This window comes from Paenibacillus cremeus, assembly GCF_007786445.1.
In the GTDB taxonomy this organism is placed as follows: Bacteria; Bacillota; Bacilli; order Paenibacillales; family NBRC-103111; genus Paenibacillus_G; species Paenibacillus_G cremeus.
This window is the reverse complement of record NZ_VNJI01000038.1, coordinates 1-57,671: the sequence shown is the minus strand read 5'-3', so window position 1 is coordinate 57,671 and position 57,671 is coordinate 1. Positions and strand designations below refer to the sequence as shown.

General features: G+C 48.9%; 52 protein-coding genes and 1 pseudogene (1 of these 53 running past the window's edge). 15 read left to right on the top strand and 38 right to left on the bottom strand.

Annotation, left to right across the window (positions count from 1 at the left end):
• From FPZ49_RS24295 to FPZ49_RS24275, 5 genes are all read right to left on the bottom strand, one after another.
• Positions 1-1,324 carry the 5' end (the start) of an S-layer homology domain-containing protein gene (locus tag FPZ49_RS24295; RefSeq protein ID WP_144851950.1) on the bottom strand. 6,317 nt of this gene lie to the left of the window's left edge, so 1,324 of the gene's 7,641 nt are visible here — the first part of the coding sequence; it begins with the start codon at positions 1,322-1,324; its stop codon lies off the left edge, out of view.
• Between the two features lie 98 nt (positions 1,325-1,422).
• Entirely contained in the window at positions 1,423-6,831 is a 5,409-nt protein-coding gene (locus FPZ49_RS24290; protein ID WP_144851948.1) for a hypothetical protein, read from the bottom strand.
• 289 nt (positions 6,832-7,120) lie between these two features.
• Positions 7,121-10,168 carry a hybrid sensor histidine kinase/response regulator gene (locus FPZ49_RS24285; RefSeq protein WP_144851946.1) on the bottom strand — a complete coding sequence of 1,016 codons (3,048 nt, stop codon included), beginning with the start codon at positions 10,166-10,168 and terminating at the stop codon, positions 7,121-7,123.
• Positions 10,165-11,301, bottom strand: a complete 1,137-nt coding sequence (locus tag FPZ49_RS24280; protein WP_144851944.1) for a response regulator — start codon at positions 11,299-11,301, stop codon at positions 10,165-10,167. Before FPZ49_RS24280 ends, FPZ49_RS24285 begins: the two co-directional genes overlap by 4 nt.
• Positions 11,302-11,455: 154 nt before the next feature.
• On the bottom strand, positions 11,456-12,571 hold the full coding sequence (locus FPZ49_RS24275) for a glycoside hydrolase family 88/105 protein (RefSeq protein WP_144851941.1): 1,116 nt from the start codon (positions 12,569-12,571) through the stop codon (positions 11,456-11,458).
• A gap of 279 nt (positions 12,572-12,850) precedes the next feature.
• On the opposite strand from FPZ49_RS24275, the gene FPZ49_RS24270 reads away from it, so the two are divergent.
• Entirely contained in the window at positions 12,851-13,525 is a 675-nt protein-coding gene (locus tag FPZ49_RS24270) for a cupin domain-containing protein (protein ID WP_144851939.1), read from the top strand.
• A 62-nt stretch (positions 13,526-13,587) separates the two neighbouring features.
• On the opposite strand, the gene FPZ49_RS24265 is transcribed toward FPZ49_RS24270, so the two are convergent.
• The 10 genes from FPZ49_RS24265 to FPZ49_RS24220 all read right to left on the bottom strand — a co-directional run bounded on the left by FPZ49_RS24265 (position 13,588) and on the right by FPZ49_RS24220 (position 25,304).
• Entirely contained in the window at positions 13,588-14,184 is a 597-nt protein-coding gene (locus tag FPZ49_RS24265; protein ID WP_144851937.1) for an AAA family ATPase, read from the bottom strand.
• Between the two features lie 309 nt (positions 14,185-14,493).
• Entirely contained in the window at positions 14,494-15,435 is a 942-nt protein-coding gene (rbsK, locus tag FPZ49_RS24260) for a ribokinase (protein ID WP_144851935.1), read from the bottom strand.
• Entirely contained in the window at positions 15,425-15,895 is a 471-nt protein-coding gene (locus FPZ49_RS24255; RefSeq protein WP_144851933.1) for an RpiB/LacA/LacB family sugar-phosphate isomerase, read from the bottom strand. Before FPZ49_RS24255 ends, rbsK begins: the two co-directional genes overlap by 11 nt.
• Positions 15,892-16,995, bottom strand: a complete 1,104-nt coding sequence (locus FPZ49_RS24250) for a Gfo/Idh/MocA family oxidoreductase (RefSeq protein WP_144851931.1) — start codon at positions 16,993-16,995, stop codon at positions 15,892-15,894. The genes FPZ49_RS24255 and FPZ49_RS24250 overlap by 4 nt, the downstream gene beginning before the upstream one ends.
• Before the next feature lie 50 nt (positions 16,996-17,045).
• The gene (locus FPZ49_RS24245; RefSeq protein WP_144851929.1) at positions 17,046-18,164 is read right to left on the bottom strand and encodes an ADP-ribosylglycohydrolase family protein; all 1,119 of its coding nucleotides are present in this window, start codon (positions 18,162-18,164) and stop codon (positions 17,046-17,048) included.
• 39 nt (positions 18,165-18,203) lie between these two features.
• A complete protein-coding gene (locus tag FPZ49_RS24240) occupies positions 18,204-19,271 on the bottom strand; it encodes an ADP-ribosylglycohydrolase family protein (RefSeq protein WP_186446050.1) in 1,068 nt (355 codons plus the stop codon).
• 60 nt (positions 19,272-19,331) lie between these two features.
• On the bottom strand, positions 19,332-21,791 hold the full coding sequence (locus FPZ49_RS24235; RefSeq protein ID WP_144851925.1) for a GH116 family glycosyl-hydrolase: 2,460 nt from the start codon (positions 21,789-21,791) through the stop codon (positions 19,332-19,334).
• Positions 21,792-21,839: 48 nt separating this feature from the next.
• On the bottom strand, positions 21,840-23,348 hold the full coding sequence (locus FPZ49_RS24230; RefSeq protein WP_186446049.1) for an extracellular solute-binding protein: 1,509 nt from the start codon (positions 23,346-23,348) through the stop codon (positions 21,840-21,842).
• Between the two features lie 82 nt (positions 23,349-23,430).
• Positions 23,431-24,354, bottom strand: a complete 924-nt coding sequence (locus FPZ49_RS24225) for a carbohydrate ABC transporter permease (protein WP_261381578.1) — start codon at positions 24,352-24,354, stop codon at positions 23,431-23,433.
• Positions 24,351-25,304 (bottom strand): ABC transporter permease, encoded by a 954-nt coding sequence (locus FPZ49_RS24220; RefSeq protein WP_261381577.1) that lies wholly within the window; start codon positions 25,302-25,304, stop codon positions 24,351-24,353. The genes FPZ49_RS24225 and FPZ49_RS24220 overlap by 4 nt, the downstream gene beginning before the upstream one ends.
• A gap of 227 nt (positions 25,305-25,531) precedes the next feature.
• Between FPZ49_RS24220 and FPZ49_RS24215 the strand changes: the two genes are divergently transcribed.
• Positions 25,532-26,518, top strand: a complete 987-nt coding sequence (locus FPZ49_RS24215; RefSeq protein ID WP_144851921.1) for a nucleoside hydrolase — start codon at positions 25,532-25,534, stop codon at positions 26,516-26,518.
• A complete protein-coding gene (locus FPZ49_RS24210) occupies positions 26,418-27,527 on the top strand; it encodes a LacI family DNA-binding transcriptional regulator (protein ID WP_186446048.1) in 1,110 nt (369 codons plus the stop codon). Before FPZ49_RS24215 ends, FPZ49_RS24210 begins: the two co-directional genes overlap by 101 nt.
• Before the next feature lie 121 nt (positions 27,528-27,648).
• Here the strand turns inward: FPZ49_RS24210 and FPZ49_RS24205 are convergent, their stop codons facing one another.
• On the bottom strand, positions 27,649-28,428 hold the full coding sequence (locus tag FPZ49_RS24205) for a helix-turn-helix transcriptional regulator (protein WP_222429959.1): 780 nt from the start codon (positions 28,426-28,428) through the stop codon (positions 27,649-27,651).
• 216 nt (positions 28,429-28,644) lie between these two features.
• Here FPZ49_RS24205 and FPZ49_RS24200 point away from each other — a divergent pair, with 216 nt between their 5' ends.
• Positions 28,645-29,700 (top strand): LacI family DNA-binding transcriptional regulator, encoded by a 1,056-nt coding sequence (locus FPZ49_RS24200; protein ID WP_144851915.1) that lies wholly within the window; start codon positions 28,645-28,647, stop codon positions 29,698-29,700.
• A 70-nt stretch (positions 29,701-29,770) separates the two neighbouring features.
• A complete protein-coding gene (locus tag FPZ49_RS24195; protein WP_144851913.1) occupies positions 29,771-30,460 on the top strand; it encodes an MBL fold metallo-hydrolase in 690 nt (229 codons plus the stop codon).
• A gap of 119 nt (positions 30,461-30,579) precedes the next feature.
• On the opposite strand, the gene FPZ49_RS24190 is transcribed toward FPZ49_RS24195, so the two are convergent.
• The 10 genes from FPZ49_RS24190 to FPZ49_RS24145 form a co-directional block, all read right to left on the bottom strand.
• Positions 30,580-30,687, bottom strand: a complete 108-nt coding sequence (locus tag FPZ49_RS24190) for a hypothetical protein (RefSeq protein WP_144851911.1) — start codon at positions 30,685-30,687, stop codon at positions 30,580-30,582.
• A complete protein-coding gene (locus tag FPZ49_RS24185; protein ID WP_144851910.1) occupies positions 30,666-30,869 on the bottom strand; it encodes a hypothetical protein in 204 nt (67 codons plus the stop codon). Before FPZ49_RS24185 ends, FPZ49_RS24190 begins: the two co-directional genes overlap by 22 nt.
• Before the next feature lie 102 nt (positions 30,870-30,971).
• Positions 30,972-33,128 carry an alkaline phosphatase PhoX gene (locus FPZ49_RS24180; RefSeq protein WP_261381575.1) on the bottom strand — a complete coding sequence of 719 codons (2,157 nt, stop codon included), beginning with the start codon at positions 33,126-33,128 and terminating at the stop codon, positions 30,972-30,974.
• 180 nt (positions 33,129-33,308) lie between these two features.
• Positions 33,309-34,016: a DNA alkylation repair protein gene (locus FPZ49_RS24175; protein ID WP_144851957.1), complete on the bottom strand. Its 708-nt coding sequence runs from the start codon at positions 34,014-34,016 to the stop codon at positions 33,309-33,311.
• 19 nt (positions 34,017-34,035) lie between these two features.
• Positions 34,036-34,728: a response regulator transcription factor gene (locus FPZ49_RS24170; protein WP_144851908.1), complete on the bottom strand. Its 693-nt coding sequence runs from the start codon at positions 34,726-34,728 to the stop codon at positions 34,036-34,038.
• 16 nt (positions 34,729-34,744) lie between these two features.
• Positions 34,745-36,178: a sensor histidine kinase gene (locus FPZ49_RS24165; RefSeq protein WP_144851906.1), complete on the bottom strand. Its 1,434-nt coding sequence runs from the start codon at positions 36,176-36,178 to the stop codon at positions 34,745-34,747.
• Positions 36,179-36,190: 12 nt separating this feature from the next.
• Positions 36,191-36,943, bottom strand: coding sequence for an ABC transporter permease (locus FPZ49_RS24160; RefSeq protein ID WP_144851904.1), 753 nt, complete (start codon positions 36,941-36,943; stop codon positions 36,191-36,193).
• Entirely contained in the window at positions 36,930-37,655 is a 726-nt protein-coding gene (locus tag FPZ49_RS24155; RefSeq protein ID WP_144851902.1) for an ABC transporter ATP-binding protein, read from the bottom strand. The genes FPZ49_RS24160 and FPZ49_RS24155 overlap by 14 nt, the downstream gene beginning before the upstream one ends.
• Before the next feature lie 59 nt (positions 37,656-37,714).
• The gene (locus FPZ49_RS24150) at positions 37,715-38,989 is read right to left on the bottom strand and encodes a hypothetical protein (RefSeq protein ID WP_144851900.1); all 1,275 of its coding nucleotides are present in this window, start codon (positions 38,987-38,989) and stop codon (positions 37,715-37,717) included.
• A 226-nt stretch (positions 38,990-39,215) separates the two neighbouring features.
• Positions 39,216-39,776 (bottom strand): CBO0543 family protein, encoded by a 561-nt coding sequence (locus FPZ49_RS24145; RefSeq protein ID WP_144851898.1) that lies wholly within the window; start codon positions 39,774-39,776, stop codon positions 39,216-39,218.
• 120 nt (positions 39,777-39,896) lie between these two features.
• Here FPZ49_RS24145 and FPZ49_RS24140 point away from each other — a divergent pair, with 120 nt between their 5' ends.
• On the top strand, positions 39,897-40,445 hold the full coding sequence (locus FPZ49_RS24140; protein ID WP_144851896.1) for a DUF3231 family protein: 549 nt from the start codon (positions 39,897-39,899) through the stop codon (positions 40,443-40,445).
• 539 nt (positions 40,446-40,984) lie between these two features.
• Here the strand turns inward: FPZ49_RS24140 and FPZ49_RS24135 are convergent.
• From FPZ49_RS24135 to FPZ49_RS24120, 4 genes are all read right to left on the bottom strand, one after another.
• Entirely contained in the window at positions 40,985-41,329 is a 345-nt protein-coding gene (locus FPZ49_RS24135) for a protein-tyrosine phosphatase family protein (RefSeq protein WP_144851894.1), read from the bottom strand.
• Between the two features lie 484 nt (positions 41,330-41,813).
• Positions 41,814-42,011 (bottom strand): hypothetical protein, encoded by a 198-nt coding sequence (locus tag FPZ49_RS24130; RefSeq protein WP_144851893.1) that lies wholly within the window; start codon positions 42,009-42,011, stop codon positions 41,814-41,816.
• 22 nt (positions 42,012-42,033) lie between these two features.
• Positions 42,034-42,525, bottom strand: a complete 492-nt coding sequence (locus FPZ49_RS24125) for an ATP-dependent DNA ligase (protein WP_144851891.1) — start codon at positions 42,523-42,525, stop codon at positions 42,034-42,036.
• 302 nt (positions 42,526-42,827) lie between these two features.
• Positions 42,828-43,745 carry an AraC family transcriptional regulator gene (locus FPZ49_RS24120; protein WP_144851889.1) on the bottom strand — a complete coding sequence of 306 codons (918 nt, stop codon included), beginning with the start codon at positions 43,743-43,745 and terminating at the stop codon, positions 42,828-42,830.
• Between the two features lie 230 nt (positions 43,746-43,975).
• Here FPZ49_RS24120 and FPZ49_RS24115 point away from each other — a divergent pair, with 230 nt between their 5' ends.
• From FPZ49_RS24115 to FPZ49_RS24090, 6 genes are all read left to right on the top strand, one after another.
• On the top strand, positions 43,976-44,827 hold the full coding sequence (locus tag FPZ49_RS24115; RefSeq protein WP_144851887.1) for an aldo/keto reductase: 852 nt from the start codon (positions 43,976-43,978) through the stop codon (positions 44,825-44,827).
• 88 nt (positions 44,828-44,915) lie between these two features.
• The gene (locus FPZ49_RS24110) at positions 44,916-45,332 is read left to right on the top strand and encodes a cupin domain-containing protein (RefSeq protein ID WP_144851885.1); all 417 of its coding nucleotides are present in this window, start codon (positions 44,916-44,918) and stop codon (positions 45,330-45,332) included.
• Between the two features lie 18 nt (positions 45,333-45,350).
• Positions 45,351-45,677 (top strand): carboxymuconolactone decarboxylase family protein, encoded by a 327-nt coding sequence (locus FPZ49_RS24105; RefSeq protein ID WP_144851883.1) that lies wholly within the window; start codon positions 45,351-45,353, stop codon positions 45,675-45,677.
• A gap of 35 nt (positions 45,678-45,712) precedes the next feature.
• Positions 45,713-46,456 carry an SDR family oxidoreductase gene (locus FPZ49_RS24100; RefSeq protein ID WP_144851881.1) on the top strand — a complete coding sequence of 248 codons (744 nt, stop codon included), beginning with the start codon at positions 45,713-45,715 and terminating at the stop codon, positions 46,454-46,456.
• Positions 46,457-46,466: 10 nt separating this feature from the next.
• Positions 46,467-47,663 (top strand): sugar efflux transporter, encoded by a 1,197-nt coding sequence (locus FPZ49_RS24095; protein ID WP_144851879.1) that lies wholly within the window; start codon positions 46,467-46,469, stop codon positions 47,661-47,663.
• 30 nt (positions 47,664-47,693) lie between these two features.
• Positions 47,694-48,674 (top strand): aldo/keto reductase, encoded by a 981-nt coding sequence (locus FPZ49_RS24090; protein WP_144851877.1) that lies wholly within the window; start codon positions 47,694-47,696, stop codon positions 48,672-48,674.
• A 157-nt stretch (positions 48,675-48,831) separates the two neighbouring features.
• On the opposite strand, the gene FPZ49_RS24085 is transcribed toward FPZ49_RS24090, so the two are convergent.
• On the bottom strand, positions 48,832-49,152 hold the full coding sequence (locus tag FPZ49_RS24085) for an ATP-dependent DNA ligase (RefSeq protein WP_144851875.1): 321 nt from the start codon (positions 49,150-49,152) through the stop codon (positions 48,832-48,834).
• Between the two features lie 205 nt (positions 49,153-49,357).
• Here FPZ49_RS24085 and FPZ49_RS24080 point away from each other — a divergent pair, with 205 nt between their 5' ends.
• Entirely contained in the window at positions 49,358-50,167 is an 810-nt protein-coding gene (locus FPZ49_RS24080; protein WP_186446046.1) for a ParA family protein, read from the top strand.
• On the top strand, positions 50,164-50,445 hold the full coding sequence (locus tag FPZ49_RS24075) for a hypothetical protein (protein ID WP_144851871.1): 282 nt from the start codon (positions 50,164-50,166) through the stop codon (positions 50,443-50,445). The genes FPZ49_RS24080 and FPZ49_RS24075 overlap by 4 nt, the downstream gene beginning before the upstream one ends.
• A gap of 714 nt (positions 50,446-51,159) precedes the next feature.
• Here FPZ49_RS24075 and FPZ49_RS24070 read toward each other — a convergent pair.
• Positions 51,160-52,728 carry a hypothetical protein gene (locus FPZ49_RS24070; protein ID WP_144851869.1) on the bottom strand — a complete coding sequence of 523 codons (1,569 nt, stop codon included), beginning with the start codon at positions 52,726-52,728 and terminating at the stop codon, positions 51,160-51,162.
• Between the two features lie 302 nt (positions 52,729-53,030).
• Positions 53,031-53,318: a hypothetical protein gene (locus FPZ49_RS24065; protein ID WP_144851868.1), complete on the bottom strand. Its 288-nt coding sequence runs from the start codon at positions 53,316-53,318 to the stop codon at positions 53,031-53,033.
• A 20-nt stretch (positions 53,319-53,338) separates the two neighbouring features.
• Here FPZ49_RS24065 and FPZ49_RS24060 point away from each other — a divergent pair.
• Positions 53,339-53,518: pseudogene (locus FPZ49_RS24060) on the top strand (tyrosine-type recombinase/integrase); the annotation flags it as partial.
• Positions 53,519-53,890: 372 nt separating this feature from the next.
• Here the strand turns inward: FPZ49_RS24060 and FPZ49_RS24055 are convergent.
• From FPZ49_RS24055 to FPZ49_RS24035, 5 genes are all read right to left on the bottom strand, one after another.
• Positions 53,891-54,547 (bottom strand): hypothetical protein, encoded by a 657-nt coding sequence (locus FPZ49_RS24055; protein ID WP_144851866.1) that lies wholly within the window; start codon positions 54,545-54,547, stop codon positions 53,891-53,893.
• A gap of 15 nt (positions 54,548-54,562) precedes the next feature.
• Positions 54,563-55,159 (bottom strand): TIR domain-containing protein, encoded by a 597-nt coding sequence (locus FPZ49_RS24050; RefSeq protein WP_144851864.1) that lies wholly within the window; start codon positions 55,157-55,159, stop codon positions 54,563-54,565.
• Positions 55,160-55,170: 11 nt separating this feature from the next.
• Positions 55,171-55,719 (bottom strand): toll/interleukin-1 receptor domain-containing protein, encoded by a 549-nt coding sequence (locus tag FPZ49_RS24045; RefSeq protein ID WP_144851861.1) that lies wholly within the window; start codon positions 55,717-55,719, stop codon positions 55,171-55,173.
• A gap of 323 nt (positions 55,720-56,042) precedes the next feature.
• Positions 56,043-56,780 (bottom strand): hypothetical protein, encoded by a 738-nt coding sequence (locus FPZ49_RS24040; protein ID WP_144851860.1) that lies wholly within the window; start codon positions 56,778-56,780, stop codon positions 56,043-56,045.
• 134 nt (positions 56,781-56,914) lie between these two features.
• Complete coding sequence (locus FPZ49_RS24035) at positions 56,915-57,574, bottom strand: hypothetical protein (RefSeq protein ID WP_144851858.1); 660 nt, start codon at positions 57,572-57,574, stop codon at positions 56,915-56,917.
• Between the last annotated feature and the right edge of the window lie 97 nt (positions 57,575-57,671).

The following is a 57,671-nucleotide window of genomic DNA, read 5'->3' as shown; positions in this document are numbered from 1 at the left end:
CCGGCTTGAATTTCGGAATAATACCATTCTCAGCTTCCTCCGGCGTCGCCGTCTTGCGGAATTCCAGCTGCTTGCTGCGGAAAGATTCAAGGACCGCCTTGCCGTTTCCATCGCGCACAATGCGCCCCTGCTCATCCAGCTTCACAAAGCTCAAGCCGGATTCCAGCTCCATCTGTACCTGAATACTGGAATGCTCCATATTGAACGAAGGAAGGTTCTCGATTTCAGCGTTCAGATCAAAAATCCCTTCATCCACATAAGCGCTGCTGTCGCTTAATGTTGCCAGCTGCTGCGGAGGGTCCAGATAGCGGATGGAGAACACTTTGTCCGGTTCCACGATCTCACCTAAACCATAAACCGTCTCAAATGACTGAGCCGCATTGACAGCCAAAGACTTCGGATTCCAATAAAACGCCACCGCAGAATCCGCCGTACCATAATCATTCGTATCTCGGGTGTAATCGAGGTTCCTGTTCGGGGTATAATCCCACTTGGTGTTCGCCAGCCCGTTCCAGTGACCGACGATCATTTCATCGACTATATTAATGTTTTTCTCGCTAAAATTGTTAAAGCCGTACGCCATCACGTTCGTCGCCTGCGGATTCGTTAAATCGAGCGTATCCCGCATGACCCAGTACGGAGGAAGCTTATATAACGGCCGATCCTCTTCCGAAATCGTCGGATCGTCCTCTGGATTATGTACCAGCTTTCGTTCAACCAGCAGAGGTGCTTTATAGGCCGTCCCGACCTGGAAGGCCGGGCCGTCGTTGCTTCCTACCATCGTATCCAAAAGCATCCGCGATCCCAGCTGCACCTGAGCGCCGCTATGGTTGACCACTTCGTAACGAATATTGACATTCCCAACGTTCTTCTTGTCAGTGGGATCCGTATACAGCATCAAAATTTGCTTGATTTCAACGCCTTTAATGGTCCAAACGGTTTCAATCTGCCGCGTCCCGTTGCTGTTGTTGACAATGCGGGGCGGGGTGATCTCCGAGAAGAAATCCGCAGCGAACTTATAGGGATTTCCAAAAATATAGTCCGTCCCATCAATCCGAAACGTCGTAAAAGAGGTTTCAGGATCGTCCCCTTTAAACATCAGGTTGACGTTCTGATCCTTCTTGCGGATCGGCTGCCCCTCTACGGTACGAATCCCATAGCGGCCGGTATGGTTATCGACGGTAATTTTAATAAAATCGTTCTGCAGCACCGTGGTGTCCGGCTGACTGATTTCAGCTGCAAGAACGGATGCAATCTGACTATTCGTGCCTAATATAAAAATAAGTGCCAGCAGAAATACCAGCGTCTTTTTGAACAGCCTCAAGTGAATGCCTCCTGTCTTGATCTTACAAGCCTTACAACCGTGCACGGGACAAAAGCGATCTGATTCCTCCACCGCATTTCATCCCGTGCATGGCGAGCTTATTGCTTCCCGCCGACGAAGAAGGTCGAATACACGCGTTCCCGCTCCTGCGTTCTCACAATAATCGTGTACCAGCCCACTTCAGGGAAGGTGACTTTAAACTGGCCGTTCACCAGCTCGTTGTAGGTGATTTTGCTGGCGATATACTTCATTTGCCCTTCACGGTACAGTCCTGGCTGATACAGCACATCGTAGGTTCCCGCTTCATTAATCGCATCCTGCCCGTTCACGTTCATCACGTTGTACTTCGTAATGTTGAAGGTGAGCGTATTGGTGTCAAACAAAGCGGATTCTCCGCTGGACCCCGAAATAAGCACATCGTTCGCAAAAATGAGCATGCCTGCGTCAGACACTACAATCACATCTTGATACACCAATGTCGTATTGCCGACCTGATCTTTAGCCGTGTACGCGATACGCTGACGTCCAAGCTTGCTCAGATCCAGCCCGCTGATCGATACGGCGATTTGATCGGCTTTCGAGACATTATCAGTTGCTGTGTAACCGCCCAGATCGGTGCGGAAGTTAAAGTTCGGCTTGTTTTGTGCGATCCCGACCGTAGCCAGCTTGAGCTGCAGTGTAGGTGCCGTGTTGTCCAGACCTTTAATGGTCACCGGCACTTTCTTCAAGTTTCCGAGTACGTCCGACAGAGCTACAAGGGTTGAACCTTCTCCGGAGAACGTTCTCGAGTAAGTAAACGTACCATCCTGCGCGCTGATTTGGTTCGTATATAGGCCGGTATTGCTGTCCATCACTGGTGTCGTTCCCGAAAATACTTTATTCGGTGCCGTCGTTTTACCGATAAACGTAACTTTCACTTTTCCTTTGGCATACTGCTGACCGTCGATCGTGACGATCTGCTCCGCAGGCAGTGGATCGCCGTTCTCATCTACGAACGTATAAGTGATGTTCGAAGGTGCTGGTGGTGTATTGATAATGTTGTCGACCGTTTCCTTAATGACCGTCGTATTGCCAAACTCATCTTCGACCATGAAGGAGGCGATGCCATTTTGCTCCAGCGTGATCGTCTTTTTGCCGTCCAGTACGATGAAGTCCTTATCTGTTGGATTCACCTTTTGCAGCACCAGGCTAACCCCCGCGGAGAAAATGACATTGCCTGAGCCATCCCGGATCGTTCCGTAGGTTTGGCTGTTGTTCTCACCGTATGCGTACGAACGAACCACTTTCACATTCGGCGGTGTTTTATCGATCGTGTAGACGTTCGCCGTTACGGTCCCTGCATTCCCTGCTTCGTCCATGATATTAAAAATAAACTGGCCGTTTTCCTCGAAGGTATGCGTCAATCGGCCATTGTTATTGATAACCGTCACCGGCTCGGAAAGATCGGTGAGCTTCACTGTGACATTACCATTCGTTGCCCCTGTGGTCAGGTATTCAATCGTTCCTTCCGGCGGAGTACCGTCAACATTCTTGATGACGATATACAGCGTATCTTTCCGTGTTACGTCCGCTGGATCCGTAAGATCGAAGGCATACAGCCCGTTTGTCCTAACCGTAAACTTATTGCCCGAACGCGTCGGCTCGGAAGGATTCACTGCAGAAGGCACTACCTTGAGCCCTAACGGAGCTGTAATTTCAATCTCGGCCCCTGTGCTTGGATTAACCGGCTTAGGGTTATTTAATGTAGCAAGCGCGTAGACTGGTTCGTTCTTCGCCACATTGGCAATATCCAGATTCCTTGGCTCACCTACGACACCGCTCGGAGTCCGGTATTTCACTTGAATATGCAGATCGGCCGCATTATTCGTCGGCACCTTCAAGGCAACAAAATTCGTGTACGGACGCCATTTCACCCAGCTTGCTCCATTATCCGGAGATACCGAGAAGTCATAGGCGCCTTTATCTCCTGCATCAGCGACAAGACCCAGTTTTACGATCGCGGTGTAGCCGTCTTCTGCATCTCCGTACAAGTATAAGAGGTCGGATTTGACATCGACCGGAGGCTTATCGGAAGCTTCGGGCTTCATGATTTTAAATGCGCCGGACTTGATGACTGCGCTATTTCCAGCGCAATCCTTAACTAGTACGAACACACGGTAGCTAGCTGTATCTCCTGGGTTTAAACTCAAAGCTTTGTTATCAATGGACACCGCTCCACCGGCAGGTAGCTCTGTCCAGCCGGCAGTATTTTCATCCGGGGCTGGCTTCGTATCATCCAGCAGCATGTAGCGCTGCGTTACACCGGCCTTACTATATTTTTCATCTACAGTAACCGTCAGATTGACCGACTCCAGCGGATACTCGCTCCCGCTTTTGCTAAACTTGACGTCTGGCGGCAGGTTGTCGAAGTAATACAATTTGGAATAGTAATAAAATTTATCGATCCCCGAATCGCTTACTTTGACCATGATGTGAATGTACTGCTCGCCGTTTTTCGTCGGATCGGCTGGAACCGTGTAAGTTCTTACACCGTTATTATCGTCGTAAGTACCAAGCCCAACGAAAGAAGCTGCATCCGGTCGCACCAAGCTATCGCTGAAAGCATATCCAGCGTAGACACTGCTTGTAACTGTCATTAGCGGCATAACCGATTGAACGACCCCGTGGGTCGAGTAAGTTACGGTGGTCACTGATCTTAATGCCGGTGCTGCCGGCAACCCGCTAATCTTGAACGTAATCGGGTGACTTTTTACATAGCTCGGATTGGCTTCCGGCTCGAAGCTTCCGCTGATCGTGTTCGTCGAGTTGACGGTAATGAGTTTGGTATGTTTCTCTAATCGCTCATTGCCTGCATTATCCGAGGTTTTGACATACAGGCGGTATGTGCCGTCCTCAACCACTTGATTCAAGGTCGACAACGTCGCGCTGCCCCCGGTGAGCGTTGCATTAATCCAACCTGCATCCGAAGGATCACCAACTCCGCCAGTTTCCTTCACCCACTGATACTGGCTCGTCTTGACGCCGCTATGCTCGTCCACAATCGTCAGTGGAACTTGCACCGTCGCTGAATTATCGTTAAGCGCTTCGCCGATCGTAACCTTTGGAGCTCGATTATCAATCTTGATCGTCCCAACATCGTGCGTCCAGTTGGAATCGTCTTTCTGAAAATCAGCTAAAGGCCATGTATTAAGATCGCCATACTTGCCGACTTCAGCGAGCGCCTTGCTGTCCGCATAGAACGTTTTGTCCGCATCGGAGCCAGAAGCTTCGTCTTTCCATGCCTGGTACTGAGCTGGGTTATTTAAGACATAATTCTTTTTCTTCTCATATTGCATCAGCTCTCTCGCTGTATCCCAGGTCATGTCAGCGGTCCAAGTGTGCAAATACCACTCGCCGCTGTTCTCATCCGTCAAAGCCTCTGGCGGCAAGGCGATAAGATTCGTTTTGTTATTTGCAATCTTAAAATCATACTTCGCGTCCAATTCCGGATATAAATCTTCCCGTGGCTGTTTGGCAGAAAGGGAATATCGCTTTACGGCCGGTATCGGATCAAGTCCCCTTTTCACGAATGGATCGGTCTTGTCTTGACTCCACATGTAATAGACAAGTCCTACCGCCGGCGAAGACGCACCGGTCATATTCGACGGGCGGTAAATGCCCTTACTCGGCCTGGTCGTTCCTGCTCCCACAGGATCCTTCGATGGCACATAAAGCGGAGCGTCGTCAGCGTCAATCGTGATTTTGCCATTCTTCATGTAAACTGCGTTCGTTGCACTGCCAAACTCATAGCGATAGCTAAACGTTGGCGGTGTATTGTCGATGGACAGCTGCGCCCAATCGATCTTGGAGTTTACGTTCGATGACTCCCAAAATTTCGGATCTAATAGTCGGTCATCCGGTGGCACGAACAAACCATCCGTGTTGGAATCGTAGTTCGCTGGCTGCACCAGCATGTTTCCCGCATAATCCTGCAGTACGTTTGAGTCGGCGCCGTTTGCCATCTCATGAGTTAAGGCAATGACCTTCAGCAGAGGAGCCTCCTCGTTAAGCGTACCTTGGATATCCAAGTGGAAGGTCCACGTGCTGGTACCGGAGCCGCTCACGTACTTGGCTTTCATTCCATTATTAAGCAGCAGATAGGTGTCCGCGACTGCCCACCCTCTCTTTACAATGGCTGGTTCCGTCATCTGTACGGTAAAGTCAAAGCCGTCGTTCTTGTTGAGCGTAACTCCGGTCAAAATTTCCGGTTGAATCCCGTTGCCCACCTTCGTATATTTCGGCGGCACCGCATCGACAATCACGCGATAGCCTCCATTGTTGTAGTCGAAAGGATTGACGGTTTTGCCGTCTAAATAATTGTTGCTTGCATTGTTCGGAGTAATAAAATTAGTTGAGGTTATAGTAGCAATATTTCCGGCAAAATCCGTAAATACGGCTCCCCTCATCTTTTCCAGTATGGATTTGTTCATATCATCTGTTCCGCTAGGTGACTGTCCGTCAATTTTTTTAGGATCAAGCGGGAGGTTCCCGGAACTATGGTATTTGGATCCCGTGTATTGGAACGTAATGCCGTTATGAAGGGTATCCAGGTTACCGGCCGTATACGTGGTATTCAGCATATACTGCTGTTCTCCCGCCGCCGGAAGCCCCGTTCCGTCAGGATTGATAAAGATGGGTTGTTTTAAGAAATTATCGCTGTTTTGCGGGAACACTGCAGTCGGCATAACCGGCTCACTAAAGTTGTAGGTTAGCTTCAGATATTCGCTCTTCTTCGCATACAGCTCGTTTTGTTGAATGGTGGTGTTAAAATTTTCTGCGCCATTGCCTATGAATGTATAGTCATCCAATACCGGGCGCTCTTTATCTTCGAACTTTATGTAAAATCCCCGGACGCCAGTAAGATCACCGTCATCGTCGTCGCCCTCGCCGTATAATTCAATGTGGATTACAGAATTGGGACCAATATCGACTGTAGCAGCCCTGCTCCCTGTATCATCACCATGGTCCGCTCTATCGGACAATACTTTAACCCCATCCACATAAACCGACATCGAAGTAATTCGGGTCCAAGTTTCTATGCCCAAGATATGGCCCGCATAGCTGACCAGCTTATTCCACCCCAACCGCACCTTAGCGTGTCCACTTTGGGCAAGCTTGGCCAGATCAGGGTTATTTGCGATTCGAATATCGAATTGTACCGATGCTTCGTTATCATCAACACCGGTATTAATATCGCCATTCGCCCAATCGTAGCGGGCATCTTTATCCGTCTCCGTTTGAACGAAGCCAGGCGTCATGTTGTTATAAAAATTTTGAAACGCATTGTCTGCGCTGCAGGACAAATTCCCAATTCTCGTGCCCGCGCCAAAACGCACCTCATGGTCATTCCCATTACAATCGCTGGCCGCTTGGACCGTCTGCGAAGGCCAGAACGGCATCAGTGTAACGACCATACATAAAATCAACAGCTTTGCGACCCATGGCATCGCAGTCTTGTGCCTACCCATTCACTCAACCTCCATTGATAACCTTTTATTCCGAAAAATTCGCAGATGATCTGTCAGAAATAGAGTAGTTCTATGGAACTACTCTGTAAAATGGAAATATCCCCTAATCCGTCCCTCCCATTTCCCCAATATTTTTTGTCGAATTCTACACACCTCGTCCTATCATACGACAAAATACCTTAAAGAAACCTTAAAAACTTTGGGTCTTTCGGCATATAAAGACAAAAAAAATAACGACCACTCCCTCGCCTTAATACGAGAAAATGATCGTCTAATGAAACGTTGTCCCTCACAGTGGAATTTGAACAATGACTCTGGTCCCAATTGCTGGTAAGCTCTCCATTCGCAGCTCCGTATTATACTCATACTTCAACCGTTTCATAATGTTCCTCAATCCGACGCCGTACGTCGTTCCTGACTCCTGCCGAAGCAGCTGCTGCAGCCGCTCGGGCTCGATCCCGACACCATTGTCCGCGATTTCGAAGCAATAGTGGTTCTCCTCCGCCCTCGCCGAGATCGTGACGGTTCCGCCTTCGGTCCGGCTTCCGATTCCGTGCCGGATGGCATTTTCCACCAGCGGCTGAAGGAGCAGCGGAGGGATGCTGACACCCTGCATTGATTCTTCGATGTCATATTCGACCCGCAAGCGGTCTTTGAATCTCGCATGCTCAATCTCAACGTAAGACCGGATCAAGCTGAGCTCTTGTCCGAACGAGGTACGCTTTTGCGTATTGCTAAACCGGAAGCTCCCGCGCATATAATCGGCCAAATCGATCGTTAATTTCCGCGATTTTTCCTCATCGGTATAGCTTAAGGCGACAATTGTGTTCAGCACATTGTATAAAAAATGCGGCTTGATCTGTGACTGCAAAAACGCCATCTCCATCTTGATCGCCTGGCCGAGCGTGTCCTTCATCAACAGCAAGCCTTTGACTCTCGCCTTCAGCTCGGTCGTATCGAACGGCTTCGGCAAAAAGTCATTGGCCCCCGCCTCAAAGGCCGCCACCTTATCCTGAGGCTCCACCGCCGTCGTGACCATCAGCACCGGCATCTCCAGCAGCGAGTACGTCCGCCGAATCGTCTTGCAAACGTCGTACCCCGACATCCCGGGCATCATCAGGTCAAGAATAACCAGGTCGATCGAGTTCAACTGCTCAATTTGCTCCACGGCCTCGAAGCCGTTTTGCACCGCAATGAGGTTATAGCCCAGCGGCTCCAGCGCATCGATGAGAATCTTCAGGTTGGCGTAGTGATCGTCGGCGATGAGAATCGTTTGCTCTCCGGCATGGCTGCCCAAAACATAAGGTGTAGTAAACGAATACTCCGGGGCTTGATACTTCAGCTGAGCATGGGCCGTACCGAGCTCCGCACGCTCAGCAGGTCCAGCAACAGGAAGGCTGAACGTAAACACGCTGCCCTTCCCTTTCACCGAGGCTACAGTAATGCGGCCATGCTGCAGCTCCACCAGCTGCTTGACGATCGACAGTCCCAGGCCGAAGCTATGGGCTGGAGTGGACTCGAACGATTGAAACGGTTCAAAAATATGCTGAAGCTCATCAGGGGCAATCCCCGAGCCCGTATCCTGGACCGAAATTTCAAGCCATCCGTCCTGCTCCACTGCCAAAACTTCAATAGTACCACGATCGGTGTACTTAACCGCGTTATCCACCAAATTGTTCAAAATTTGACGAAACCGGTTCTCGTCAGCCAGTGCATTCGGCAACTGCTCCGGGACGCTGTTAATAAGCTGTACGTCTTTACCCGCCGTTAAATACGAAAAAATCCGCAGCACCATCTCCACCGTCGAGCGGACGTCCACCGCTATTGGGTTCACCATCAGGTCGCCCTGCTTGAGCTTTGAAAGGTCGAGGATATCGAAGACAAGCTGAGAGAGCTTCTTTGTAACGCTGAGCACGAGCTCCAGCTTTTCGCTTTGCTCCGGCGCCAGTGGATGACGCGGGTCCTCCAGCATCGATTGGGAGATCGTAATGACGCTTTGCAGCGGGGCTTTGAATTCATGGGATGTCCTGAACAGAAACTCGTCCTTCAGTTTATCCACATTCATTAATTGCACCGACAGCTGCTCCACCTTCTTGAACGCGTTTGAGAACCTGAGGGACATCATCAGCGCGAGCATCAGTAGCACCAAGAACACCTCGAATGGCACGGTGGAATACAACGCCACATTCGAATACACATTCAGGCTTTGGATCATGGAATAGTGATTCAAGGCAAGGGCGGATATGACTAAATACACGCTGCCCTCCGCACGATGCAAGGCCGCCAGCACCAGAACATAGGTCGTATACATATAGGGGAGTGTTCCGTAGACCGTCGTAATCAAAAGCATGGGAGTCGTGTTGGTAAAATCAATAAAAACTAACGCCCAAGCCGTAAGGCACACGCCGACGGCAACACCGGCATATACCATCCTTTGGGAACAATAAGGACGAAATGCGGTATACACATAGAGAAAAAAACTGATGCTAACCCCATAAACCGAGACGGCTTGAAGCCGGATATAAAGCCAATAAGGTACGTAATCAAACAAAATCAGCAGCAGCCGCTCACCGCGCGTTGACGAAAAAGTAGCAAGCAGCAGACACACCAGGCCGAAATAAAGGAGCGAGTGGTCCTCTTTTCGCTGCGCATATAAGCCGATGAAGTATAACCCTATAATCAAAAAACAAGCAATGGTTATCAAATCATGTATTATGCCGCTGTCCCGCAAGCGAGAAATCTGGTCCGAATATCCGAAGGAAATGGAATTCATAATCCCGCTGCTGGCCTGAAAATCGTAGTTAGCCACTTGCACGACGATTTCATTCCAGCCCGGCTGCAAGGTGAAATAGCTGACATACGGCTTATTGCCCGCTCGGTACATCAGCTTGTCCGCTGCGATCCCGCTGGAGCCGACTTCGATGCCGTTGACTAGAATACGGTTCGACATTTGGAGGGACAGCGTCTTTAAGCCGAAAATTTTGCCGGCATCGCCTGCCCCTACACGGACTTGCAATCGATAAGTCGCCTTGCCCAGCGTCTCCATCTGCTTCGACCATGAACCGGGCACATGAATCGTCGCCGTCCCGGGGGCGCCCTCACGGTTTACCCTATCCCGAATCGCCGCGGAGCTCAGCAGCTCGTCCGGATAAAATTGCCATTCCCCATCCAATGGAATGACCCCATCCCCCGCGAAACGCCACGCGGTCAAATCCATTTGGCCGCCCCCTGCAAGCGGCAGCTTCTTATCCTTCGCGAAGAGGAACTGTACCATAAGCCCGTAAGTCAACGCTAAAATAACGATCGTAATGACTACGGCTGCAAGCCTCCGCCTCATGTCTCTCTCCTGGCCGGGCTGGGTACGAGGACGTTATACAGCTTAAGCGTCGCTTCCTCCAGCTCCACCCCCAGATGAACCCTAACGGCTGCCGCGAGGTTCCGAAACACCTTGAGCGCTTCATTGCGCTCGTCCAAGTGGACGAACAGCTTAATCAATTCGCGGCCGTCCTTCTCTGAATCCGGCAGAAGCGCCAGAACGCGCTGCAAGCAATCGATCGCGAGCGTCAGCTGCCCCTTTTGCAGAAAAGATTTATGCAGGATCCGCAGCACCTCAGCATACCTGGCCTTTAGCTCTTCCCGCTTCCAGATCGCCCAATCGAAATCGCAGCCGTCCAAATAATCTCCTTTATACAGAGCGTTCATCGCTTCGTACTGTCGCTCCTCCAAGCGTTCCTCCGAAAAGGCCGTTTCCGTCAAGGCAATAAATTCGTCTACGTCACTCTTCAGCCCTCTGAGATCCATCATGTATCCGCGGCCGATTTTGTCTACGCTTGCTGGCACACCGTTAGCCTGAAGGCTTTTGCGCAAATACGAAAGGCATGTGTACAAGTAGGTACGCGCCTTCTTCAGCTCGGAATCGGGCCAGATCGCTTCAATGATCGAATCGGCCTCCAGCTGGTGGCCGCCTTGCAGCATTAAGAAGGCGCAGAGCTCCTTCTCTTTGTTCGTTTTCCACGTGAACGGTCCGTTCTCTGTCTGGATCAGGAAGCCTCCGAAGCACTGAATCGAAGCCGATCCCTCGCTGCCAGCGTCAGTGGAGGGGCTGCCGAGGCCCAGCTGGACCAGCCGGGAGACCGCTTTCTGCAGACGCTCCTTCGAAAATGGCTTCAACAGGTAATCCACGGAGTTGATCTCGAATGCTTCCACTGCGTACTCGGAATAAGCGGTGGTAAAAATAATCTGCGTACCGGGCTGCTTCGCCATAATGCGCCGGGCCGCCTCCGTCCCCATCATTCCAGGCATCTGGATATCTAGGAACACCGCATCCGCCTGCCACGTTTCCATCGCTTCGAGCGCTTGCAGCGGGCTCATGTATCGGCCGACAATCGTGACATTGCCGAGCTCCCGCAGCAAGATTTCCAATATATCCAGTGCGCTTTCCTCGTCATCGATCAGCACCACACAGAGCACAGCGCGATTCTCCCCCTTTCTTCTACTTATCTATGTAAAAACACCCGTCATCCTTGACTATAATCCCCGAATATCGTATCTCACATTTGGCTATTATGTCCATAAAAAAGAAAAGAACCCCGCACGGGGGTTCATCATAACGATTAGCTTCAGCCTATTCGGCTATGGCTTCCAGCTCGATGCAGGCCATAATATACGGCGCGGAGCCCTTCGGATCGTCTGCACGGGTCGGTTCGCTGATATAGTAGGCGAACGAGCCGTCACGATACGGCTTGTTGCCGAGTCCGGCCACACTGCAAATATGGTTCAAACGCAGGTTGCCGTTCTCGTCGGCTTCCACGCAGCGCTCGAGCAAGCCTTGGTGTGCGCGACGCGCAGCCTTGAGCGCATTGCCGCCCAAATAGCCGAGGCGTGCGCCTTTGGCCATCGCGCAGGCAAACATGGCCGTGCCGGACGCTTCCAGGTAGTTACCTTCGCGCGTGCCTTGATCCAGCACCTGATACCACATGCCGCTGGCCTCGTCCTGCACCTTGAGGAGCGCTTCCGTCAAGCGGTAGAAAATGCCGATAATTTGTCCGCGCTGCGGATGATCGAGCGGCAGGAAATCCAGCACATCGACGATCGCCATCACGTACCAGCCCACGGCACGACTCCAGAAATGCGGAGAGCAGCCGTTTTCTTTATTGGCCCAAAGCTCTTCCTTGCTTTCGTCCCAGCCGTGGTACAGCAGTCCGGTCGCAGGGTCGCGGGATACTTTTTCCATCAGCAAAATTTCATTGGCTACATCATCGAACCAGTGCGGCTCATTAAACATCGCGGCATATTGCGCGAGGAGCGGCGAGGTCATGTATACGCCGTCGAGCCACATTTGGAACGGGTAAATCTTTTTATGCCACAGACCGCCCTCGCTGGTGCGCGGGTGTCCCTTCAATTGCGTCACGAGCAGCTCGATCGCCTTGCGGTACTTCTCTTCACCGGTGCGCTCAAACAGCAGGAACAGGGTCTTGCCTTGGTTGATCATGTCTACGTTATACTCATTCAAATTGTAAGTGGTAATCGTGCCATCCTCTCGGATGAACATGTCCATATTTTCTTTAATGTAGTTAAAATAGCGCTCATCGCCCGTTTTCTTCCACATCCGCTCCATGGCGGTCAAAGCGCAGCCATTTTCATAATGCCAGGATACTCTCTTGTGCTGAGGCATCTCGGCAACCTTCGGGTACTTTCGAATAAAGGAATCCGCCATCTCCACGGACCAGCTCTTGCTCATATCATGCTCCTCCTTGGGCTACGTTCACGAATGTAGACATCGAGTCCTTATGCATCCGACACGCAGCGTCGAAATTTGGCCATACGTGCCGAATGCATAAGACTTATTATAAAGGATGCGATATGTGCGTTCTATATGGATTCTTGCTCCGAACCGTGAAAAACTTGCTTTTCTTGTTCTAGTAATTTGGAAAAACGATCGAAACCATGCACTCTCACTTGGGCATCTACATAAGATATCCAATCAAATGCCTATAGCAGGGAAGGGTAGGAATACGAAATGCCGGCTCCGGGTTTTAATTATGCTTCGCCGTCCGCTCTATTCACATTCGATGTTAATACTAGCCCCTTTTTCAAAAAGGATGCGAATAATTACATTAACGTTCTGGGCATTCAGCAACTCAATACGATAGGGAATGCTTCACTGCTGGATATTTATCTCAGCGCGGGCAACGTCGTCGAGCCCCACATTCATCAAAATTCCAATGAGCTGGTGTATTGCGTTTCCGGCTCGGCGGTCGTCTCCGTGATCAATCCGTATACGAATACGTTGAACAACTATCCGATTCAGGCCGGTCAGGTGGCGATGGCGCCTCAGGGCTGGCTGCATTATGAGGTTGCGCAGGCAGATCATACCCATCTGATTGCGATCTTCGACGCCCCCCAACCGGACGTCATCTTCGGCTCCGACATGCTGCGGTTAACACCTCCCAATGTCATCGCATATACGTATTGCCTCGATACGGCGAAGCTGAAAGAAGTGCTCGCACCCCTGACGAGCACGGTGATCATCGGACCGCCTAGCGACTGCAAGATCGCCCAAGTCCAAGGCGTATCCACTTCGAACCAGCCGACGCGTTCGGTGCCGAACCGGCCGAATGGGTCCGGGGAGCGCAGGTGCGTCATTGGCAACGGCTGGGCTTACCAGAACCAGGAGAATGTCGCGATCGAGTAAGGGTACGACAAAAAGGGTGATAGAGGAACGAGTGTTCCTTTATCACCCTTTTTGTGTTTCCGTTAAGCTTCCGCTCCGCCGTAATTAAACCGCTCGACCTCGGTTAGTCTCGCGTCGATTAGCGGCTCGGAGTTGTCGAAGTACAAAACCGACGCCGCGGGGAGGCTCCACTGGATCTCGCGGAGCGCAAGCGAGCGGCTGAACGTACTCCAGTGGTCGAGCTTCCACAGATCCAGCGCGGAGCCCCGTTCCTGAATACGCTGGCGGTAATGCTCATCGCTCGCTAAGTGCACGAACACGACCTTGACCTCCACCTCCGTCAGCGACGCTCCGATCCGCGACAGCTCTTGCTCCAGCCACTGCGGGTCATCGGTCTCCTTCGTGAACGGGCCAACGACCATCGCGTCCAGCTCCAGCTTCACATTGTCCAGCGCGGCGTCCATTGTGATGCGGTAGCCCAGGTCGCGGCAGCGCGCTTTGTACTCGGCGGAATCGCGATCGTTCGGGTCGAGCCCGGACAGCGTCATGATCGCCTCTGCCGCGGGCCGCAGCAGCGTATCCATGTCGAAGAAGGCGGCGCGGCGCCGCTTCGCTACCGCTTGGGCGAGTGTGGTTTTACCCGCCCCGGCCGGACCTAAGAAAAATACGAGATGGCTCATCTAAGGCAGCGGCTCCTTCCACATTATTTACAAGCATAATCGTTAAGCTCTGGCGTTCCTCACATGAGTCGGTTCGCTTTTTATCATATCGTTTAGTAATTGTACCATGAAATCGCTCTTGATCGTTATCCCAGCATTCCCTTAAGCCGGTCGTGTTAGAGAAATTATGTGGTAATCATCTTAAAAGTGTTAAATTATTAACAAATTGTTTGATTGAATGAAAATGATGAAAGCCCGCAACCACTTCCGTGATCACGGGCCTTTAAAATAAAACAACCCGTTGCGCTGTACAACGGGCTGCTCCATGATTTAACCGAACGCTTCCACCTCTTCACGAGTAGGCAGCGAGCTTTGTGCGCCATGCCGGGTTACCGTGATGGCTGCGACCTGCTGGGCGTAAGCGACGGCTGCATCAAGGTCGCGCTGCTGTAGGTAGCTGACCGCGAAGCCTGCGATAAAGCTGTCACCGGCAGCCGTCGTATCCACCGCTTCAACCTTGCGTGCCGGATACGTTTTCACCTGCTGCCGATCCAGATAGCAGCAGCCTTTTTCGCCTAAGGTTACAAGGACCGCCTGCGCCCCGAGCTCAAGCAGCGATTGAGCCGCCACTTCGAGCGAAGCCGGATCTGCCACCGCTTGGAACCCCGTCAGGCTTTGCAGCTCATGCTCATTCGGGATGAGGAAGTCGACCAGCTGCAATAGCTCGCTGCTAAGCTGATGGGCAGGCGCCGGTGCAGGATTTAAAATCGTCGTTTTGCCCAACCGCTTCGCTAAACGAAGAGTATAGGCTACCGTTTCGATGGGGATTTCGAGCTGAAGCACTACCATCTCGCAGTGCTCGATCACCTGTCGCTGCTCATCGATATCGAAGGGTGTCAGATCCGCATTGGCTCCGGGAATGACAACGATGTAATTATGACCGGATGCGTTGACGGTAATGAGCGCCCGTCCCGTCGGCTGATCCGAGGGGAGCAGAGCGCAGGTATCCACCCCGGCCTGCTGCAGCGAGTGGATCAACTTGTCTCCACTCGCATCTCTGCCCACCTTACCGATCAGGCTCACCGCCGTGCCCAGCTTGCCGACCGCTGCGGCTTGGTTGGCGCCTTTGCCTCCTGCGACCTCCGACAGCCCGCTGCCGAACAGCGTTTCCCCTTCCTTTGGGAACGCCTCCACCTGCATCACGAGATCCAGATTCAGGCTGCCGACCACCACGATGCGGGGCCACACGCGTTCATTAGCTTCAACTGCCATTCACGAGCTCCCTAGCGCCTTCCAGCTCCAATAATCGAAGCTTATCGACCCGGCGGCGGAAATGCTCCTCCGTGCTAAACTTCGCGTCCAGAAAGGCCCGGACCAGATCGATCGCCAGCCACGGGCCGATGATCTGAGCGCCGATGCACATGATGTTCACATCATCGTGCTCCACGCATTGGTGTGCCGAATGAATGTCATGGCAAACCGAGGCGCGGATGCCCGGAATTTTATTGGCTGCAATGGCCGCCCCGACGCCGGTTCCGCAAACCATAATGCCCCGCTCGAACAAGTTTTCGCGCACCGCATCGCAAACCTTTTTTGCCACATCGGGAAAATCGACCGGCTCCGTCGAATGGCAGCCGAAATCGACCGCTTCGACTCCCATTTGCGCAAGCAGCGGCTTTAACGCAACCTTCATCTCATAGCCGCAATGATCGCTTCCGATCGCGATTCTCATCGCTCTTCCCTCCTCGTCTCGCTTTCCTTCATCGCCTCGATCAGCATACGGAATAACTGCAGATCCGACTTGGAATCCTCCGGCGTCGTTTTGGGCGTAAGGTCATGGGCGAGCACGTCATAAAAAGCCTCAAACTGGCACGTATACGGGTCTTTGAAGGTAGAACGAATGACTTTTTCCTCGTACGCTTCTCCTTCGGTTGCACTCACGTGAAGGGTCGTCGGCAGATGTCGCATGTATGGCGTATTGTACTGCACCTTCAGCGATTTATCGCTGCCGTACACCTGAATGTGGGCATCGAATAGACGGTTGCTGTCGATCCCCGTTTCATACGTGACCCGAAAGCCGTCATATTCCAAAATCGCGCTGATGAACCGGCCCTGATTCCACTGCGTCGCAGCCATAACCCGCTTAGGGAAGCCGATCAGCTCCCGCATCGCAGATAAATCATGGCTTCCGAGCCCGCATAGCAGCCGGTAGGCGGACTTCAGGTCCGTGGACGCGTCCTCGCCGATCGCTTCCTCCACCAACCTGGCGGCACGTTCCGTCCGGTCGAGCTTGGCGTGCTCGGGAATATCGTCGAACCGGTACACGTTACTCGATTGATTGATGAACAGATGGTTGCCGCCGATCAAATCGCGGACCCGCACATAGTTGATTTTGCTTAAGCGCTTGACTTCCTCCGCCATCTGCACAAACGCCGGAGCATACCGGCGCATGTAACCGACCATCACCTTCATGCCCATCTCATCGCGAACCCGGATGATCTCGTCGGCTTCCTGCATCGTGAGGCACATCGGCTTCTCAATAAGCACATGTTTTCGGTTCTGAAGCGCCGAAATGACACATTCGGCATGGTATTCGTCGCTGTTGCAGATCAGGACGGCGTCCAGCTCTGCCAGGCTCGTCAGCTCAGCGGCATTCGTAAATCGGCGCTGCACCGGCACACGATACCTGTCGCCTATAACCTCCAGCAGCTTCGGCGAAATATCGCAGATCGCAGTCACCTCGAACCGATCGGACAAGCTTTCGAGGACCGGCAGATGAATGATTTGAGCGACTTCGCCGAGACCGATAATCCCGACTTTATATTTGGTCATGAATAGGTTCCTCCCGGTGTACGATCTCAGCCATCCTCTCAGCCTTTAGCTTAGCTGGTCGCGAGCATGGTCTCGGTAAACGTGTTGATTTTTTGCAGACGTGCGTGGAACGCTTGATACAGACCGTCGGCTTGCTGACGGATCGTAAGCTGCTGATTCGTGTACGGGTTCAGGGCCGTCGCCTGATCTACCTGTTGAATCAGCTCCTCGGGCAAAGTCGCTGAGCCGCTCAGCGCTCCAGCCAATCCACCGGCGATGGAGGCTACGGAGTCGGTATCTCTTCCCATATTTACGCCCGCCAGGATCGCATCATGCACGTTGCCTTTGACCAATCTAAGGATGCAGAGGGCCTTCGTCAGTGCTTCGTTGGCAAAGCTGTTGCAATACGGCACGCCGCAGCCGTAATAGATTTTATCGAAGGCTTCGCGTAATTCGCGGAAATCCTGGCAGTGCACCGTGCGCTTGAGGCCCGAATCCAGCTCTTGAATGACATTATCGCGCAGATAGCCGTACTTGGTCCCGTCGATTTTGGCGGCCAGATCGGAGTAATCGCAATAGCGGAAAATATCGCCGATCACGCTGTCCACCGTGGCCCCCGGCTTGGTTGCCGAAGCGATCGCCGCAGCGGAAACGCCTGCCCAGCGCACCGCATAGCTCTTCGACGCTTGATACAGCTGCCCGATCTCAAACGCATCGGCCACGGCATTGCGTACATCGCCCGCATTGATGAGGCCGATCGGCTGGCAGGAACCAGAGGCCGTGCTCAGTCCCGCGTAGTCGCAGTACTTGCCGAGGTCCCGCGCTGGAATGCCGCTTTTTGCTACCCCGAGCAGAGTCGTCTCGAATGGCTCCGCGATCGTTCCTGCCGCTTCCGCCCGAATGTCTCGAACCCAGATCGCGCGAATATCCTCCGCATTGACGCGATCCTGCTTTTCGATAATCGCTGTCGCCATCAGCTTGTGCCGCTCGACTCCGTCCTCCGTCGTCCCCTTCTCACGCACCCAACCGCTGTTGTTACGTTCGTAGGACAAGAGCCGATCCAAGACGCCGTACTTCGCTTCAATTTCCTGATGGCTCAAGCCCTTAACTGGTGCGCCCATTGCTGCCCCCACATAAACACCGGCGATGCAGCCGTAAAATTTATCCTTCAGACTGATGTTCTGGCTCATGCTCAAACTCTCCTCGTATGGTTAGTTTTTTTACGTTTGTTAAATTGCTGCCATTTGCTCGGAATACGCCTTCAATTTGAGCAATCGGGAATGATAGGCTTGATACAGCCCCTCCGCATGCTCCTTCATCGTACGGTGGGAGTTGCTTACAACATGCAGTGAAGTGGCATAATCCACCTGCTTGATCCACTCCTCGGGAATCTGCTTCGTCCCGCTTAGCGCACCGGAGATGCCTGCCGCTACTGCCGTCACGCAGTCGGTGTCTCTTCCCATGTTGGTCGCGGTAATCAAAGCGTCCTTAACATTGCCTTGAACCATCCGGAAGATGCAGATGGCCTTCGTTACCACTTCGTTAGCATAGCTCACTTCATAAGGAATCCCTCGAATGCTGTACGACTGATATAACGTCTTACGCAATTCGCGGATGTCGGAGATATTTTGCGTACGCTTCAGCTCACGGTCAATCTCCCGCACGACTATATCCGGGTCGCAGTAATTATAGATGGCCCCGATCACGCTATCGACGGTCGCATTTGCCTTCGTAGCCGTTGCAATTGCCGTGGCCGTCACGCAAGCCCATTTTAACCCCCGGCCATTCGTCGTTTGATACAGCTGTCCGACTTCGTTGACATCGTTAATCGCATTCTCGACATCGCCCGCGTTAATTAAGCCAATCGGGTGGCACGAGCGGGAGAAGCTGTTCAGACCGGCATAATCGCAATATTTGCCGATATCCCGGGCCGGGATGCCGCTTTTCGCCATCGCGAGCAGCACCGCTTCGAACGGCTCGGAAATCATACCGGCCGATTCCGGCTTGATCTTGGCCACCCACTGTCTGCGCACATCCTCGGCTGTCACGCGATCCTGCTTCTCGATAATGGCGGAGATCATCAGCTTCTGCCGCTCGACGCCGTCTTCGGTCGTCCCCGCTTCGCGCACCCAGCCGTTGTTGAAATGCTCGTAAGAAACCAGCTTATCCAAAATACCGTAGGTTGTTTCTGTGCGTTCAAAATCCCAGCCTTCTACTGGCGCACCCATCGCAGAACCGATATGCACTCCCGCAATACATCCGTAAAATTTGTCCTTTAAGCTGACTTGTTCACTCATCGTTTGCTCTCTCCTCATGTGTTCTTTATAAAAATGGCATCGATGCCATTTTTGCGTAAATTAAAGTATCCATTCCTTGCCGCAAGCGCACACCTTCATTCCCGCAGCGTCGCCATACAGCACGTTGACCTCTGCCTCCAGCTCCCCGGCCTGATTCTTGCGCTGCAGATACGTTCCCCATGCCTTGCCCGTACTCCAAAAGGCAGCAAAGCACTCCTGATCGATCACCGGCGCGAACTCCATACGTCCTTGTGCCAGATCAAACTTGAAGCCGCTTAACGCAAGGAGCAATCCCCAGCTAGCCATGGACCGGACATAATGATGACCGCATTCCACTTCGTTCCACGGGCTGCGCCGCACGCCGTCGTAACGGTCGCGAATCGCCTTCACCAGCTTCAGCCCCTCATTTATGAAGCCTTCATAGATCAAGTGCGTCGCCACCTGGTATTCAATCCCGGTCCACACCTCATCCGAGTACACAAACGGCAGCTTCGGACGTCCTCCCTGCGGCCAGGAGCACAGCAGCAAGCCTTGCTCATCATTCAAGGCATAGACGCGCTGGCAGTTGGTGTGCGAATAAAATTCGTCGCGAAAATTGTACCGGTATACGGCGCTCAAGGCACTGCGAATCTTATCCCGCGGGAGCAAATAACCAAGCCCATATAAATGAGCGAATTGCTGGCCCAGCAGCTGATCGGACAAGCATCCCCGCCCAAGCTGGTGCTTATGCTGATCGACGTCGTCGACCTTTTGCACGTAATACTCGCCGTTCCACATCAGCTCATCGAGACGGGCGGCGCTTTGCTCATACAATTCCCGGTAGCACACAGCTTTGCTGTCTTCCCCGAGGTACGCTGCCATCTCCTCTGCTGCTCTCAGAGCTCCCAGAAATAAAATCCCTGTCAGCGAGTTCGGACCATGAAAATCGATATCGTACGTGTTATGCTGCTCGCCATCGAAGACGTAGTCTCCATCGGTGTCCCAATGTGTAAGACCATAAGCCAGCGCTTTCTGAACGGAAGGCCACAGCTCCTGCAAAAAATCATCGTCCCCGCTCAGCTTCCATTCCCGGAACACCCGCATGATCGCGCCCATCTGCCCATCCGCTGCACCGGGAGCAATGATATTGCCCGGCCAGACAAATACAGACTCGAACACCCTTGTTGCGCGGTAGTTCATCTTGCCGTCTTCGTGCAGCTCCTGCAAAAACTCGGTCCGCCTCATGCTACGCTCCAGCTCAGGGAACAGAAACGCTGCCGTCTGCGCGTAGTTCCACACGTGGGTGCAGGTCCCGTCGCAGCTGCCCAGCCGGTTCAGGCTGCCCTCGAAGCCGAAAAACTTACCGTCCTGTAGTCGGAAGCAGGTAGGACTCCGAAGCACGGTGATGTTCGCGGAAATTGCGTCCAGCACTTCCTCGGGCAGCGTACTGCTGAACAGGGCATCCCGGAACAAATACGTCTCCCGTTCGAGTCGTTCCAGGTTCCTCGCGATAAACGCTGCAGCTGACCATGAGCTGTCAAAGCGGTTGGCGTAGTAATTTTGCGTGGTTTCCCGGCCCTCGGCCCGTACCCGGAACTGCTCGCCCCATCCGTTAATCCGATTCGGAAAATACCACGACAGGATGAATTGAAACGGCTTCGTTTCCCCTGGAGCCAGCGTTTCGTAAACACCAAGCGTGCCGGTATCCGTCTTATGCTCGTCAGAGGGAGAGTCATAGCCCAGATCGTTCAGGCGGCCATCCTCAGCAAAATCATCCCAGAACTCCTGCAAATAATCGAAATGAGCGCCCCGCAGCCATACCCTTTTGTACGTCACATTCGGGTTCGTGGTTACCAGCGACAAATTTCCGTAGAGCAAGCTCGACACCTCATGCTTGAGCGAATGCAGATACAATCCGCTGAACCCATCCCCCTGCACGAGGTCATTCACATTCCGCCCGGCGTTTGGCAGCTCCATGCCGCCAAAAGCGTTAAACCCGATTCCGCCGACCGGATTAATCAACGACCCTGCCACGGTCACGTCGACGGACCGATCCGAGACATTCTGGACCCGGTAGGTCAGAATAGCGCCGGGAATCCCGGAATCGTCAGCGTTGAGTGGAATGAAGGGCGTGTAGGCCTCCAGCTCCACCTGCACCGGCAAGTGATCGTCCTCGAACGCAATGCGGCAGATCGGATACTCGCCTGTCATGCGAGATGCTTCCATTCTTGGCAGGCCTCCGCCTGCATACGGTGAATACCCTTGCGACCGGCTGTGCGGCGGCTTGAATTGCGACTGCAGCACCTTAGCCATCGGCGGCTCCCCTTCCTTCTTCGCCCAGATGGCGAAATAGGAGTTGGGGTACTGCATCCCTTTATCGGGATGATTGAACAGCTCCCAGTCGCGGAATTCCCCTCGGCTTCCAAGGGATACATTCCCGGTGCCGATCCCTCCTAGCAAGAATGCGGCTTCCGTCGCTTCTGCTGTGTAGGTTCGCGGTGAGCGGGAATCCGCAGCTTTGCTCTGGGTTTGAAACACCATGCTTACCGCTCCTTTAGCGATTCGACTGAAGTTGATCTAGAACGCGAGCTACTTTTTCGCTTTTCGCTCTTGATAAATTTTGTTGACCTCATCCGTCCACTCTTGACCGCCACGCTTGTTGAACTCCTGCACGTATTTGTCGAAGTCGCTGAGCGGGGTTTTGCCGGTGATGAAACGAGCATAATAGTCGGCAGTCAGTCCGCGTAAATCGGCGGAATACTTGAGCTCAGCCTGCGTGTTCATCAGGTCGGCGGCATTTTTAATGACCTTCCAATTAAACGCATCCCGGCGGGACTGTACGGCATACGTTTCCACCTTCAGCAGCGGGGCTTCGTTCTCAAACAACGAGTACCATTGAATCCATTTGCTGTCTTTATCAAACTGCGGTGTCGTGTAAATTTTGCCGTCCTTCTTCTCCCACTGAATGCCTTCGATGCCTGTGTAAGTATTCATTCCACCTTCATCGGAGTTGAAATAGTTCATGAACTTGGCCGCCGCCTCCGGATGCTTCGTATTCCCCAGAACGACGACTCCTCGTGCTACGAGCGGTGTACCGCGCATCCCCGACTCCCCGCGAGGCCCGATCGGAGGAGCAATACGAAGCAGCTGGACGTTCGGATCCGACTTCTTCATCGTTACCTCTTGGTTGGACTCCCAGGTCCACCAGTTGGCAGAGACGCCATACCGGTTTTTCACAAACTTCTCATCCCGCACGGCAGAGGTTTGGGTGAACATCTCCGGATCGATGAGTCCCTCTTGGTACCACTTGGCAAGCACGGTCAAGGCTTCCTTGGCTTCTGGACGCGTCGTTTGCGGAATCAGCTTGCCATTCTGCTCCGTGAAATAGACGCTTGCCTTCGTCGGCGTCACCCATGGAGCGTCGCCGGCCACCACCCCGAACGCACCGAAGATGCCGTCGAGCGAATCGAGTCCCAGCCCGCTAAAACCGTACGTATCCTTTACGCCGTTGCCGTCGGGATCCTTCTCGGTAAACGCGACCAGCACGTTGTGCAGCTCATCCAGCGTTTTTGGCACCTGCAGGTTCAGCTTTTTTAGCCAGTCGCCCCGCATGACGAAATTATAGCGATATGGGCTGGTCCAGATCGGAATGGCCCACAGCTTGCCGTCCACCGTAAAATAGTCCAGCGCTTCCTTGGGAACCGACTTCTCCACATCCGGCATCAGCTTCAGGTACGGCTTCAAATCCAGCAGCGCGCCCTGCTTCGCATAATCAAAGACCGCCTGGCTCGTAGGCATCACCGCGACGTCCGGCTTATCGTTGGACGCCAGAATGACCGGCACTTGATCCGCGTAGTTGGCGGATGGCGGCGAAACCATGTCAAACTTCACGCCCGAGCCTTTCTCTATCGCGTCTTTAATCGGATTGCCGTCCGGCGCCTTCTCGAAGCCGCCCTTGGTATAGAGCAGCTTGATAGGCCCGGTGTCATTGGCACCGTTTGCCGCAGGCGGGGGTGGATCGTTCTTGCTGCATGCGGTGACCACGGACAGAAGCAGTGCTGCGGACAAGCCTAAGCTGATTTTCTGCTTTCCATTCATTTGACCATAACCTCCCATAAGTTTGATCATCTATTACAAACCTGCCATGGGGCGGGGTTTGCCGGTGGGTGGCGAAAGCGGATTAGCCCTTGATGGAGCCGACCATCATGCCCTGCACAAAGTACCGCTGCAAAAACGGATAGACGCACATAATCGGCAGAACAGCGACCACAATGGTCGTATTGATAAGCACCGAGCTGGGCGGCCGGATATCCGTAAGCGAACCGCCGAGGGCGAGATCGCCGATATCGTTTTTGACCAAAATGTCCCTGAGAATGAGCTGCAGCGGCCACAGCTTCCGGTCGGTGATGTAGAGCACCGCGTCGAAAAACGCATTCCAGTGAAACACCGCATAAAACAAGCTGATGGTAGCCAGGGACGGCAGCGAGACCGGCAGCATAATTTTGAGCAGCGTGGTCATTTCGGAAGCGCCGTCGATCACCGCAGATTCTTCCAGTTCAACCGGGATCGTCTGGAAAAAGGTGCGCATAATGATCAAGTTGTATACGCTAAGCGCGCTGGGAATAATGAGCGCCCAGAAAGTGTTGGTGAGATGCAGGCCATTGACTACCAGGAAGGTAGGAATCATCCCGCCGGAAAACAGCATCGTGAAGAAAAAGATCGACATTACGCCGCCTCGCCCTGGTAGAAACTTTTTGGACAGCGGATAGGCCGTCAGCACGGTGAGGGTGAGACTAAGCGCCGTACCTACAATCGTTCGGACGATTGTAATCGTGTAGGCGTCGATGATCCGCGAGCCGCTTCGAAACAGCCACTCGTAGTATTCGAAGGTGAGGCTAGTCGGGATGACGATAAAAGCGCTCGGCTGCTTAATGACATCATCCATCGGCGTGATGGAGCTGAGCAGGACGGCGATGACAGGCAGCAGCGTGACTATGGTAACGACCGTTAACAGCGTAATGTTGACGGCTCCAAACCATCGGTCCGCGTCGAGCACGGACTTTTTGCGCTGCGCTGCAGGCTGCGAAGAGGTTGGCTTCATCATTTTTCCTCCACTTTTTCCAGGAAGTAATAGGTGGTGATGACCATGATGCAGGCGATGACGGATTTGAACATGCCGGCTGCGGCCGAAAGGTGGAATTTGTTCTCGAGCACGCCGATTCGGTACACATACGTATCAATGATATCGCCCACGCCGTACAGCATCGGGTTGTATAAGTTGAACACCTGCTCGAAGCCGACGTTGAGAATGCTCCCCATCCGCAGCAGCAGCATGATCATGATGACCGGCATAATGCTTGGCAGTGAAATTCTCAGCATGCATTGCAGCCGAGTTGCGCCGTCGATTTTGGCCGCCTCGTACATTTCATGGGATACGACCGTTAAAGCAGCCAGATAGATGATGGCGTTCCAGCCCATTTCCTTCCAGATATCGGAGAGCACCAGAATGGTTCGGAAGTAGATTTCATCACTGAAAAAGAAGATCGCCTTCTGCCCTGTCAGCTTGATCAGCTTGTTGATCGGGCCTTGCTCGGTGAGGAAGTTGAACAGCAAACCGGACATGACGATCCAGGACAAAAAGTGAGGCAAGTACAGAATCGTCTGCACGCTCCGCTTAAAGATCAGGAAGCGAACCTCGTTGATCAGAAGCGCCAGCAGGATGGGAACCGGAAAGCCGAAGATGATTTTGTACGCTGCGATAATAAACGTATTTTTCATCGCGGTCAGGAATTGAGGGGCCTTAAACAAGTACACGAAATTATCGAAGCCGACAAACGCGCTCCCCGTCACGCCTTTGAACACCTTATAGTCTTGGAAGGCGATCACCAGTCCGAACATCGGGGCATAATGGAAAATCGCTATATACAGTAGACCGGGAACGAGCATCAAATAGAAATACTTATAGCGGATGACCGTTTTCAGCAGCTTGGCAAAGGCCAAGGCTACTGTCGGATTAGCGGAGCTTCCGGGCAGCGACGCCAGTTTTTCTCTCATACCAGCACCTCACGATTCACGTTTGATAGCTTAATCTTAGCTCCCGTTCAGCGCTGACGTATATACACAGTTTGCTTGCCTCCTTGTGCAATTCTGAAACAAATGTGCAATTCCCGCATCCGGCTTCGGTTCGATAATTGACTATTTCGGCGCCTCCGGCGGCTCGCCTATAATCAGTTTGTATTTGGATTTACAATTCATGGGTATTCCAGGAGGATGAAACGATCATGACCGATTCAAAATGGCCCAAGCTGGACGACGCCACCATGCTGCAGCGACTCGCACATCCGAAAGGCCGGGTCCGCATGGTGCTCGATACCGACACCTTCAACGAAGTGGATGATCAATTTGCGTTAGCCTACTCCTTGCTGTCCCCGGAGAAGCTGGAGCTTCTGGCCGTGACGGCGGCGCCCTTCTACAATTGGAACTCGGTCAGTCCGGCCGATGGCATGGAGAAGAGCTACAATGAAATTATGAACATCTTTGGTTTGATGGAGCTGGATCCTGAGCATACACCGCCGGTCTACCGTGGCTCCACGCAGTACATGAGCAGCCCCGGTGAGCCTGTGCCGAGCGAGGCCGCGGATAAAATCATTGAACTGGCGCTGACTTCGCCTGAGCCGGTGTACGTGGTGGCCATCGGCGCGATCACGAATGTCGCCTCGGCGATCGCCAAATGCCCGGAGATCATCCGCAACCTGGTCGTGGTATGGCTCGGACCGAACAGCTACACCTGGCCTACGCAAAAAATATTCAACGTCTCGCAGGACTACCATGCCTCCTCGCTCATTTTCGACTGCGGTGTTCCGCTCGTTATACTGCCGTGTCATGGGGTAGCGTCCCATCTGTTGACCACGCCGTATGAGATTGATGCGTGCCTGCGCGGGCGCAATCGGCTCGGCACTTACTTCAGCGACATGATTCGCGGTCGGTTCGCGCGATTCGGCCAGAACCGTCCGGGCTGGTCCAAGGTGCTGTGGGATGTGTCCGCCATTGCTTGGCTGATCAGCGAAAATTGGGTGCCTTCTTCGGTGCGCAGAGCCCCGATTCTCAATCCAGGGTTCACGTATTCGTTCGACGACTCGCGCCATTTCTATAAAGAAGCGATCGACATTGATCGAAGCGAGGTGTACATCGACCTGTTCGCCAAGCTTCAGCACGCGTCGCTATCGCCCGAGGAGGCGAAGCACGATCAAAAAGCCGAACATTCATGATGTAGCCCAGCGCGCCAATGTAACGACTTCGACGGTCTCCCGCGTAATGAACGACTCCAGCCTCGTCAAGCCGAGAACCAGGCAGCGGGTGCTGGATGCCGTCCAAAGCCTTGGGTATATCCCGAATAAAACGGCGCGCGTCTTCAAGTCCGGGCGAAGCCATATTCTGGGGCTCGTCATCAGCACGCAGCATATTAGTGAGCTCGCTTTTAACGCGGGCTTCCAGTCCCGCTTCAAGGCGTTGACGGAGAAGGCGCATAGCGAGGGCTACAACATTCTCATCATTACTTCCGCCGATGCCGAGGGCCGTTCCTACTTTGAAGTGATTAAGGACCAGGTAGCGGACGGCTTCATTATCTTGAGTCCATCGGTGAACGAAGCCTTGACTCCCTTATTGGAGGAGGCGGGCATTCCTTACGTGTATAACATGAAATATTCGAACCGGCCGGAAGACTGTTACTACGTGTCCTCCGATGATGTTGAGGGGGGCTACATTGCAGCCAAGTATTTGCTGGATTTGAATCACACCGAAATTCGTTTTATTGTGGGGATTGTAAAAGGGAACTTCATGCCGTTCAATGTGGATCGAATTGTCGGCTTTAAACGGGCCTTGGCCGAATACGGCATCGCTTTTCGCGAGGAAATGATTGTTTCTGTGCCGGGACAGATGGAAGAAAGCTATACCATGTTTCATCACATGTTTCAAACGAGGCGGCCGACCGCTCTGCTGATTTCCAACGAAACTACGACGGTGGCGGCCCTAAATTATTTTCACGATCATGGCATTCGGGTGCCCCAGGACGTTTCGGTGATCGGCTTTGGGCCATCGGAATTTTTCCGCCATTTGCGACCTAATCTAACGAATGTCAGCTATGACATCGCCTGGTCCAGCAACAAGCAGGTCGATCTGCTTCTGCAGCGGATCGAGGGCCAACCGATTACACCGGAACGGCCGAAAAAACCCGAATTGATTATTAGAGACAGTACGGCGCGGAATGTTCAGCACTGATGCCGGGCGCAGCAGCACAAATAGAGGAGATAAGGACTGACTGAAAACTCCGTATGGCATGGGCCGGGGAAGCTTAACTACCGGCTGCTGCATACGGAGTTTTTGGTTTTGGGGCTGGGGTTTATTCGGCATACAGCGCGTCTGGACCGACCATAAGATCACGGAATTGTCCCGGCGTAAGGCCCTCGCTGCGCTTAAAAGCACGGATGAAGCTGTGCACATTGTTGTAGCCCACCTCGCTGCTGATCTGATTAATGGTCCAGTCGTTTAAGGTGAGCAGCTGCTTAGAGCAGGCGATGCGCTTTTCAGTGAGCAGGTTGTAGAACGTGCTGCCCGTATGCTGCTTTAGCAGCCGGTTAATGTACGTGGCCGAGCAGTTCATCCGCTCCGATAGCTGCTCCAAGCCGAAATCGACGTTGAAATGCGCCTCGATGTAGGCTTTGACCTCCCAGACGATGCGATGATTTTTGTCCATGCGCAGCCCCATCATATACCGGCCGATCGTTGCGCACAGGTCTCCAACAAAAGCATGAATCTCTTGCTTGGTCTCCGCCTGCTCGATGCTGGCATGATAGTCTGCATGATGGCTAAGCACATCGCCTAGCGATACTCCCGACTTGTAAACCGTTCGAAGAAGCGCATGAATCAGGTGCAAATACACGCGTCTTGCAGTTACCGTATCGGCCGATGGGACGAAGTCGAGCGTGGCGTCAATGAAGTCCATCGTTTCCTGCAGCCTTCTGGGTGTGCATTTCATCACCGTATGGCACAGCTTCTCCTCCAGCTCGATGACATGAGCATATTCAAGCGACAGATTGGATTCAATGGACTTTTGCTGTGTAACGACGGGTTTGTAACCAAAGTACTTCTTCACTGGTTCAATCATTGGAGCAGGTTGCATGTTCATCATACCCCTCTCTATGATTCAAAAATGGTATCGTTGCCATTTTTCTATACACGTCCTTGTAAGCCCTTCCATAACCATATTATTACTACTTTTGTGGATTGTCAACTCGATTTATTGCCGTTTGTAACGCTAAAAGAAGGTGTTTAAAATTGAAAATATCTGGTATAATGATATCGTTTACATTTTAAGTTTCTTATATTGTTTTAAGGGGTGAGGCAGATCAAAAAGCCCACAATCCGCGACGTCGCCCAAGAAGCGAAGGTAACCACCTCCACCGTATCCCGGGTCTTGAACGAATCTACACTCGTGAAACCGCGCACCAGGCAAAAAGTACTCGATGCCATCGAGCGCCTCGGATATATTCCAAGCAAGACCGCCCGGATCTTCAAATCCGGCAAAAGCTACATCCTAGGCCTCGTCATCGGGCAATCCCATATAAGCAACATCATGTTTAACGCCGGATTTCAAGCTCAATTCAAAGCTTTGACGGAGAAGGCACACAAGGAAGGCTATAATATTTTGCTGATTACAGCGGCCACTGCAGACTCGGAGTCGTATTTCGAGGTGATCAAAAATCAGGTGGCGGACGGCTTCATTATCTTTAGTCCTTCGCAGAACGATACCCTCACCGCCATGCTGGAAGAAGCAGACATTCCTTACGTCTACAACATGAAGTACTCGGACAACCCACAGGACCGCTACTACGTTTCCTCTGACGATGTGGAAGGCGGGTATATTGCGGGCAAATATTTGCTGGATTTGAACCATAAGCACATTCGGTTTGTGGTCGGTAGTGTCAAGGGAGGCTATCTGCCGTTCAACGCGGACCGCATCCGCGGCTTCCAGAAAGCGTTGAAGCAGTATGGCGTCCCGTTTCAGGAAGAGATGATCGTCAAAATTCCCGGCCAAATGGACGAAAGCTACAACGGCATTCACAAGCTGTTCCAGACGGATCGGCCGACGGCACTGATGATTTCCAACGAAATCACGACGGTCGCTGCCCTGAATTACTTCTTCGATCACGGCATCCGCGTGCCGCAGGATCTGTCCGTCATCGGCTTTGGCCCGTCGGAGTTTTTCCGCAGCTTGCGGCCGAACCTGACGAATGTCAGCTACGATCTGGCATGGTCCAGCGCCAAGCTGGTTGACCTGCTGCTGCAGCGGATCGAGGGCAAGCCGGTCACCCCGGAGATGCCAAAAAAGCCGGAGCTCGTCATTCGGGACAGCACGGCCCGGTACAGCGAAGCAGCCCCCAAGCCTTCCTAAATTTGCATTTCCTGCCGCTGCTGTTGAATAATGAAGACGTACCCTATTTCTCAATAAGGCGGTGTTCGCAGTGGCTCCATCCAGCACAGGCATCAAAGCTCTTCAACTGAATTTAGAAGTACGAGGCAATCCCTTTGTTATTCATCCGACCGTACTGTGGGATGATCAAGATGTAATTCTCGTCGACACCGGCATTCCCGGCCAATTGGAGACCATTCGCGACGCGTTTCAAGAGGCACAGGTTCCTTTTGAGAAGCTGACCAAAATCATCATTACCCATCAGGATATGGATCATATCGGCAGCCTACCGGAGCTGGTTCAGGCTTTTGGAGATCAGGTGCAGGTGCTCGCTCATGAGGTCGCCGTGCCGTACTTGGCCGGAGAAGAGCCGCTCGTCAAGAGCAAGAAGCTCGCTCCTCCCGTGAAGGTGGATGTCGTGCTGCATGATGGCGATGTTCTCCCGTATGCGGGGGGCATTCAAGTTGTGTTTACGCCGGGGCACTCGCCGGATCATATTTCGCTGTATCATATCCCGAGCAAAACACTGGTAACCGGGGATGCTCTCACCGCAGACAATGGCGTGCTGCAGTCGTTTAATCCGGTACATACCCCAGATCCAGCCACCGCGCTGCAATCGATTGCCAAATTCCGAGCGTTGGAACTTAACACGGTTATCGCTTTCCATGGCGGTGTCTGTACAGAGAACCTGCAAGAGCGCCTCCAGGCTATTGTCGAAGCTCCGCAAATCAAGAATCAGTAGGCTGTGCGCTGAAAAGATGAATGGCGGACCACGAGCACGCACAAAATCGCCAAAAAGCACCATCGGTTGATGGTGCTTTTTTTGTTCGTTCTTTTCACTGGAAGCAAAATTTATTGATTTTATTCAGTCACCTTCACAAGCGTCATTAGACCGCCCATCTCACCGTGGGCCATCGAAGCCAGCTCGCCGCCGTTCATCGTATGATCTAGAATGTGGCAGTGGAGCATCCAATCGCCCACGTTGTCGGCAGTGAACGCTCGAGCTCCTCAGCCACGCTTCGGAGGGGAACGTACAGCTCGGACAAATCGTTGCTGCGGTAAGCTTGCCCGTCGACAAGCCTGCCGTTGACGGTAATGGCAAGTGCGCCTTCATCCGCTTCTGAGGATGCGCTCGCCCCTTCATGTTTCATGCTAGAAATACCTCCATTAATTTTAGGTAAGAAAAAGAAAGACCGGAAGAGACGGAGCACCGCTCTTCTCGGTCTTTCCCCAAGATGCCTTGTGAATCGCTATTACTTGTTCAAGAAATTCATCAGCGTTGCCGTTGGAAACACAGCTGATTCGTTGTCAACCTTCGCCGGGGATGCCAGCTTCACGTCCTGCCCGTTGACCTTTGCCATGGAATCGCCGAGCTTCACGACCAAGGTATTCGATCCTTTGGTAATCGTGATGCTGCGGTCGGCGTCATTCCAAGCGACCTTCGCACCCTTTACTTCTGCCGTGCTGCGCAGTGGGGACATCGACTGGTCCGTATCCTTCCATGCGAGCATTTGGTCCATGGTCGGAAGTCCGCTCAGGTAGCCTACCGCACCGGAACGCTTTCCATCCCAGTACTTGTCAATCAGCGGGGAAACCTGCGCCTTCAGCGCGTCCGAAAGAATCATTTCATCACCCGGATGCTGGATATTGCTCATGACATAGCGGAAACCGTTATAGTTATCAACGAACTGAAGACCGGTCGCTTCCGCACCTGCAGGGGTTGTCAAGATACGAGACAGCTTTTTCGTGTCAATATTGTAGGCCCAGACGTAGTTGTTAGCATGCATACCGCTGTCTTCGCCGATGAACAGCGTGCGGAGCTCTTCGGAGTAGGAGATGTTATCCGGGTTGCCGATCGCATTGTCGTCGGCCGTATTGCCTTTCCAATCGGCTTTTGCAAGGTCTTTACCTACGACCAAGCCGGACATGGTCGAAGCTGCGTAATCACTGTTGATCGTATTGCCCGCGGAATCCTTCACGCCCCCAGCGAGATCAAGCTGATACACGGCACCGGCTCTAACTTTATTCACGTGAATTTCGTCGATCGGATCGGCATTCTTCGTATCAGCTTCCATGGATTTCTCGACATACGACATCGCGATATAAATCTTCTTGTCCTTCGCGTTGGCCGTAACGCCTTCCATCTTGTTCCACTCGGATGTTGCGCCAAGCATAGCCGCATAACGGCGGGATTCGAGGAAGGATGCCGCTTTTTCCATACCTGGCTTTACTTTCAGCCATTCGATTTTACCGCTTGGGTACGTCTTGATTTTGGTGAAGCCTTCGGTATCTTTATCCGCTGTTTCGAACATGTCGCTGAATTTAAGACCTTTGTTGACATAGTCTTGGATCTCAGCATCCGTTGCATGTCCGAGGCTAATCCACTGCAAGGAGCCGGCACCGCCGTTCGTGTCACTTGTTTGATTGAACTTCGCCGCATACAGTGTTCCCGACGAGAGGTCCTGAGATTTATCAGCTACGTACATGAAGAGCATGGTGTTGCCGCCGTCATCGCCGTAAAACACTGTTTTTTGGTCTGGAGCCACTTTGCCAAGCTCGTGCGAGAAGCGGCCCATCGAGTAGTGCTTTACAACGGAGGTTGTGCCGTCGGCTTTCACTGTTACTTCCGGCAGATAGCCGTATGCGTACGGGTTGCCGGCCATTTTGTCGTCTTGGAAATAGGCTTTCGCGAACGGACTGACGTAAACGCTCGACTTAGTCGGGTCGGCTTCGAATGCGCGTGCGTCCGCCTCATATTCCTCGGAGCCAAGGTGTGTGTTCCAAGGCGTCAGGGAGCCGTTACAGGGAATCCACAGGCCGTCTACACCGGAAAAATCGATTTTCTTCAAATCCGTGGCGACCAGCTCGCCGGTGGTCTTGTTCTGGTCGATCGTCGTCAGGCTCATCGAAGCCGGTACAACACCGTAGGCCGATTTGCCCGCGTTGTTGAGGGTAACATACTCATAATGCGTAACCAGTGACAGCGGATTGCCACCCTTGGAGGTCGGTGCTTGGCCTTCGATTTTCATCAGGGAGTTAGCATCCGGGTCATCCGAAACGAATGGCACGGGTGCGCCCGACACGCTCGTATCGACAATCGGGTTGCCCTTCACGTCGACGGATACTCCGGCAATCATGCTGCCGACTTTGTCAGTCGATTTGAACAGCATTTTGTATTGCAGCGGGAAGGAGCGGACCGATCCGTCTGTATACGTAACTTGGAGCGAAGCGGTTGTATAAAGCTTAGCCATTTCATCAGGAGTAGATGGAGCCGGCATGCCGATGAACTCGACGGATTTGACTTGAACGCTTTCTGCCGCTGATGCCATGGTTGGGAATACGGTGGGAGCCAGAAGTGTAAGGCCGAGAACGGGAACGAGCGCTTTGCGGATAAATTTATTTTTTTTCACGTGTGCACTACCTTTCCTATGTATGAATAATCTCTCTTCATAAAGAATAGGACATGGATGTAAACCGAATGTAAAAAGAAGGGTAAATTTTAATCAATTCAAAATGAATCTTTTGTAAAGCCGTATTTAGCGAAAAAAAAATCCCGCCGAATGGTTCTACACCACTCTGGCGGGATTGAATTAACATCTGACATGTTTACGCTTGAAGCCAAGCTGCCCTTTATCTACGGCCTTTTGAATATGGTCGGAAGCGTTCAGGAAGCTGCTTTTTTTCTTGTCTCGTTTGACTTCTACTGGCCCGACGGCCTTTGCGGTCTCGACGGCCTGATCATGCAGCGGTGAATAGGATACCGCAACCGTATAAATAAAGTTGTTCATGGCGTATTTAGCTCGTTCGGGGGCATCGTGAATCGTCTTTTCTACATGGTCCAGCATCGTACTTAGTTTGCTCTCGGAAAACTCACGGTCCGGGCGATTGCCGAGCAGCCAGCAGTAACAGCTCCATCCCGCTGACATTCGCAGCTCCTCGCCGCTTGCGATCCATTTGTCGGCAACTTGCTGTGCGATATCGGCTTCGGCCAAGGTGACTGCAACCACATAATCGGACAGCATATAAAAATAAGCCCCGGCGATCCAACGCTCAAAATCCGCTTCCGTCATCGCTTTAGGGTCGGCAATGATCCCGGCGAAGTACATAGCATCATAGTTCCCTGTGCTGTAAAGCTGTTCAGCTAAGGGCTGATTGATTTTGATTAGCTTGGCCATCGGCTTCATCTCTCCGGTAGCGACACCAAAAAGCGGTTCATGCGCACCATTGGATATGTAAATTTTCTTGGTACGCTCCTTGCCTAGTGATTCAAGCTCCTGCATCACCGTTTCTAAATTCATCGTCATGGTTCTACCCCCTTTACACCATAAATCGGTAGCCTGATCCCCATACCGTTCCAATATACTGAGGCTTGGAGGGATTTTCCTCAATCTTCTCCCGGATTCTTGCGATATGCACCGTGACCGTAGAAGCATCACTGATCGCATCCATCCCCCAGATCCGTTCGAACAGCTCTTCCTTCCCAAATACCCGGTTAGCATTTTGGAGCAAAAATAACAGCAGGTCGAATTCCTTCTGAGCGAGCATGACCTCGTTCCCATTAACGAACACACGACGGGAGTCCTTCTGAAGCTCGAGCCCTCGGACGATTAGCCGGCTTCCCTCATTCTGGCCGAAGCGCTCCTTCATCCGCTCGAACTTTTTCAAATGCGCACTGACCCGGGCTACCAGCTCTCCGGAGCTGAACGGCTTGGTGATGTAATCGTCCGCACCGAGCCCAAGTCCGTTGATCTTATATATCTCCTCCGCCCTGGCAGAGACCAGCAGCACAGGGATGTCAGCCCGCTCGCGGATCGTTCGGAGCACTTCAAACCCGTCGATATCCGGCAGCATAATGTCCAGCAGCACCAGATCCATCTCGTCATTCCTCAGCACCTTGAGCGCCTCGGAGCCGCTGTTTACGATCTTCACCGAATACTGACTCAGCTCGAGGTAATCCTTTTGGAGATGGGCAATACTGGGGTCATCCTCAACAATCAATATCTTTTTCATACCGGCCTCCAACCTTCTATAACTTCTTCAGAGAGATCATGAACCGGGTTCCTTCTTGAACCACGCTTGTAGCCCATATTTTCCCGTCGTGCCCCTCCACAATTTGCTTCGCAATGGCAAGTCCCAAGCCGCTCCCTCCGGCATTGCTTCTAGAAGGATCCCCTCGATAAAAGCGCTCGAAAATGTGGGGCAGGTGGACCTCCGGAATGCCGGCTCCATTGTCCCTAATCTCGATGATCGCCGAAGTCGGCGTCTCTCTAACAATGACGGACACCCTTCCGTCCGCCTTGTCCATATAGCTCTTCGCATTGACTAGGATGTTTTGGAGCACTCTCCACAGCCTCTCGCGGTCGATTAGGACGGATACGGGCCCCTTCAATTCATTCCTAAACTCTAAGGCTAGACGAGCTTGTTTATATTCATATTGGTAATCCGCCACACCATCTTCCACATAGCGGGCCAGATCGATTTTTTCAAAGTGATAGGGGAGCTGGTTCAAATCCAGCTTCGAATATAAGAGCAGATCATCGATCATTGCATTCACCAGAACCGCCTTAGTGCGGGCTGTTTCCAAGTAGGCTTCCATTTTCTCCGGTGTACTGGCGATGCCATCGATGATGCCTTGAATGTAGCCGATAATCGAAGTCACAGGTGTTTTCAAATCATGCGAAATGCTCGATACTAAAAACTTGCGGTTATCATCATATTTTTGCTGCAAATAAATCGATTCCTTCAGCTTGATCCGCATCAGCTCCAGCGTTCGGCTGAGCTCCCGGACCCCGCCCTCGCCTTCCTCCGCGATTTCCCAGCTTAAATCGCCTTCACTGATTCGTACCGCAGCGTCCTTTAGTCTGGACACCGGCGAAATAATGCCCTGCGAGATGCGGTATGAAACCCAAAAGTTCATGAGAAGGAACACAAGGATAAAAAAGCCGAACGTAAATAAGCCAAGCACCAAATAGAAGCTGGTCTGCAGCTTCACAGGCGCAAACAGCAGCAGCACTCCCTGATCCCCGGAAGGAAGCTTGTACTCCGCCCGGGCGTAAATGTAGGTTTTGCCATCCAGCTCGAGCGTATCTTGATTCGTCGTACCGCCGGACAGCAGAAGGCCTTTTTCAATATCGATCGGGTTCCATTGGTTAGTGGAGTAAAGCACGTCCCTGTTTTTGAGAAGGATCGCAGTCGCACCCCATGGCTTTAAGCGGTCTTGCAGCTCCTGCTGCGCGTTCTTATTCATCAAACGTTCAAATCCGTCGGCCAGCGCCTCCTGCTTGATTTCACTGATGGCAGCTCGGACCTCGAATGCATTTTTCATGTCACGGAAATACGCTTCACGGCCAAACAGCTTTGTATAAGCCGCTACAAAAATCATTACAGCCAGAGCCGTGAGTGCTATGGAAAGCAGTACAGCCAGTGCATTCATCAGGAAAAAGCGTTTCGTTAAATGCATGGCAGCTCCCTTCTAAATGTCCTTTCTGTCAAACAGATAATATCCAGCCGTAAAGAACATTATACCACAGCCGAGCATGATCATGATTTGCCTTACGATTTTGAGCACATTGACCGATTCGGCAATCCAAAGCGTATACCAGTCAAACATCGACGTGATAAAAAAGCTAGAGTACGAAGAGAAGAAAATGCCCAGGAAAGTAAAGCCAGCGAAAAGGATAACGGATAGAAAAAATACAGCCAAGCCGCTCTGAATCCCGTTGGACAACAGCACCACGAGCAGCGTAAACACGAACACGGGAAGAAACGTTGAAACATACGACAAAATGACGTGCAGCACACCAAGCCAGCTTGCAGACGCGGGATTGAAGATCAATCCGACCAGCAAGGACAGCAGCATGACGAATAGTAAATTAGCAAAAATAAATAAAGCGATATTCGCTACCTTCGCGCTGAAGACTCCCAGCCTGGAGACTGGTCTCAGCAGCGTAATTTTCATCGTATTGGACGAAAACTCGCCATTAAACATATCAATTGCCACAAAGACAGCAAACAACGGCAAGATCGAATAGCTAAAAATTGACAACACGACGATCGGAAATTCAGTGCTCCCGACCACCCGCAATCCAAGCCCATGCTTAATTACCGTCACGGCGATTTGACCGATCACGACGGCGAGGATGGACAATACGGCAGCAAAAATGATTTTTTTCTTCTTCAAAAGCTTGACAGCTTCAATCCAAAAAGCAGCCTTAAACCCTTCCATTCCTGTCCACCTCACTGACAAAATAATTTTCGAGCGAAGAGTAATTGGAAAGAATGTTTCGGGTATAGTCCACATTGACAAGCTTTCCTCCGTACACGACCCCAATTCTCGTGCAGGTCAATTCCACATCATGAATCAAATGGCTCGAAATGAAAAATGTCGTGCCTTCCTGCTCGGCAAGCTGTTTAATCAGCTTTCTCATCTCCAGCATCCCCTCGACGTCCAATCCGTTTAAGGGCTCGTCCCAAATGAGCAGCTTTGGGTTCGACAGAATCGACGCTGCCACTCCCAGCCGCTGCTTCATCCCAAGCGAAAACTTCTTCGACTTCTCATGCTTATATTTCAGCAATCCGGTAATTTCCAGACACTGATCAATTCTCCGCTGGTCCACTTCTGGATAATAGTTGGCAAACAGCTTCAGGTTCTCGTTCGCCGTTAAATAAGGAAACGATTCCGCCGTCTCAATAAGGCAGCCGACATGCTTCATGGCATCGACATACTGCTCTGTTACACTCGCGCCAAATAGCTTGACATCGCCGCGATCCGGCCTTAGCAGCCCGGCCATCATCTTCATCGCCGTGGTCTTGCCAGCCCCGTTCGGCCCTAGGAAGCCGAAGATGTCGCCTTGATCGACCTCCAGATTCAAATCCTCGATCCCACGGCCGTTTTTATATACCTTGGTCAGGCCGGTGATCTCTATTGCTTTCGTCATGGATGGTAACCTTCCTTAATTAGAATCGGGAAACCGCTCTCGCGGTCTCCCTTGGGCCCTTACTCTGCAAATACGCGGTTGAATTCCCCATCGAAGTTCGGCTTCGAATTGCTTCTATAAGAATTGTTATCCATCATCTGAAGGTTCAGATCGAGGTACATACGTCCTAAGCCGCCCTGATTGAGCCGCCCGTTCAGCTTCTCACCCTTGGCATTGGTATAAGTGAACGTAGAGAGCGACTGCGAATTGTTGTCCGTGTATTCGAAGGTGAATTGATCTCGATCCGGATAATCCGCTTCGAAGCCTGGTTTCACCGTTTCGGCATAGCTGCCGGTAATCTTACCGTTGTCCACACTTGTAATGACAAGCGTTCTCTCGCCGATTTTCACGATTTTCCCATTCTTCTCTTCAATAATGTCATTTTTATAGGTACCTACATTTTTACTGCTAAATCCGTTAGTCGTCTTGACTACCTTCTCGGACTTGGCATTCGACAGATCCGGCTGCATAACCTTCGTCGTTCCGATATCGGACAGCTTCAGCACGACTTTCAGCGTCAAATCGTGCTCTGCTCCCGATTTATCTTTCCCTGTCAACGTCACGTCTCCCGTAACATTTTCCAGTATCCCCGCTTTGGTTTCAACTGCGGTCCCTGTCACCTTTTTCACGAAAATATCGCTGGTAATCTCCGGCAGGTTGGTATTTCTCTCGCTCCGGAGCTGGTCATTGATCATCTGCTTAATACCAAAGGAGGAAACGGCATTCACGACTGCCGGAACCTGAGCCGCGGACAAGCTTCCCGAGTAAGATTTGCTGCCATCCGGTTTTTCCTCTGCTTGCACATAATCCTTCAGATTGCCGACTACTGCGTCCACAATCTTCTCCACTTCCGCTGCTCCGCTCTTGTCAAACGGATTTTGGAAAGCCGCCATGCCCGTTCGGCCAACATCGTTCGGATATTCCGAAACATAGTAAATGTCGTCTCTGCCACTCTTGTAGATCGACATTTTAGGATCGGAATAAGTATACCGAGATGTCGTCACCCCGTTCGAATTTTGATCGCTTGACGTTTCTTCGGAGGCTTTCTTGATTGTGTCAATCTTCTGGATGCTGGTCGCCTGCTGCAGCACCTGGTTGTTGTCCTTCAGCGAGAACAGCGCTTCGAGGGTGTAATTATTTAATCCGGTTTCCATCTGAGCCGCCGTCGTTTTCGCCGAGCTCTTCAATTGGTCATAGCCCGATCCCAGAAGCGTGTCAGCAAAAGCCGTTGATACGAACAGGCAAGCTCCGATCGTGAATGAGAGGGTAGTGATGGTTTTTTTACTCCATTTCATTTCTGTTTCTCCTTCTCCTTTGATGGTCTGTTTGGAGGCGCGTCTCCTTACTTTTTATTATAAAACGAGCCTATTGAATCCATCTAAATGAACTATTAACAAAGTATAAACTCTTGGGGAGGGGGGAGGAATCTTCATTGACAACAAATAAAAGCCACCCACAGCAGTTCGTGCCGCAGGCAGCTCATAGGAAGTCATCCGCTTGTGACTCCACTCAGGCGCTCCGTTATAATTCATCAAACCTTTTCATTTTACTTAATCGATTACAAATTAAATAAATGACAATAAAAATGGGAAACGACCACCACAAGTGCCACTTGACCATTCTATAAAATCCTAACCAAAGGAAAAGGGGTTCAGCTATGAAAGCGCTAGCCACTGCAAAAATGACCGCTTTCATTAAAGCCGAAGCATGAGGCTTGATCTGTAATAAAAACATGATGAACACAGGGATCAAACAGAAATCCCATGGAACATAACTAGGGATCGTAGGGATGGCCAACCCAGAATAATACCATAATCCCAATTCTACGCCGATAAAATCAAACCATGATGATATGATTAAAGCAAAAAATCCGACGAACAGAAGACGTCCTGTGCTTTCTTTTTTTCTGTATCGTACCCATAGGATCCAAGGAACGATGGCGAAGGACCACGACAACCAAAAGTCCCAGTGGAATAAGGTGTTTGTGGTCCAATAATGAATGTATTCTTTCGTGGTTTCAGCAATTTCCTCAAAAAATGTCCCTACTTTTTTTACTTTCTCTGGATCTTGAATAGGTATCATTTCGCTAAGCTCCTAATACAAATATGGCTTAGGTTTTCCAGTTATTTTTTCAATCATTCTAGGAGATCTCGAATATTTCCAATCAGGCATGGAATATTATGTTCGAGGTGATGTACTAACATGACGACCGTATTTGAATCCGTAAAAGAAATATTTAGTCAACTGGTGGATGATGAACCTGAACCACCAATCAATGTCGGCGAAGTGATGGACCTATGGAAATATATTCTTTTTATTGATGAGGCCAAAGTGCTTGAGCAAATCGCTAGAAATACAACAACGGATACGGAATTATTAAATCTGATCGAAGACGCCATACAAATTTGTAATTCCCAAACCAAGCGAATTAAACAGTTAATGGAAGAATTAGGGGTACCTATTCCAGCTTTACCCGAAGATAAACCCAAATCAGAATCGAGCTCTATCCCCATGGGAGTAAAATTGACGGATAACGAGATCGCTGTGATGCTCGCTGCAAAACTACTGCAATCCACAAAGGAATGCAGCCGGAGTATGATGGAAGCGATTCGGTTTGACCTGGGGCTGATGTGGGCCAATTTTTTTTACGAACAGTCAAAGCTAGGGGCGGTATTAAAAAGTAAAATGCGAAAGCGGGGATGGATCAAATACCCTCCAGCCTACCATCCCCCTGGAATGCCTGATCAATAAAGGGGATTAATGCCAACAGACAGGTCCTGCGCGCGGACTGAACCCCTTTGTCAGGGGGGATCTCCCCAGCCTCCAGCCTAGGCTCAAAAATAAAAGCATCGACCCTTATTGGTCGATGCTTTTATTTTATGGAGCCTAGGGGGATCGAACCCCTGACCTCATCGCTGCCAGTGACCATGCACAGTTATTTTTGGTTATTTGAAAGACACGGAAGTTATCTCTACTAAGGGGTGTAACTATTTTGAATGATCTCTAGTTATCTATAAATCACCCTAATTATTGCTGTTATATTACCGGATTGGTACCGTGATTTTACCGTCCATAGATTATTATGACCAGTTAATCAACCAATATACTCACATAAAATATTTTGCCGTTAACGTCGTTTTGCAGATGCCGATCTATGTGCCGGTAGCTTCATCCGAACCAGGATCAGCGCCTTGTGTTACGTTTCGAACTCCTTCTGTTTCGTAAGAGAAACAAGAAAACGCTACCCTAGGGTTATCAATCAGTTTAAACACCAAAAGAGACGCGCTTGTTCACGCGGCTCTTGGCGGAGGCTTGATGTTTACCTTGGAACGAATGCTTTTTGCCATTGCCTCAGCTTCGTCAAGGGTCTTTGCTTTGCCTAAAGTGATTAAGGTTCCAGCAGCCACCGCGCCGGTTCGACCACTGCCGCCGCCGCAATGAAAGCCAACTTTCTTACCGCTTTTGTACGCCTCGATCACATGGCTAATCGCCTGCTGGAACAGTTCGTATTGTGGACCTTCAGCATTGTCTCCCAGGGGGACTTTGATCCATTCCACCTTCGTGGTTGGATCTGCGCATTCCGTCGCTTCGCCGCGCAGATCGACAATGACCTCTACGACTTCGTTTTTCACCATGTCTGTAACGTCCGCGGCGCCGCGAAGAAGATCTTATCATCAATAAGATGGTTATCTGTAACCCCTCGCCGCATTCTTTAAAAGAAAAATGCTGCTCATTGTGGCAGCATTTTCGTTAATTCAAACAACGTCGGAAATCATCGCGCATTTTCTACCACTTGCTATAATCATCTCGTCCATTTAACCCGGACGCGTCACCTCTTTATGAACTCAGCAGGCATAATTAATTCCCGACCTGGTCTTTCAAAATACTGAATTATTAGTGAGTGCAGCCTGTTAGTCAAAGATTGCAAATACGGGTGACGGAAATCCATATCTTGTTCTGCGGAGAGGAAGACAATTTTCTTTTTCAATTGGTCAATCTCATTTTTAAAATTCATCACTTCGTCCAAAGTTCACAATTCCCTTCGAAGCAGTACTCCATTGTATTATCGCAAATTGTTTTAGAAGAGTGTAAATCCTAAACAAACATTTAGGAGAACCTTCATTTTCGCATTTTCAGAAAGTAGTACGCCAAGAGCGCAAAAAAATACAGTGGGACGGCGACGATCCCTGCAGCCAACATGTACACAACCCCTGTCAATAGGGTTTCTTGCTGGTAGTCGAGTACCATGAATCCGGCAACCACGATGAAAAACCATATCGCAGAAGCCACCAAGCCGAATTTATAGAGTGATTTCACGATGTCATTGCCCTTTCGTCCGTCACACCGACTCAGGGAAGATGAACTCCACAAAACTCGGTGTTCGAAGAAGCCCTCCCTTTGTAAAGCACTGGAATTTCACCTGACACTGAATGCGCGCGTCCAGGTAAAGCCAGTGCTTATCCTCGGAGCGGACCAACTGCTGGGCGACCCGGTAAAACGCCGCGCGTTCCTTTGGAGGGACCAGTTCACAAACGCCGGCATAGCTGCCGTCGGTGTTCTGAAGCAGCCAGGCGAACTCGGTTTTGCGGATCCCCGCAATCGAGACGACGGTGTACTGGTAGTTCTTCACCTTGATCCAGTCCGGCGACCGGTGGTCGAGCGTGTACCGGCTGCCTTTCAATTTGCTGACGATCCCTTCAAGCCCCAATCGCTTGACCGCTTCAAACAACCCTTCGCCATCTTCAGTGCTTTGAACGGTAGACATCAGCTCCGTTGGCTCTGTGAGCAGTTCCTGCAGTGCCTCTAGGCGCTTCTCGATCGGCTCGTGCATGAACTCTTGCCGCCGAGCATCAGCAGGTCGAACGCGGCGAAATGGACCGGCTGACGGCGCTGTCCGCGCCGGGACTTCAGACGACTCATTACGTCCTCTTGTCCAGTCTGCGGTGGGCGTATTTTTTATTTTTGAACCTACATAACCTCATTAATTCTTGATTTCACTAAGGGAAATCCAGTTAGTTAGCATTGCCCTTTTTTTATAAAGAAGGCGGAATTGAATTTCGACATTACCTTTCAAATCGTATATTTTTTTGAAAAAAGGGCGCTCCCAAATAAATACGAAGCCACCCGTATGAGTTAAACACTTATACTTTGGTCATATTGTCTCCTCAGTCGCTTCATATCTTCTTTCGGTGGAAGACCAAACATACGGGAATATTCGCGACTGAATTGTGACTGACTTTCATAGCCAACACGAAATGTCACATCAGCGGCATCAGTTGATTCCGATAATAATAGTCGCCGCGCTTCTTGAAGTCTCAGCTGTTTTTGAAACTGAATAGGGCTCATAGCGGTTACCTCTTTGAAGTGCCTATGAAGCGACGAAACACTCATATTCACTTTCTCCGCAAGCTCCTCAATCCGAAATGACTTGTCATAGTTATTGGTAATATGTTCGATAACGTCTTTAATTTGATGGGCTGAACTACCCTCTATTGCAATTTGTTCGAGCATAACCCCATGCTCCCCTTGCAGAATTCTATAGATAATTTCCTTTGTGAACAGCGGCGCAAGTATTGGGATATCCTTTGGGTTATCAAGCAGTCGAACCAACCTGATGACCGCATCCAACAAAGAAAACTCTATCCGACTAACAAACATGCCTCGCTTAGCATTTTCTTTAGGTCCTACCCGGATTTCAGAATCACGTAAAACCTCTAGGATTTGGTTCACCGTAAATTCAAGTTTAAAACCCAAATACGGAACGTCGGGAGATGCTTCAATCACTTGGGAAGTAACCGGCAAGTTTACGGATGAAACAAGGTATTCTGCAGGATTGTACTCGTATCGCTCCTGCGCAAGCCATACTTCTTTTGCCCCTTGAACCACCATGCAAAAGGAAGGGTTGTACACTCCGTAACTTGGTCCGGACACATCAGAGCGACGTATGAAAAATAAAGATGGAATGGCAGTCGCGTGAACACCATCGTTTTCAGCATAACGCTTAATAACGTTGGCTAGCTCATTTTGCTGTTTAGATATTATTTCCGACATAATATCCTCCTTATTCTTCAATCCTTGGTAGTTTCATTATAATGCATATTCATTTGTATCGGAAGTTGTTGCGAGAGGATTAGGCAAACATTTGCGACGAATAGGCTAAGAGATACCAATTCATTTGGTGCATAATAAGAATGAGCACGGCGACGGATGCCTGTTGTGGATGTAGTGGATAAGATCAAATCCGATTCACAAAACAGTTTCAAAAAAATGGAGGATTTTATATGCAAAAAGTAATTTTGAACAATGGCGTTGAGATGCCAATACTTGGCTTCGGTGTTTTTCAAATGGTAGATCCAAATGAATGCGAACAAGCAGTTTATGACGCGATTATAGCAGGTTATCGCCTGATTGACACGGCTGCCTCTTATCAAAATGAAGAAGCCGTTGGTAGAGCAATCAAACGTAGCGGCGTGGCAAGAGAGGAATTGTTCATCACAACGAAACTTTGGGTTCAGGATACTGGTTATGAGCGTACAAAACTAGCATTTGAAAAATCATTGAAAAGATTGCAATTAGATTATTTGGATTTGTATTTAATTCATCAGCCATATGGCGATGTGCATGGATCTTGGCGCGCCATGGAGGAGTTCTACCTTGAAGGGAAGGTCCGTGCAATTGGCGTAAGTAACTTCCATGAGGATCGTCTGATCGATTTGATTCTTCATAATCAAGTAACTCCTGCTGTAAATCAGGTCGAAACGCATCCTTTCAACCAACAAATCGAAAATGCAAAATTCATGAAGGAGAACAATGTTCAGATCGAATCTTGGGCACCTTTTGCTGAAGGGAAAAATAACTTGTTCCACAATGAGGCATTGGTATCCATTGCGGGCAAATATAATAAATCCGTTGCTCAGGTGGTTTTACGTTGGTTGACCCAAAGAGATGTCGTTGTGATTCCAAAGTCAGTTCGTAAAGAGAGAATTATCGAGAACTTCAACATCTTTGATTTTGAATTAAATCAAGAGGATATGGAGAAGATTGCTGCGTTAGATACTAAACAGAGCCTGTTCTTCTCACATCGCGATCCTGCAATGGTGAGATGGATCGGTACCCGGAAACTTGATATTTAAAGATCTTCTTATTAAAGCCTGTAATCTGAGGATTCACACGCTTTTCTCATTATACAAGCAACATTCGTCTGAAAGGATGTTCTCTAGTATGTCAAATATTCAAGATAAAAGCGAAAGTGTAATTTTCCCGAAAGGTGTTAAAGTTTCAAATGACTATTTCATCGGGGCAGCCTTTCTTGAAATGCTGGTTCCTCACGACAATATCTTTAATTGCCCTATAGTTAATGTAACTTTTGAACCACGTGCGAGAAATAATTGGCATAAGCACCCCGGCGGGCAGATTCTGCTTGTTACCGGAGGCAAAGGATATTATCAGGAAGAGGGCAAACATGTACAAGAGCTTCACGAAGGAGATGTAGTAAAGATTCTGCCAGATGCGAAACATTGGCATGGCGCTACACCGGATAGCTGGTTTACGCATATCGCGATAAATACAAACGTCCAAGCGGGAGCCGTCGAATGGTTAGAGCCCGTAACAGACGAAGAATATAACAATTTAAAATAATCGAAAGAGTGATATAAAATGTCCAATTCTAAAGAACCTACTGTTGCACAAAAACTGATCGGAGATATTGCGCCAAAACTCGCGCAATTAACCGACGATGTTTTGTTTGGAGATGTATGGGCGCGTAAGAATGAGCTTTCCCCTCGTGACCGCAGTTTAATTACTGTTTCCTCTTTATTAACTGGTGGAAATACAGAACAACTGAAATCGCATTTAAATTTAGCAAAACAAAACGGTCTTACGGAAGAAGAACTCATTGAAGCAATAACTCATCTTGCTTTTTACGCTGGTTGGGCGAAGGCGATGTCTGCCATGTTAGTTGCAAAAGAAGTGTTTTCGAAATAGATTGAGATTTTTTTAAAAAAAGGATGGTTTTTACAATGCCTAATAATCAAAATAAGGTTGTCATTATTACTGGTGCCTCCAGCGGTATTGGAGAAGCTACAGCAAAAGAACTCGCATCCAAAGGCGCGAAATTGGTACTAGCTGCTCGTCGTGAAGATCGATTAATGAAACTGCAAGAAGAGATTCGAAATCATGGCGGGCAAGCGATTTACAAAGTAACAGATGTGACGTCGTCTGAACAAATGGAAGAGCTTGCGGAATATGCGCTTAAAGAATTTGGACAAATCGACGTATTAGTTAATAATGCGGGCGTCATGCCGCATTCGTTCCTTTATAAGAAGAAAATTGATGACTGGAACAAAATGATTGACGTAAACATTAAAGGTGTTCTTTATGGCATCGCGGCAGTACTACCTTCGATGAGAGAACGTAAATCGGGTCACATTATCAATCTGTCTTCAGTAGCTGGACACTTCGTTGGGGCTGGAAGCACTGTTTATGCCGGAACGAAGTTTGCTGTACGGGCTATTTCTGAAGGACTGCGTAAAGAAGAGTACGGCAACAACATCCGTTCAACCATTATTTCACCAGGAGCAGTTAAGAGCGAGTTGACGCAGTCCATTACTGATATCGATCTAAAACCTGGAATCGATAAATTATATGAAGATCTTGCGATTGACGCTGAAAGCATTGCCCGTGCCATTGCATATGCAATCGAGCAACCATCAGATGTAGCGATTAATGAAATGATTATTCGTCCTACGCACCAAGAGCGGTAGGAGGTTAAAGTTGCATACACGTCTAAAAAAACTATTTGAAATCAAGGGATATAGTTTATTTGTTATTTGTGTTCTCTTAGTTGGCACTGGAATATCAATTACTCTGCCATACTTGGCTCTCTATTTCACTGAGGACTTGAGAATAAATGCGGGACTCTTCGGTGTTTTTACAGCCGTGAGTTCATTGAGCGGTGTAGTCGCGAACTCCTTAATTGGTAAACACTCGGATCTCAGTCTTGACCGAAAATTAATTATTATTTTAGCCACAGTTTCTTCTGCATTGGGCTACGGTTCATATTTAGTATTTGACAATTTCTTAATTTTACTAATTACCGTTAGTTTCTTTAGTGGTTTGGGGGCAGCCGCGATGCCTCAAATTTATGCCTATGCTCAGGAAGCGGCAATTGAAAGCAACTCCGATGACAAGACTTTTGCAATGTCCGCTTTACGATCACTTGTATCGCTGGGATTCCTGGGGGGTCCTTTGATCGGAACCATCATTCTAGGATCTTTCGGATACAAAGGACTCTTTATAGGGACTTTCGCCATTTTTCTTACAGTTGCATTACTTGTGGTTCTATTTCTGCCTAAAAAAGGTGCCGTTCAAAAAAAGAGACCGGGTATAGGCACAACTCCACTCAAACGCAGGCAGATCTGGTATCCGTTGATTGCCTTCATCATTCTATTTGCGGTCAATGCCATTAACGGCATCGTCACACCATTGTTCATTGTAAACGAGATTCACGGTACGCATGCCGATGTCGGATTTGTTGTTAGTCTTTGTGCTGGTTTGGAGATCCCCATTATGTTCGCACTAGGAGCCCTGGGCAGAAAGATATCGAACCATACTTTGATGATCAGCGCCTGCGTTATCGCAATAACTTACAACATTATCTTAAGTGTTTCAACCCATTCCTGGCAGCTGATGGCGGCACAGCTTTTGCAGGCGGTGTTTGTTGCGATTGTTATGGGCAATGGACTAAGCTATTTCACGGAGTTGCTCCCAAATTCACCTGGGCTGTCCACATCGATCTATTATAACGGGTCCATTATTGGAAGGTTAGTGGGGAATTTAAGCGGTGGTATCATTGCTCAGTATGCAGGGTTTCGTGACGTCTATTGGGCGTGTCTGGCAATTATAATTGTTTCGCTCTTTATCTTATGGTGTATAAGACCTCATAAAGATATTGAAGTAGTGACTACTTAAAGATATCAGACTCAAAGGAGTGTTTTCGTAATGGAGTTTACGAAACTTGGAAACACCGGTTTGGATGTATCTCGTATCTGTCTTGGTTGTATGAGCTTTGGTGTAGCAGAGAGGTGGCATCATCATTGGGTACTTGATGAGGAGGGAAGTCGTCCTATCATTAAAAAAGCTCTTGAATTAGGTATCAACTTTTTTGATACGGCAAATGTGTATGCAGATGGAACGAGCGAGGAAATCGTTGGAAGGGCTCTTAAGGATTATGCTAATCGTGATGAAGTTGTCATCGCGACAAAGGTATTTCACCGTATGCATCAAGGTCCAAATGGTGCTGGACTATCCCGAAAAGCAATATTAAGTGAAATTGATAAAAGCCTCAAGAGACTGGGAACCGACTACGTCGATTTGTATCAAATCCATCGATGGGACTACACTACTCCTATTGAAGAGACCATGGAAGCCCTGCATGATGTCGTGAAGGCGGGCAAAGCAAGATACATTGGTGCTTCAGCGATGTATGCCTGGCAGTTCTTGAAGGCGCTTCATGTGGCAGAGAAGAATGGGTGGACGCGGTTTGTATCGATGCAGAATCATTTAAACCTTATATACCGTGAAGAGGAACGCGAGATGTTGCCCCTTTGTAGGGATGAAAAAATCGGTGTGATTCCGTATAGCCCGCTTGCATCAGGAAGATTGACGCGCGATCGTGGGGAAAGAACACATCGTTCCGATACTGATCAAGTTCAAAAAATGAAATACGATGCGATGGCGGATGCTGATCAATTGATTGTGGATCGCGTAGCGGAACTTGCAGAAAAACATGGAGTTCCCCGCACTCGAATCGCACTTTCATGGTTATTGCAAAAACAACCGGTAACAGCACCTATTGTCGGTACTACGAAGGCGTCTCACCTTGAAGATGCGGTAGGTGCGCTTTTGTTGAAGTTAACGCCTGAAGAAATTGCGTACGTGGAAGAGCCGTATGTGCCACATCAAGTAGTTGGTGCAAACTGACATAACCAAAAGTTTAGCTGCTGTCCCAAATAGTTTTTGGGGCAGTTTTTTTATGCGAAAATTCCTATTTTTGAAAAAACGACGAAGTTGCAAACGATCCGGAAAAGGCATCTCCTTCACTTTGCCCTTAATAAAAGGGCGAACAATATGACAAGTCTTATTCGATAAGGTTCTTTTTATTTCTGCCCTTTTTTAAAACTGGACAAGGCTTCAATACCGGCTTCCCGTCTTCGCCCAGCGCAATCATCTCACCGTCTAGGATCGTTCCCTCCGGCAACTGGACGCCGGCAAACTCTGGGAAACTTAGCGTGCAGTCGTTTTGTTGCCGGGTGTAGAGCTTAATTTTGCCGCAGCTCCCCACATGAAGCAGGCAGCGAAACCCGTCGTACTTGAGCTGATGGATATAGTCGCCTGCCAGCGGCGCGGTGGATTTATGTAAAAGCATCGGCTTTAATGAAATTACGGCGGTCGAAGCCATGCATCGGTTGGGCTTAAAGAAGAATACCTTTTATCGGCGTGTACACATATATGAAGAAAAGTCCGGGACTGAATAAGACCCGGACTTTTTTTTGTTTAGGCGTCTCTGCCGGGCAATATTACTACTCCAAGAAATTCTCTTTGGAACTTTAAAGGATATTTATAGCTTTATAACTATTATAAAGAATATAAAAGGGGGGGATTTTGTGATTGGACAAGTTATCAATGTATTCAGCACGAAGGGCGGCGTTGGAAAAAGTACTACCGTGAAACTATTGTCTCTTGTCGCTAATGAGTTGGGAAAAAAGGTCTGCATCATTGATACATGTGAAAATAGCTCCATCGCTACAGGTTTTCTGCGCGACCGAGATTCGTTTAAAAAAAGTGCTTATGATTGGTTCATCGGCGATGCAAAACCAAGCGAGGTCATCCAACAATTTGGAGACAGCAACATCCACTATATTCCTTCAGACGAACGTATCTGCAGTTTTTCAGATTGGGTCAATCAGAACATTCCCAAGGTAAAACAACTGCAGGTACTAAGCAGTAAAATTGAGCCGCTCAAGAAGGCTTTTGACCTCATCTTTATTGATTCGCACCCGACGGCAACGACCGAACTAGTCCACTACGCGATTGCTGCCTCCGACTACTGCCTAATACCTAGTGAAGTGGATAAAGATGCCGTTGATGGCGCCAACCGTTGTTGCCAAATCATCACGGATTACCAACAAGCCGGGTACGTAATCGATTATGGGATTATGTTTAATAAGGTGGAGTTGGGGTTTAAAGTAAATGAGCAACTTAAAATAATGAAACAAACACTTATCGATCTCGGGGTGCCGGAGGCTAAGTTTTTAGGGAATGTCCGCTATTCAAAAACGGTGACTACGACCAAAAATGAAGGTGTTATGCTCAATCGTACTCGTAACAAATACGCTGACAATGTCATGAACGACATCCGTGCGGTTAATTACCGTATTTCATTCGCTCTAAAACAAAATGAGGTAAATCCATGATGAATATAAATATGGATATGTTGGATAACGAAGATAACAGCCTGAAAAAGAAATTAATTGGTTCTAGTTTACCCGGGCGCCCAAATCGTCTAGAAAAATTTTTCTCATCGGAAAAACCGGCGGCAAAAAAATCAGAGGAGTCCAAAGTAAAAGTAACAGCCGTCTCTCTAAGCACAGCACTATTTGAACATCTCGAGGAATACTGCAAAAAAACGAATCTGAAGAGATCAACTGTCTTAAGTATGGCGTTGGAAGCATATCTGAATCGCCAGATATAAGTTTTTATAATTTTATAAAAAACCTGATTCAACCCTAAAGCGCTGCCGAGCTAGCGCTTTATTCTTTTGTTTTGAGAACTTTCACTCGAGTCGGATCGCAACAACCCGAATACCGGGGATATGTTGAATTTCTGTAATGATCAATTATAAATTTTTATAATCTTTTTATTTTTACAAAAATCGCAAATTATTAAATTTCAACTCCCCTTCTGGGCAATTGTTCCGGATAATATATAGCTATTACTTTTGACCAAACTAAGAAATTTTGTTTTCATTTCCCACCCTCCCCATCATAGATATCGACCGAATACTCCACCCCATTGTTTCGTTTGAAAGCATACACCGAGTACCAATCGGCGGATACTTCCAGGTTTATGCTTGCCTACTTGCCCTTTTTTGGTTTCTGGCGGATGATCTAGCCTCCTTTATCATCCCACTGATTGTATATGCGATTCTGATCTCCGATACGATACGCTTGCTCTTTATTATTCTCCGGAGTATGCCCAGTGTGTATCCAAGCTGACAAGGGGCATCGCACCCCGGATTCTTTAGCTCGAGTTATCGCAGCAGCGCAAAACCGTGCTGATCATCTACGGCATCTCCGTCTTCTTCGGCGGCTGCGCGATTTTCCTCTCCATGCACTACCTGTCTTAGCGCGCTAACAAAAGCTACTCCAAAAAAAACGGAGTAGCTTTTGTTGTTCCCCGAGCCCGATCACCACGTTAAGTCTAGAGTAAACTCCTTCCCCCTCTTTTCCCGGTAAAACGCATAGAAGTCTTCCGGGGTCGCCGTTTCTTTTCCATATTGACCGTGAAATTCATCATGTGAATCGGAACAGATGCATACGCCAAGCCCGTATTTTTTATGTAACTCCAGGAGCTTTTGTTCGATGAGCTGGATGGTTTCCTTGTTATATGTCTCCATCGTTTCATGTACGGGGATCATCGTTTCTTCGATTAACTCGTCAATGATTCTGCTAAATGGAGTCAGATGGTGTATTTCATCAAATCGCTCTCCCGTGATGACACAGCGGTAGTTTGAGACCTTTTTGCTTTCCTCTTTCCAATCTTTTAATCTGGACCTGCAGTATTCGGTGATGGTCGACGTCCCTTTAAAGTGCGTCTCGCTGGCTCTTTCTTTTTGATAACATCCGCAAGATACCGTATTTCCATTTCTCAAATTCACACCTAGTACTTCGGCTTCGTTCCCGCAATCACAGATGCACACATAGAACTGCCCGCCCTCAAACTTCCCTCGGTCCACCACATACAAGCGATTAAATTGTTTTCCGATAGTCATATCGTCATATAATTTCCGTTTATAGCAGCCGCAGGAATGCGTGTGACCATGAACTAACGCACCGTAGGGTATATCCTTTACTGAACCGCATTCACACTGGCAAAGCCACAGGGAAACCCTCGGATGTTTGTTCTCGCTTCTTCCTAATACAGTCAGCATATCAAACACTTGACCGGTTAAATCTTCATGAATGAGACATCCGCAAGACTTCACACTCCCGCTTGTCAACTTCCCATGAACCACCACTTTCTCTCTACCGCATTCGCACCGACAAAGCCATGTACTTACATACTGATCACCACTTTTGATCATTTTCCCTCTCTGAATCACCTTGAGCCGGTGGAACACTTCTCCCGTCAGATCTTCTTTTCTTCGTTCACTGGACAACTCGCGTGCAAGACACCCGCAGGATTGAGACGTGTTGTTGAGCAAATTTGTTTCGAACACTTCCCTTTCGTCACTCCCGCAATCGCACTGACACATCCAATGAAAATGCCCGTTCTCCTTCCGGGAAAAACGCATCACGGTATATCTCCCAAAACGCTTTCCAAGCATCGTGAGCTCCACTTCCTTCTCTCTGGCGCATCCGCAAGATGTGACCTTCTTCGCTTTTAAATTGTGCGTGGTGACATCCTTGTATTTCCCGCAGCTGCATTTGCAGTGCCAGTATTTCTCGTTTTTCTTGTTCGTTTTTCCCTCGACAATGAAGAGTGCGGTTAAGCTTCCAAAGACTTTCCCGGTTAGATCATTGGATTCCTGAGCCGTAGAGATTTTTTCTTGCGGCTGACATCCACAAGATCTCATATTTTTCCGTTCATTGCGGTTTTCCAGCCGGCTCTTTGGCAGGTAGATGTCATCCTTCCCGCAAGCGCACACACATCGGTAAAGAACCTCTCCATTTTTAGGTCGCGTTCGTTGATTCGTTCTTTCTACGACCTTGAGCAAACCAAATGTTCTTCCCGTTAAATCGATTTTGATTCTCATCGCTGCACCTCGCTTCAACTTGGTTACGCCCAAATTATACGAAGGAACCGAAAAAAGATATAGACTGTTCTTTACCGGCATATTATAATATGTTATAGGAAGAGATTCGGTAGTCCACTGACAATAGAAACAAATTCGGTAGTCCACTGACAATAGAAACAGATGATGATACAATAATGACAAACAAATGAAGAAAGGGTTTCGCTTTATCAGCGAAGCCCTTTCTTCTTTCGATAACCAAATGTTACCACAAATGAACTATGAGTTAACTTACCCACGGACGGGTGGCTGAACTTCTGCCTCTACCATTTGTACGGATTAGTGCTACTTGGACGGGAGTGACCAAAAACTTCTGCAACGTACCGTTCGATGATCTGGTCACGCAACAGCCCCATTAGCTCCTCCATGGTCCACTTGAACTTGTGGTCATATACCTGTTTCCCATTTTCATCGAGCCGAGGTACCAGGACTTTGCCTATAGCCTTTCCCCCGGAATTTCTCTGCCAGACAAACCGTCCCTTGTCATCCCGGGCGTAATCTTTTTTGGCAACGACCGGGTTTAGCTGGGCATGTGCCGACACGTGTTCCATGATTTTCTCTTCGATTTCATGACCTGCGCCACACTTGCGCAACGTTATTACTCAGCAAGAACATACATCCCAAGATCGTACAAGATCTTCTTGGTCATTCATCGATCAAAGTTACAATCGATCTCTATTCACACTTGTTCCCAGATATGACCGCCAAAGCAGCTTTTGCTATGGAAGAACTTCTAACAATGAAAAATTGACTTTCCTACCAAGTCCCTACCAAAACGCATAAATCGCCAAATCCCCTACCAAGAAAATCTTTAAATCCCTTATAGGACAGGGTCTCTCAGCCGCACAGAAAAAAAGAGACCCTCCAACGGGGAGGGCATCGCGTTTTGAGGAGGATTTCCGGAGGTATCCTACTGTAATCTAATATGTCTCCCTGAGCACTTGATTTACAAGGGCTTCAGGGATTTTTTAAATCATGCAATTTCCTTGTGTACCCCTTAAGAACCGATTATTATTTATCATTCCCTACCAAATCCCCTACCAAATTTCCGAAAAGCGCTTTTGACCTCTTCGCTGCCAGCGCCAAATGGGGACCAACTAGTAACAGTTGTCCCCATTTGATTTTAATTTTGTTTCCAAATAATTTTCCTAAGCCCATCCGCATATTGCTTTAATATTTGATTTACAATTTTCATTTCATCAATAATTTCTTGGTAATGATCGTATTCTTTTTGGATTTCTTGTGGCGGTTTCTTTTTATTACCGTCTGCTGATTTTTCTGTGTCATACCATCTTTTAAAGGCAGCTTGATACTTTGTTAAATGGGGTCTTAACCCTTTGTTAAGAATGTCCCTGCTTAAATTTAGCAAATCCTGAGTTCCTGGTTCATCTAAATATTTTGCTGGAATATTCTTCATTTCAGTTCTTATAACACCGAAAAGGTTATACCAAGAGTTATATAAATCCTCAATAACATCTTTTTCTGGTTCTATATCTATTGCTGCTTTTCTTGTTTCTAATTCAACAAGTATTCTATGGGCAATATAAATATTTTCCTTGCTTCGGTCGACTTTTGCCTTTACCTTAACACCTGCTCCAATTTCCACTTCAATGTCAGCTGTCCCAAATATTTTTTTTGAAAACCAATGGAATAAGTTGAGCTTTTTCAATAAAAAAATTAAGCAAATTATTAAAAAAAGGAATATAAGAATCGACCAGTCGGATGTGATTGTTAAAGCGGGTTTTTTCCAATCTAGTCCAATATTGATGATATCCTTCATCTTCTCCCACCTTAACTAGAAACGTTTTACATATCTATTATTCGACATACGATCTCTTGTATTATTTATGCGGTCTGTATTTTTTCTATATTCAAAAGCATATTGAATCCATTTTTCTAACTCAGCTCGTTTTCTGTCAATTTCCTGCTTAATAAAGGGATTGAAATGAGAAAAGTTCCAACCATTAGGGGGGGCAATACTCTCCCAATTTATCAATAATGCGTATCCTGTTTGAAAGGTCCGACCCAATTGATCCGTCGTTTCTCGATAGTTGTCTTGAAATCTTGAGGGTAAGGGTCCGGAGTTAGGCAACAATATTCCAAGCAATCCATTGTTGCTTCTTGAACCATATCCCCGTAAAGACGAATATATTTCCCAATCCACCCATTTTCGAGACCATGTTTCACTTCCAATTAAAACAATTGTCACTGTCGAATCCTTTAAATAACGAGTTCGGATTAACCCCAGGATATAGTCGTTATCGCTGCTGTTTATTGCTTGAGGAAGCGAACGATTAATAAAAGCATCATTTCTTCCGTAAAAATCACGAATTATATTTGCATAATGTTGATCTCTACTGTGCTGGTAACTTACAAATACTTTATGGGTCATATGATTCCCCCTTATCGATCTGTTTTTAATTGCCCATTTAAGGCATGTGTAGAACTTGCAGTTTCCAGAAGGTATTCGTAATTTGTAGAACCACTTCGAATAGAATTAAGATATCTATTTAGCCCAACAACGCCTTCAATTGCATGTACGATAACCAAAAAACTAGGGAGATATGTTACATCTTTCAAAGAAAGGGTTGATAGATGCTTATCGGCTTTTTTTCCATAACCAACCTCGTAAGGAACCCACCAAGAGAATTTTGTTTTCTCACTAACAATACACATGACATGACTCGAATTTGATATTCCTTTTTCTATAGAGCTAGTAATTCTTGCTGCGTCATTTCTTTCGACTGCTCGTTGAAGCTCTTCATCATAAATATCTAAGTAAACATTATATCCAGCATTCATTATATAATCGCCGATTTTGATTGCTGCATCCTTATCGACACTGATATGGGATAAGAATATACATATACTCTTTCCTGTCGTATTATTTGATGCGGTTTCGTAAAGACCATAACTATTTCTAATCGCAAAATTTTTTCCTCTAGTAGCCATTCAATAACCCTCCTTGATTCCATAAATATCCTTATACTATTATAGCAAATACAGTCAGTTTTCGCTGTCGAAATACAACGAAACAATTACATACGACTTAGAAAAGACGAAGTCGCCCGTCAAAGGCAGGTGCTGTAATTTGAGCATGAAGCAAGCAGAATACGTGGATGCGCTTATGACTGAGGAAGATCATTTAATTCAAGAAATACGTTAACTCCTACACCTATTAGACGGTATGGGAGTTAGTGATGTTACGCTGTTGCTTAATTATGTTCGTCGTTCCCTCTGGTTTTGAATATAAAAAGGGTAAACCTTTTGAAAAGCTAAATGGTACCTATATTTTTCCAATACAAGTAGCCGTTCTTTTCGCGTTCGCTTAACTTATTTGCATCGAAAGCGTAGTCGGAATATATGAGATCTTCTTTTTGTTTGGTTGTATGATTGATCTTATACATCGTAATGTTACTGTCCATATATCTCGCCCATGGGTTTAGGTAATATGGATGAGTAGGATCAAAAAAACCTAGGTGCATACCCCATTTGTGAGACTTTTTTTTCCACTTTTGTTGTCCCTTATCCTTGCCTCTTGTAACAATGTATGGTACACAATCGAGTTTTTGCTGATTCTCATGTTCGGTCACCATAGCACCGATGCCAAAATGGTGAAATAAAAACTCTAACGCTTCCTTGGGGACGTGTAAATTTTTGTTCTCTTTATTTTTCCACACCAAGTCCATCAGCACTTCTTCAAAGAATAGAATACGAACAATGTGATCGTGTTGTAGTTCATTTAGTTTTTCACGGTCGTCATTAGCTCCAGCTTCTACGTTCTCGTTAAGCTTTGTTAAAGCGTCCTCAGACCAAAAGGGGTTATTCATGTGGGCGATATTTTCTGCATTTTCATCGATACCGGTCCAGCTTGGCAGGAAGTCTTTTCGGATGTGATGGAATTTGAAGCTTGGACTAAACTTATTGTCATTTAACAGATGATGTAAGTCATCTAGCAACCGGGGCTTTGTACGAGTGTACCTTGCCACTTTGGTATCTTTTCGTCTGCTCATAACCATTCTCCTTACAATCAATTGTTATGGGTATTTTACAAGTTATAGTTTTTGCCTGTCACTTTACTGATTAGCCTTCGATGATCCGTATCGTACTCACATTGATAATTAGATTGTACCAGCGGCTTTTAATGTTACTGATGCTCGCCATCTTCGTCTGAATCACTTTGTTGTTCCAGTCGATCGCGTACAGATTGGAAGAAATGCTTCATGCTTCTTTTCCATTCTTCTTCGTAGGCAATGGGATCAATAAGATTTAGAAAACGAAATCCAATAACGCCTTCTCTCCCGTTTTGTCCGTTTCCTATAATCATCTCAGCAGGGTAGGCAACGCCTAAACGATTTAACAACTCACTTAGTAAAACTTTATCATTTAAAACGAGAGTCTCTCTTTCATGATCATCTGTAGCAAATACCATTCTGTGCTCCTTGACCCTTTTGTACTTTGCGCCAAACATTTTTGCTGTCCCTGTTTGGGGATCATTAAATGGTTTAATTGTTAAGCTTTGCATCTGTTTCAGAGCTTCATCAGGAACCCATTTGCGAAGATTACCATATAAAATTTTGTCGGCAGCCCAATCCCATGCCTGTAATTTCATTTCTTTTTCAATCTTTTTGGATTGTTCGATTTGAATATAATTTTTAATCATATCATGTATTTCTTCATAGTACGTGGTAACGCTCAAATTAAGGAATTTGTTTTCGATGTTTTCAAAATATCGTGGAAGATTGATTCGAATGATTTTAAAAATAAAAGTATTATCATCATGCGTATTCCGAAAAGTTTTAGCCACCTATTCCGAAAAGTCTTGGGCATCGAATCCGGAAAGTCTTAGCCAGCAATTCCGAAAAGTCTTGGGCACCCATTCCGGAAAGTCTTAGCCACTTTTC

Coding starts and splice junctions, on each gene's coding strand:
- FPZ49_RS24290 (WP_144851948.1), bottom strand. CDS start 6,831: ATGGGTAGGCACAAGACTGCGATGCCATGGGTCGCAAAGCTGTTGATT.
- FPZ49_RS24285 (WP_144851946.1), bottom strand. CDS start 10,168: ATGAGGCGGAGGCTTGCAGCCGTAGTCATTACGATCGTTATTTTAGCG.
- FPZ49_RS24275 (WP_144851941.1), bottom strand. CDS start 12,571: ATGAGCAAGAGCTGGTCCGTGGAGATGGCGGATTCCTTTATTCGAAAG.
- FPZ49_RS24270 (WP_144851939.1), top strand. CDS start 12,851: ATGCCGGCTCCGGGTTTTAATTATGCTTCGCCGTCCGCTCTATTCACA.
- FPZ49_RS24265 (WP_144851937.1), bottom strand. CDS start 14,184: ATGAGCCATCTCGTATTTTTCTTAGGTCCGGCCGGGGCGGGTAAAACC.
- rbsK (WP_144851935.1), bottom strand. CDS start 15,435: ATGGCAGTTGAAGCTAATGAACGCGTGTGGCCCCGCATCGTGGTGGTC.
- FPZ49_RS24255 (WP_144851933.1), bottom strand. CDS start 15,895: ATGAGAATCGCGATCGGAAGCGATCATTGCGGCTATGAGATGAAGGTT.
- FPZ49_RS24250 (WP_144851931.1), bottom strand. CDS start 16,995: ATGACCAAATATAAAGTCGGGATTATCGGTCTCGGCGAAGTCGCTCAA.
- FPZ49_RS24245 (WP_144851929.1), bottom strand. CDS start 18,164: ATGAGCCAGAACATCAGTCTGAAGGATAAATTTTACGGCTGCATCGCC.
- FPZ49_RS24240 (WP_186446050.1), bottom strand. CDS start 19,271: ATGAGTGAACAAGTCAGCTTAAAGGACAAATTTTACGGATGTATTGCG.
- FPZ49_RS24235 (WP_144851925.1), bottom strand. CDS start 21,791: ATGGTGTTTCAAACCCAGAGCAAAGCTGCGGATTCCCGCTCACCGCGA.
- FPZ49_RS24230 (WP_186446049.1), bottom strand. CDS start 23,348: ATGAATGGAAAGCAGAAAATCAGCTTAGGCTTGTCCGCAGCACTGCTT.
- FPZ49_RS24225 (WP_261381578.1), bottom strand. CDS start 24,354: ATGATGAAGCCAACCTCTTCGCAGCCTGCAGCGCAGCGCAAAAAGTCC.
- FPZ49_RS24220 (WP_261381577.1), bottom strand. CDS start 25,304: ATGAGAGAAAAACTGGCGTCGCTGCCCGGAAGCTCCGCTAATCCGACA.
- FPZ49_RS24215 (WP_144851921.1), top strand. CDS start 25,532: ATGACCGATTCAAAATGGCCCAAGCTGGACGACGCCACCATGCTGCAG.
- FPZ49_RS24205 (WP_222429959.1), bottom strand. CDS start 28,428: ATGCAACCTGCTCCAATGATTGAACCAGTGAAGAAGTACTTTGGTTAC.
- FPZ49_RS24190 (WP_144851911.1), bottom strand. CDS start 30,687: ATGCTCCACTGCCACATTCTAGATCATACGATGAACGGCGGCGAGCTG.
- FPZ49_RS24185 (WP_144851910.1), bottom strand. CDS start 30,869: ATGAAACATGAAGGGGCGAGCGCATCCTCAGAAGCGGATGAAGGCGCA.
- FPZ49_RS24175 (WP_144851957.1), bottom strand. CDS start 34,016: ATGAATTTAGAAACGGTGATGCAGGAGCTTGAATCACTAGGCAAGGAG.
- FPZ49_RS24170 (WP_144851908.1), bottom strand. CDS start 34,728: ATGAAAAAGATATTGATTGTTGAGGATGACCCCAGTATTGCCCATCTC.
- FPZ49_RS24165 (WP_144851906.1), bottom strand. CDS start 36,178: ATGCATTTAACGAAACGCTTTTTCCTGATGAATGCACTGGCTGTACTG.
- FPZ49_RS24160 (WP_144851904.1), bottom strand. CDS start 36,943: ATGGAAGGGTTTAAGGCTGCTTTTTGGATTGAAGCTGTCAAGCTTTTG.
- FPZ49_RS24155 (WP_144851902.1), bottom strand. CDS start 37,655: ATGACGAAAGCAATAGAGATCACCGGCCTGACCAAGGTATATAAAAAC.
- FPZ49_RS24150 (WP_144851900.1), bottom strand. CDS start 38,989: ATGAAATGGAGTAAAAAAACCATCACTACCCTCTCATTCACGATCGGA.
- FPZ49_RS24145 (WP_144851898.1), bottom strand. CDS start 39,776: ATGATACCTATTCAAGATCCAGAGAAAGTAAAAAAAGTAGGGACATTT.
- FPZ49_RS24140 (WP_144851896.1), top strand. CDS start 39,897: ATGACGACCGTATTTGAATCCGTAAAAGAAATATTTAGTCAACTGGTG.
- FPZ49_RS24135 (WP_144851894.1), bottom strand. CDS start 41,329: ATGGTGAAAAACGAAGTCGTAGAGGTCATTGTCGATCTGCGCGGCGAA.
- FPZ49_RS24125 (WP_144851891.1), bottom strand. CDS start 42,525: ATGCACGAGCCGATCGAGAAGCGCCTAGAGGCACTGCAGGAACTGCTC.
- FPZ49_RS24120 (WP_144851889.1), bottom strand. CDS start 43,745: ATGTCGGAAATAATATCTAAACAGCAAAATGAGCTAGCCAACGTTATT.
- FPZ49_RS24115 (WP_144851887.1), top strand. CDS start 43,976: ATGCAAAAAGTAATTTTGAACAATGGCGTTGAGATGCCAATACTTGGC.
- FPZ49_RS24110 (WP_144851885.1), top strand. CDS start 44,916: ATGTCAAATATTCAAGATAAAAGCGAAAGTGTAATTTTCCCGAAAGGT.
- FPZ49_RS24105 (WP_144851883.1), top strand. CDS start 45,351: ATGTCCAATTCTAAAGAACCTACTGTTGCACAAAAACTGATCGGAGAT.
- FPZ49_RS24100 (WP_144851881.1), top strand. CDS start 45,713: ATGCCTAATAATCAAAATAAGGTTGTCATTATTACTGGTGCCTCCAGC.
- FPZ49_RS24090 (WP_144851877.1), top strand. CDS start 47,694: ATGGAGTTTACGAAACTTGGAAACACCGGTTTGGATGTATCTCGTATC.
- FPZ49_RS24085 (WP_144851875.1), bottom strand. CDS start 49,152: ATGGCTTCGACCGCCGTAATTTCATTAAAGCCGATGCTTTTACATAAA.
- FPZ49_RS24075 (WP_144851871.1), top strand. CDS start 50,164: ATGATGAATATAAATATGGATATGTTGGATAACGAAGATAACAGCCTG.
- FPZ49_RS24070 (WP_144851869.1), bottom strand. CDS start 52,728: ATGAGAATCAAAATCGATTTAACGGGAAGAACATTTGGTTTGCTCAAG.
- FPZ49_RS24065 (WP_144851868.1), bottom strand. CDS start 53,318: ATGGAACACGTGTCGGCACATGCCCAGCTAAACCCGGTCGTTGCCAAA.
- FPZ49_RS24055 (WP_144851866.1), bottom strand. CDS start 54,547: ATGAAGGATATCATCAATATTGGACTAGATTGGAAAAAACCCGCTTTA.
- FPZ49_RS24050 (WP_144851864.1), bottom strand. CDS start 55,159: ATGACCCATAAAGTATTTGTAAGTTACCAGCACAGTAGAGATCAACAT.
- FPZ49_RS24045 (WP_144851861.1), bottom strand. CDS start 55,719: ATGGCTACTAGAGGAAAAAATTTTGCGATTAGAAATAGTTATGGTCTT.
- FPZ49_RS24040 (WP_144851860.1), bottom strand. CDS start 56,780: ATGAGCAGACGAAAAGATACCAAAGTGGCAAGGTACACTCGTACAAAG.